The sequence below is a fragment of the Serratia sp. NA_112.1 genome (genome assembly GCF_052691715.1).
On sequence record NZ_JBQZFO010000016.1, the window covers coordinates 1 to 54,967 of the forward strand.

At 55.5% G+C, this 54,967-nt stretch carries 49 protein-coding genes; 23 read left to right on the forward strand and 26 right to left on the reverse strand.

Annotated features, from left to right (window positions below):
- Window positions 1-95: 95 nt before the first annotated feature.
- From trpS to pilM, 12 genes are all read right to left on the reverse strand, one after another.
- The gene (gene trpS / locus ACUTQ5_RS20730) at window positions 96-1,100 is read right to left on the reverse strand and encodes a tryptophan--tRNA ligase (protein WP_445652775.1); all 1,005 of its coding nucleotides are present in this window, start codon (window positions 1,098-1,100) and stop codon (window positions 96-98) included.
- 2 nt (window positions 1,101-1,102) lie between these two features.
- Window positions 1,103-1,801 carry a phosphoglycolate phosphatase gene (locus ACUTQ5_RS20735; RefSeq protein WP_445652776.1) on the reverse strand — a complete coding sequence of 233 codons (699 nt, stop codon included), beginning with the start codon at window positions 1,799-1,801 and terminating at the stop codon, window positions 1,103-1,105.
- Window positions 1,794-2,471 carry a ribulose-phosphate 3-epimerase gene (gene rpe, locus ACUTQ5_RS20740; protein ID WP_012147278.1) on the reverse strand — a complete coding sequence of 226 codons (678 nt, stop codon included), beginning with the start codon at window positions 2,469-2,471 and terminating at the stop codon, window positions 1,794-1,796. Before rpe ends, ACUTQ5_RS20735 begins: the two co-directional genes overlap by 8 nt.
- Window positions 2,472-2,701: 230 nt before the next feature.
- Complete coding sequence (dam, locus tag ACUTQ5_RS20745; RefSeq protein ID WP_445652777.1) at window positions 2,702-3,514, reverse strand: adenine-specific DNA-methyltransferase; 813 nt, start codon at window positions 3,512-3,514, stop codon at window positions 2,702-2,704.
- 254 nt (window positions 3,515-3,768) lie between these two features.
- Window positions 3,769-4,785 carry an SPOR domain-containing protein gene (locus ACUTQ5_RS20750; protein WP_445652778.1) on the reverse strand — a complete coding sequence of 339 codons (1,017 nt, stop codon included), beginning with the start codon at window positions 4,783-4,785 and terminating at the stop codon, window positions 3,769-3,771.
- Window positions 4,786-4,940: 155 nt separating this feature from the next.
- On the reverse strand, window positions 4,941-6,041 hold the full coding sequence (gene aroB, locus ACUTQ5_RS20755) for a 3-dehydroquinate synthase (protein ID WP_445652779.1): 1,101 nt from the start codon (window positions 6,039-6,041) through the stop codon (window positions 4,941-4,943).
- A 91-nt stretch (window positions 6,042-6,132) separates the two neighbouring features.
- Window positions 6,133-6,654 (reverse strand): shikimate kinase AroK, encoded by a 522-nt coding sequence (aroK, locus tag ACUTQ5_RS20760; protein WP_004391482.1) that lies wholly within the window; start codon window positions 6,652-6,654, stop codon window positions 6,133-6,135.
- 350 nt (window positions 6,655-7,004) lie between these two features.
- Window positions 7,005-8,246: a DNA uptake porin HofQ gene (hofQ, locus tag ACUTQ5_RS20765; RefSeq protein WP_445652780.1), complete on the reverse strand. Its 1,242-nt coding sequence runs from the start codon at window positions 8,244-8,246 to the stop codon at window positions 7,005-7,007.
- Window positions 8,243-8,605 (reverse strand): hypothetical protein, encoded by a 363-nt coding sequence (locus ACUTQ5_RS20770; protein ID WP_445652781.1) that lies wholly within the window; start codon window positions 8,603-8,605, stop codon window positions 8,243-8,245. Before ACUTQ5_RS20770 ends, hofQ begins: the two co-directional genes overlap by 4 nt.
- A complete protein-coding gene (locus ACUTQ5_RS20775; protein ID WP_445652782.1) occupies window positions 8,598-9,125 on the reverse strand; it encodes a hypothetical protein in 528 nt (175 codons plus the stop codon). Before ACUTQ5_RS20775 ends, ACUTQ5_RS20770 begins: the two co-directional genes overlap by 8 nt.
- Complete coding sequence (locus ACUTQ5_RS20780) at window positions 9,118-9,654, reverse strand: PilN domain-containing protein (protein ID WP_445652783.1); 537 nt, start codon at window positions 9,652-9,654, stop codon at window positions 9,118-9,120. The genes ACUTQ5_RS20775 and ACUTQ5_RS20780 overlap by 8 nt, the downstream gene beginning before the upstream one ends.
- A complete protein-coding gene (pilM, locus tag ACUTQ5_RS20785) occupies window positions 9,654-10,496 on the reverse strand; it encodes a type IV pilus biogenesis protein PilM (protein WP_445652784.1) in 843 nt (280 codons plus the stop codon). The genes ACUTQ5_RS20780 and pilM overlap by 1 nt, the downstream gene beginning before the upstream one ends.
- Window positions 10,497-10,618: 122 nt before the next feature.
- Between pilM and mrcA the strand changes: the two genes are divergently transcribed.
- Window positions 10,619-13,177 carry a peptidoglycan glycosyltransferase/peptidoglycan DD-transpeptidase MrcA gene (mrcA, locus tag ACUTQ5_RS20790; RefSeq protein WP_445652785.1) on the forward strand — a complete coding sequence of 853 codons (2,559 nt, stop codon included), beginning with the start codon at window positions 10,619-10,621 and terminating at the stop codon, window positions 13,175-13,177.
- A 53-nt stretch (window positions 13,178-13,230) separates the two neighbouring features.
- Here mrcA and nudE read toward each other — a convergent pair whose 3' ends face one another.
- Entirely contained in the window at window positions 13,231-13,785 is a 555-nt protein-coding gene (nudE, locus tag ACUTQ5_RS20795; RefSeq protein WP_012147288.1) for an ADP compounds hydrolase NudE, read from the reverse strand.
- Between the two features lie 464 nt (window positions 13,786-14,249).
- On the opposite strand from nudE, the gene ACUTQ5_RS20800 reads away from it, so the two are divergent.
- The 7 genes from ACUTQ5_RS20800 to ACUTQ5_RS20830 all read left to right on the forward strand — a co-directional run bounded on the left by ACUTQ5_RS20800 (window position 14,250) and on the right by ACUTQ5_RS20830 (window position 21,146).
- Window positions 14,250-16,382, forward strand: coding sequence for an intracellular growth attenuator family protein (locus ACUTQ5_RS20800; RefSeq protein ID WP_445652786.1), 2,133 nt, complete (start codon window positions 14,250-14,252; stop codon window positions 16,380-16,382).
- Window positions 16,383-16,478: 96 nt separating this feature from the next.
- Window positions 16,479-17,156 carry a GMP/IMP nucleotidase gene (yrfG, locus tag ACUTQ5_RS20805; RefSeq protein WP_261097114.1) on the forward strand — a complete coding sequence of 226 codons (678 nt, stop codon included), beginning with the start codon at window positions 16,479-16,481 and terminating at the stop codon, window positions 17,154-17,156.
- The gene (hslR, locus tag ACUTQ5_RS20810) at window positions 17,156-17,563 is read left to right on the forward strand and encodes a ribosome-associated heat shock protein Hsp15 (RefSeq protein ID WP_261093344.1); all 408 of its coding nucleotides are present in this window, start codon (window positions 17,156-17,158) and stop codon (window positions 17,561-17,563) included. The genes yrfG and hslR overlap by 1 nt, the downstream gene beginning before the upstream one ends.
- Window positions 17,564-17,588: 25 nt before the next feature.
- Window positions 17,589-18,467, forward strand: a complete 879-nt coding sequence (gene hslO, locus ACUTQ5_RS20815; RefSeq protein WP_174355134.1) for an Hsp33 family molecular chaperone HslO — start codon at window positions 17,589-17,591, stop codon at window positions 18,465-18,467.
- A 196-nt stretch (window positions 18,468-18,663) separates the two neighbouring features.
- On the forward strand, window positions 18,664-20,283 hold the full coding sequence (gene pckA / locus ACUTQ5_RS20820; RefSeq protein ID WP_445652787.1) for a phosphoenolpyruvate carboxykinase (ATP): 1,620 nt from the start codon (window positions 18,664-18,666) through the stop codon (window positions 20,281-20,283).
- 123 nt (window positions 20,284-20,406) lie between these two features.
- Window positions 20,407-20,670, forward strand: coding sequence for a FitA-like ribbon-helix-helix domain-containing protein (locus ACUTQ5_RS20825; RefSeq protein WP_445652788.1), 264 nt, complete (start codon window positions 20,407-20,409; stop codon window positions 20,668-20,670).
- Window positions 20,667-21,146 carry a type II toxin-antitoxin system VapC family toxin gene (locus ACUTQ5_RS20830; protein WP_445652789.1) on the forward strand — a complete coding sequence of 160 codons (480 nt, stop codon included), beginning with the start codon at window positions 20,667-20,669 and terminating at the stop codon, window positions 21,144-21,146. The genes ACUTQ5_RS20825 and ACUTQ5_RS20830 overlap by 4 nt, the downstream gene beginning before the upstream one ends.
- Before the next feature lie 16 nt (window positions 21,147-21,162).
- Here the strand turns inward: ACUTQ5_RS20830 and envZ are convergent, their stop codons facing one another.
- On the reverse strand, window positions 21,163-22,542 hold the full coding sequence (gene envZ, locus ACUTQ5_RS20835; protein WP_012147296.1) for a two-component system sensor histidine kinase EnvZ: 1,380 nt from the start codon (window positions 22,540-22,542) through the stop codon (window positions 21,163-21,165).
- A complete protein-coding gene (gene ompR, locus ACUTQ5_RS20840; RefSeq protein ID WP_004709363.1) occupies window positions 22,539-23,258 on the reverse strand; it encodes an osmolarity response regulator transcription factor OmpR in 720 nt (239 codons plus the stop codon). The genes envZ and ompR overlap by 4 nt, the downstream gene beginning before the upstream one ends.
- Window positions 23,259-23,696: 438 nt before the next feature.
- Between ompR and ACUTQ5_RS20845 the strand changes: the two genes are divergently transcribed.
- The 6 genes from ACUTQ5_RS20845 to ACUTQ5_RS20870 all read left to right on the forward strand — a co-directional run bounded on the left by ACUTQ5_RS20845 (window position 23,697) and on the right by ACUTQ5_RS20870 (window position 30,458).
- The gene (locus ACUTQ5_RS20845) at window positions 23,697-23,798 is read left to right on the forward strand and encodes a fumarylacetoacetate hydrolase family protein (protein WP_445652808.1); all 102 of its coding nucleotides are present in this window, start codon (window positions 23,697-23,699) and stop codon (window positions 23,796-23,798) included.
- A 211-nt stretch (window positions 23,799-24,009) separates the two neighbouring features.
- A complete protein-coding gene (gene greB / locus ACUTQ5_RS20850; RefSeq protein ID WP_445652790.1) occupies window positions 24,010-24,483 on the forward strand; it encodes a transcription elongation factor GreB in 474 nt (157 codons plus the stop codon).
- Window positions 24,484-24,640: 157 nt separating this feature from the next.
- The gene (locus tag ACUTQ5_RS20855) at window positions 24,641-26,974 is read left to right on the forward strand and encodes a Tex family protein (protein WP_445652791.1); all 2,334 of its coding nucleotides are present in this window, start codon (window positions 24,641-24,643) and stop codon (window positions 26,972-26,974) included.
- A 633-nt stretch (window positions 26,975-27,607) separates the two neighbouring features.
- On the forward strand, window positions 27,608-27,832 hold the full coding sequence (feoA, locus tag ACUTQ5_RS20860) for a ferrous iron transporter A (RefSeq protein WP_445652792.1): 225 nt from the start codon (window positions 27,608-27,610) through the stop codon (window positions 27,830-27,832).
- 71 nt (window positions 27,833-27,903) lie between these two features.
- Window positions 27,904-30,219 (forward strand): Fe(2+) transporter permease subunit FeoB, encoded by a 2,316-nt coding sequence (gene feoB, locus ACUTQ5_RS20865; protein WP_445652793.1) that lies wholly within the window; start codon window positions 27,904-27,906, stop codon window positions 30,217-30,219.
- Window positions 30,219-30,458, forward strand: a complete 240-nt coding sequence (locus ACUTQ5_RS20870) for a FeoC-like transcriptional regulator (RefSeq protein WP_445652809.1) — start codon at window positions 30,219-30,221, stop codon at window positions 30,456-30,458. The genes feoB and ACUTQ5_RS20870 overlap by 1 nt, the downstream gene beginning before the upstream one ends.
- A gap of 47 nt (window positions 30,459-30,505) precedes the next feature.
- Here the strand turns inward: ACUTQ5_RS20870 and ACUTQ5_RS20875 are convergent, their stop codons facing one another.
- Together ACUTQ5_RS20875 and bioH are read right to left on the reverse strand one after the other, a co-directional pair.
- Window positions 30,506-30,790: a YdgH/BhsA/McbA-like domain containing protein gene (locus ACUTQ5_RS20875; RefSeq protein WP_445652794.1), complete on the reverse strand. Its 285-nt coding sequence runs from the start codon at window positions 30,788-30,790 to the stop codon at window positions 30,506-30,508.
- Window positions 30,791-31,036: 246 nt separating this feature from the next.
- A complete protein-coding gene (gene bioH / locus ACUTQ5_RS20880) occupies window positions 31,037-31,831 on the reverse strand; it encodes a pimeloyl-ACP methyl ester esterase BioH (RefSeq protein ID WP_445652795.1) in 795 nt (264 codons plus the stop codon).
- A 42-nt stretch (window positions 31,832-31,873) separates the two neighbouring features.
- On the opposite strand from bioH, the gene gntX reads away from it, so the two are divergent.
- The gene (gene gntX / locus ACUTQ5_RS20885) at window positions 31,874-32,557 is read left to right on the forward strand and encodes a DNA utilization protein GntX (RefSeq protein WP_445652796.1); all 684 of its coding nucleotides are present in this window, start codon (window positions 31,874-31,876) and stop codon (window positions 32,555-32,557) included.
- 333 nt (window positions 32,558-32,890) lie between these two features.
- Window positions 32,891-33,466: a Fe-S biogenesis protein NfuA gene (gene nfuA, locus ACUTQ5_RS20890; RefSeq protein WP_261432458.1), complete on the forward strand. Its 576-nt coding sequence runs from the start codon at window positions 32,891-32,893 to the stop codon at window positions 33,464-33,466.
- A gap of 82 nt (window positions 33,467-33,548) precedes the next feature.
- Here nfuA and malQ read toward each other — a convergent pair whose 3' ends face one another.
- Together malQ and malP are read right to left on the reverse strand one after the other, a co-directional pair.
- Entirely contained in the window at window positions 33,549-35,639 is a 2,091-nt protein-coding gene (gene malQ / locus ACUTQ5_RS20895; RefSeq protein ID WP_445652797.1) for a 4-alpha-glucanotransferase, read from the reverse strand.
- Between the two features lie 9 nt (window positions 35,640-35,648).
- Window positions 35,649-38,054: a maltodextrin phosphorylase gene (gene malP, locus ACUTQ5_RS20900; RefSeq protein WP_445652798.1), complete on the reverse strand. Its 2,406-nt coding sequence runs from the start codon at window positions 38,052-38,054 to the stop codon at window positions 35,649-35,651.
- 543 nt (window positions 38,055-38,597) lie between these two features.
- On the opposite strand from malP, the gene malT reads away from it, so the two are divergent.
- Entirely contained in the window at window positions 38,598-41,312 is a 2,715-nt protein-coding gene (gene malT, locus ACUTQ5_RS20905; RefSeq protein WP_445652799.1) for an HTH-type transcriptional regulator MalT, read from the forward strand.
- A gap of 18 nt (window positions 41,313-41,330) precedes the next feature.
- Here the strand turns inward: malT and ACUTQ5_RS20910 are convergent, their stop codons facing one another.
- From ACUTQ5_RS20910 to ulaA, 6 genes are read right to left on the reverse strand one after another with little or no spacing between them, the layout of a single operon-like run.
- Window positions 41,331-42,017: an L-ribulose-5-phosphate 4-epimerase gene (locus tag ACUTQ5_RS20910; RefSeq protein ID WP_445652810.1), complete on the reverse strand. Its 687-nt coding sequence runs from the start codon at window positions 42,015-42,017 to the stop codon at window positions 41,331-41,333.
- A gap of 4 nt (window positions 42,018-42,021) precedes the next feature.
- Window positions 42,022-42,876, reverse strand: a complete 855-nt coding sequence (locus tag ACUTQ5_RS20915; RefSeq protein ID WP_445652811.1) for an L-ribulose-5-phosphate 3-epimerase — start codon at window positions 42,874-42,876, stop codon at window positions 42,022-42,024.
- Between the two features lie 9 nt (window positions 42,877-42,885).
- Window positions 42,886-43,542, reverse strand: coding sequence for a 3-keto-L-gulonate-6-phosphate decarboxylase UlaD (locus tag ACUTQ5_RS20920; protein ID WP_445652812.1), 657 nt, complete (start codon window positions 43,540-43,542; stop codon window positions 42,886-42,888).
- Window positions 43,543-43,555: 13 nt separating this feature from the next.
- Entirely contained in the window at window positions 43,556-44,029 is a 474-nt protein-coding gene (ulaC, locus tag ACUTQ5_RS20925; RefSeq protein WP_445652800.1) for a PTS ascorbate transporter subunit IIA, read from the reverse strand.
- A gap of 10 nt (window positions 44,030-44,039) precedes the next feature.
- On the reverse strand, window positions 44,040-44,348 hold the full coding sequence (ulaB, locus tag ACUTQ5_RS20930) for a PTS ascorbate transporter subunit IIB (RefSeq protein ID WP_445652801.1): 309 nt from the start codon (window positions 44,346-44,348) through the stop codon (window positions 44,040-44,042).
- A 12-nt stretch (window positions 44,349-44,360) separates the two neighbouring features.
- The gene (ulaA, locus tag ACUTQ5_RS20935) at window positions 44,361-45,758 is read right to left on the reverse strand and encodes a PTS ascorbate transporter subunit IIC (protein WP_445652802.1); all 1,398 of its coding nucleotides are present in this window, start codon (window positions 45,756-45,758) and stop codon (window positions 44,361-44,363) included.
- A gap of 404 nt (window positions 45,759-46,162) precedes the next feature.
- On the opposite strand from ulaA, the gene ulaG reads away from it, so the two are divergent.
- The 6 genes from ulaG to glpD all read left to right on the forward strand — a co-directional run bounded on the left by ulaG (window position 46,163) and on the right by glpD (window position 52,212).
- Window positions 46,163-47,227 (forward strand): L-ascorbate 6-phosphate lactonase, encoded by a 1,065-nt coding sequence (ulaG, locus tag ACUTQ5_RS20940; protein WP_217331882.1) that lies wholly within the window; start codon window positions 46,163-46,165, stop codon window positions 47,225-47,227.
- A 119-nt stretch (window positions 47,228-47,346) separates the two neighbouring features.
- On the forward strand, window positions 47,347-48,102 hold the full coding sequence (ulaR, locus tag ACUTQ5_RS20945) for an HTH-type transcriptional regulator UlaR (protein WP_445652803.1): 756 nt from the start codon (window positions 47,347-47,349) through the stop codon (window positions 48,100-48,102).
- An 83-nt stretch (window positions 48,103-48,185) separates the two neighbouring features.
- Window positions 48,186-48,512: a thiosulfate sulfurtransferase GlpE gene (glpE, locus tag ACUTQ5_RS20950; protein WP_445652804.1), complete on the forward strand. Its 327-nt coding sequence runs from the start codon at window positions 48,186-48,188 to the stop codon at window positions 48,510-48,512.
- A 168-nt stretch (window positions 48,513-48,680) separates the two neighbouring features.
- On the forward strand, window positions 48,681-49,517 hold the full coding sequence (gene glpG / locus ACUTQ5_RS20955; protein WP_445652805.1) for a rhomboid family intramembrane serine protease GlpG: 837 nt from the start codon (window positions 48,681-48,683) through the stop codon (window positions 49,515-49,517).
- A 161-nt stretch (window positions 49,518-49,678) separates the two neighbouring features.
- Complete coding sequence (locus ACUTQ5_RS20960) at window positions 49,679-50,437, forward strand: DeoR/GlpR family transcriptional regulator (protein WP_020837378.1); 759 nt, start codon at window positions 49,679-49,681, stop codon at window positions 50,435-50,437.
- 266 nt (window positions 50,438-50,703) lie between these two features.
- The gene (glpD, locus tag ACUTQ5_RS20965; protein WP_445652806.1) at window positions 50,704-52,212 is read left to right on the forward strand and encodes a glycerol-3-phosphate dehydrogenase; all 1,509 of its coding nucleotides are present in this window, start codon (window positions 50,704-50,706) and stop codon (window positions 52,210-52,212) included.
- Window positions 52,213-52,417: 205 nt separating this feature from the next.
- Here the strand turns inward: glpD and glgP are convergent, their stop codons facing one another.
- Entirely contained in the window at window positions 52,418-54,865 is a 2,448-nt protein-coding gene (gene glgP, locus ACUTQ5_RS20970; protein ID WP_445652807.1) for a glycogen phosphorylase, read from the reverse strand.
- Between the last annotated feature and the right edge of the window lie 102 nt (window positions 54,866-54,967).

Consider the following 54,967-nt stretch of genomic DNA (forward strand, 5'->3'; position numbering starts at 1 on the left):
ATTTTTGTTTATCGGCCTCTACTCGCTCTGGGCAGGAATGAGGTTTGTCATCAGTCTGAAGCGGCCAGTGGCCGCTTTTCTTTTTGCTCAGAGACTCACTGCGCTGAAACAAAGCCCACTGCCTGGTAAACCTTCGCCAGCGTTTCCTGAGCGCGTGCACGGGCCTTGGCAGCGCCATCACGCATTACTTGCTGCAGCAGGGCCTCGTCATTGCGGAAACGATGATAGCGCTCCTGTAGCTCACTCAGCATGCCGGATACCGCTTCAGCGACGGCGCCTTTCAGGTGGCCGTACATCTGCCCCTCAAACTCGGCTTCCAACTGTGGGATGCTCTTGCCGGTCACGCCTGAGAGAATATCCAACAGGTTGGACACCCCCGCCTTGTTTGCCACGTCGTAACGCACCACTGGTGGCTCTTCCGAGTCAGTCATCGCGCGTTTGATCTTTTTAGCCACCGCTTTCGGATCTTCCAGCAGGCCGATCACGTTATTACGGTTATCGTCCGACTTGGACATCTTCTTGGTCGGCTCTTGCAGCGACATCACACGGGCGCCGGATTTGGGAATAAACGGCTCGGGCACTTTGAACACGTCACCGTACAGCGCGTTGAAACGCTGACCGATGTCACGGCTCAACTCCAGATGTTGTTTCTGGTCTTCGCCGACCGGCACCTGGTTGGTTTGATACAGCAAGATATCCGCCGCCATCAATACCGGGTAGCTGAACAGGCCGGCGTTGATGTTCTCCGCATAACGGGTGGATTTGTCTTTGAACTGAGTCATGCGGCTCAGTTCACCGAAATAGGTGTAGCAGTTCAGTACCCAGCTCAGCTGGGTGTGTTCCGGTACGTGCGACTGCACGAAGATGGTGCTTTTTTGCGGGTCGATACCACAGGCCAGGTACAGCGCCAGCGTATCCAGCGTGGCTTTGCGCAATTTCTCTGCGTCCTGACGTACAGTGATCGCATGCAGGTCAACGATGCAGAAGATACAGTCGTAATCATCCTGCATCTGCAGCCACTGACGCAATGCACCCATGTAGTTGCCAATGGTCAGTTCACCGGACGGCTGCGCGCCGCTAAATACGATGGGCTTACTCATGTTTAAATTTCCTGATTCTCTAAAGATGACAGCCCAAGAGCGGGCAACAAATCGGCAAAGCGTTCCAACACGCGGTCGGGATGGCTCAGGGCAATCGCCTCGCCGTAGTTATAACCGTAGGTCAGCGCGGCGCTTGGACAACCTGCCCCCTGCGCTGCCTGAATATCGTTGCGGGAGTCGCCGACAAACAGCAACTCGTTGGCTCGCAGGCCAAGCTTGCCGAGGACCAGATACAGTGGCGCCGGGTGCGGTTTCTTTTCCACCACGTCGTCACCGCCGATAATCAGCGAGAAGTAATCAATAATCCCCAATGCGGTCAGCAACGGCGCGACAAACGGCGTTGGCTTGTTGGTCACCAGCGCCATCGGGTAATTTTGCGCAGCCAGTTGAGCCAGGGTTTCTTTCACCTGTGGGAACAGGCGGCTACCGCTGTCGACGGTTTGCACATAGAAATGATCGAAGCGCTCACGAAGCTGCTGGCAGTGTTCCGGCGTGGCTTCCACTTCGGCCCAGCGCAGCGCACGCTGCACCAGCACGTCGGCACCGTTGCCAATCCAGGTGCCTACCCGGTCCTCACCGGCCTGTGGCAGGCGCATCTCCGCCAATGCCAAATCGATAGCGGCTGACAACCCCGGCGCGCTGTCGACCAGCGTGCCATCGAGATCAAAGGCCAGAGCGCGGATCGCCCCGAAATCAGCCATGCGTCACCTTCGCCAACTCGCTGCGCATTTCGTCGATCACCCGACGATAATCCGGCTTGCTGAAGATGGCGGAACCCGCGACAAACATGTCTGCGCCCGCGGCAGCAATCTCGGCGATATTGTCGACCTTCACGCCACCATCTACTTCCAGTCGGATATCACGACCGCTTTCGTCGATCATTTTGCGTACCTGACGCAGCTTATCCAAAGTGCCATGGATAAACGACTGACCGCCAAAACCAGGGTTGACCGACATCAGCAGGATCACGTCGATTTTATCCATCACGTAATCGAGGTAGCTCAACGGCGTTGCCGGATTGAACACCAGGCCGGCTTTACAGCCGTGTTCTTTAATCAGCTGAATGGTGCGATCGACGTGTTCGGAGGCTTCCGGATGGAAAGAGATGTAACTAGCGCCCGCTGCAGCGAAATCCGGCACAATGCGGTCGACCGGCTTCACCATCAGGTGAACGTCAATCGGTGCGGTGATGCCGTAATTACGCAGCGCCTGACAAACCATCGGCCCGATGGTCAGATTGGGAACGTAGTGGTTATCCATTACGTCAAAATGCACTACGTCGCCGCCTGCAGCCAACACGTTGGCAGTGTCTTCACCCAAGCGGGCAAAGTCTGCTGACAAAATGGACGGGGCAATCAAAAATTTTTTCATCCGCTATCTCCAAACGTAGGGTTCGAATTGTTATACACCGGGGCGTAACCCGGTGCAGGCTATAACCCACCATTGGTCGTGGCACCGTCGCAGACCCAAAGGGCAGGGGCCATTTGGACGCGCACCTGTGTTACGAGCCGCTTATTTGGCCCACCAAACCTCACGACTCGCGCCTTGCTGCGCGTCCAAATGACCGCCAGCGGTGCTCACACACAATGGTGGGTCACAGCCTATCGATACAGCGCTAAAAGCTCATTCACTTTGCTACGGCCAAGAATATTGCGGCTGATAGTACGGCGCGCTTTCACAACAAACAGCGAGGCGTGCTGGTACCAGTCACGCGTCAGCTCGGTATCATGGTTGGAAATCAATACCGGCACCTGGCTTTCTACCGAAAGCTGGTGCGCCATCAGCGCCAGGCTTTGCTGGTCGGCCATGCTAAAGCTGTTGGTGTGGTAGGCGGTAAAATTCGCCGTCGCCGATAATGGCGCATACGGCGGATCGCAATACACCACGGTACCACGCCCGGCTTTTGCCATGGTATCGCGGTAATGCTCACAGACAAAAGTAGCGTTGCGGGATTTTTCAGCGAACCAGTATAGCTCGTCCTCCGGGAAGTACGGTTTTTTGTAACGTCCAAACGGCACGTTGAACTCCCCACGCAGGTTATAGCGGCACAGGCCGTTATAGCAGTGGCGGTTCAGGTAAAGAAACAGCAACGCGCGACGATAGGGATCGGCACTAGTATTGAACTCTTCGCGCAGCAGGTAAAACTGTTCTGACTTATTGAATTCATCGGTGAAAAGGAAGCGGGCATCACGTACGAAGTCATCCGTACGCAGTTTAACGATGTTATACAGATTAATAAGATCGCTGTTGATGTCGGCGAGAATATAGGCGTCGTATTCCGTGTTCAGGAAGACTGAACCCGCACCCACGAAGGGCTCGATTAAGCAGTCGCCTGCTGGTAGGTGACGACGGATCTCGTCCACCAGCGGGTATTTTCCACCAGCCCATTTTAAAAAAGCGCGGTTTTTCTTCATGCCGTCAATTAGCTACTTATTATACAATTCAGAGCGGCGGATTGTACTCTGTTTAAGACAGCACATCAGCGCACAAATTTAAGTGATTGATACCCAACATCCTTCAAGCCGCAGCACCTTTGGCCACGCACAGTTATCCGGCCTGTCCGCAGGCAACTCCAGCCATCGGTCATGGGCGACTCTGTCTGCCCTGAGTAACAGGGGCGCAGCTTGTGCGCCCCTCAATGCCTGAATGCAGCTTGAATTCTATCGGGTTACTTTTTCAGATCCTGCTGAACCTGGCCAACAGGACGGACCCAGGGTTTTTTCGCCTGAACATCCGCCGGCAGCGTCGCGATGGCACGCTTGGCTTCCGCAGAAGAGGCATAGTTGCCACTCACCAGCACGTACCAGGGTTTGCCGTCACGTTTAGTCGAGTACACCAGATAATGCTGTAATTTCTGCTGCTTGGCGTAGGCGTTCAGCGTATCGGAACGCGAAGCGCTGCTCAGTTGCAGAGTGTAATGGCTTGCCGGGGCAGACTGCAGCGAACCGCCGCTGCCGCTAACCGCTCCCACTTTGGCACTTGCTGCTCCCGCTTTAGTGGAAGAGGCTGGCGCCGGCGTATACACCGTGGTTGGCGATTTATGCTGTGTAGCCGTCGGTTTACTGACGGTTTTCGCCGGTGTTTTATGTTGCTGTGGCGCAGTGCCCTGAACCGGACGGACGGTTTCTTTCGCCGCAGCGCCGTTCATCAGGGTTGCCGGGGCCGTTGGCAACGTCGAAGCTGGGCCTGTCATGCCTTGCGTAGCGGCATCAACCTGACCTTGCTGCGCTGACAGTGCATCCGACATATTGCCCGGCAGATCGACACGCTGCTGCGCGCCGCCCTGCATTGGCTGCGGTTGCGCTTCCGTTGGGGTGCTGGAGATCGGAGGGACGCTGACGGTTTGCGGCTGCGAGCTGCTGCTCACGCCGTTATTGTCATTGGTATCCGTGGTTCCGCCCGGAACACCGGTATTACCGGCAGTCAGTGACGAAGAACCTGACAGATTAATGTCCTTGGCGGCACCATTCTGTGCGCTTTCCTGTGCCGCCTCATGCTTGGTTGGCGCCTTCAACGCCGAACCAATGCCGACAATCAGCAACAACAGCACCAAAATACCGATACCAATCATTAAATGCTGACGTGAAACGGCAAAACGCGGTCCCGGAGCCGGTTTACGCGAACGTGCAGGACGACGATCGCTGCTATCAGGTCTGAGATCGTCTTCCGGTTTAAACTCATCCATCTGAAACCCTCCAACTAGAGGCAAAAGCCCACCACTGTCTACCTACCGTGGCACGGGCAGATTAACCCGATGATGGCAAAGCGACGCCAGTCAGGCTTTGCACATTAATTAATATAGATGTAAACGGCGGCTAAGCCACTGTTACTTCGTCCGATTTACTTAGACATTCCGTCAGGAAGGCAAGCTGCGATCGAAGCCAGCACCATATCATGCCCCACTCCGCCACGGACTTCCGCCTGGCCAATGGCCGTCGGCAGTACCAGACGCAATTCACCGGCCAGGACTTTCTTATCGCGCATCATATGCGGCAGATAAGTTCCCGGAGCCATTTCCTGCGGGCCACACACCGGTAAACCGGCGCGCAACAACAGTGCTTTAATACGTTCAATATCTTCGCGGGAGAACTGGTCGAGGCGGTGCGCGGTTTCTGCCGCCATCACCATACCAGCGGCAATGGCTTCACCATGCAACCATATACCATAGCCCATTTCGGCTTCGATCGCATGGCCGTAAGTATGGCCCAGATTCAGCAGCGCGCGCAGTCCGCTTTCGCGTTCATCAGCGGCAACCACTTCAGCTTTCAGCTCGCAGCAGCGGCGGATACAGTAGGCCAGAGCCTGCATATCCAGCGCCACCAGGGCATCGATATTGTTTTCCAGCCAGACGAAGAAATCGTAGTCGAGAATAATCCCGTACTTGATCACTTCAGCCAAACCAGAGGAGAGCTCACGCGCCGGTAAGGTTTTCAGGCAATCGAGATCAACCACCACAGAAACGGGTTGATAGAAGGCGCCGATCATGTTCTTGCCGAGCGGATGATTGACGGCGGTTTTACCACCAACGGAAGAGTCCACCTGCGACAGCAGCGTGGTAGGGACCTGAATAAAGCGGACACCGCGCTGATAACAAGCGGCGGCAAAGCCGGTAAGATCGCCAATCACGCCGCCCCCAAGGGCAATCAGCGTGGTATCACGACCGTGCGGCTTTTCCAACAGTGCCGAGAACACCTGCTCGAGTACGGCCAGAGATTTATACTGTTCGCCATCAGGTAAAATCACCTGATCCACCTTGACGCCTGCCTGCTCCAACACCTTCCGAACGTGATCCAGATAGAGTGGCGCCAGGGTTTGGTTGGTGACCAGCATGACCTGTTCACCCGCCTTCAGCGGCATAAAAGAAGCCGGATCGTTAAACAATCCGGCGGCTATGGTTATCGGGTAGCTGCGCTCCCCAAGCGTTACGGTAATTCTCTCCATCTCGCGCTCAGTTCTCAATGTGGTTTCTCCCCGCAACGCGGGGAACACAATCAGTCTTCCGCATTTGCCGTGGCGAACACGGAAACCGCTATCAGTTGCTTTCCAGCATGTTGATTATCTGGTTGGCAACCACTTTGGCGCTTTGATCGTCGGTGCGGATGGTGACATCTGCGATTTCTTCGTATAACGGATTGCGCTCTTTCGCCAGCGCTTCAAGCACTTCACGCGGAGGAGAATCAACCTGCAGCAGCGGACGCTTTTTGTCGCGCTGGGTACGGGCCAATTGCTTCTCGATAGTGGTTTCCAGGTACACCACTACGCCACGCGCCGACAGACGGTTACGCGTTTCACGCGATTTAACCGAGCCACCGCCGGTAGCCAGCACGATGCCTTGCTTTTCCGTCAGTTCATTAATGACTTTTTCTTCACGATCGCGGAAACCTTCTTCACCTTCCACGTCGAATACCCAGCCCACGTCAGCTCCGGTACGTCGCTCAATTTCTTGATCGGAGTCGAAAAACTCCATATTGAGTTGCTGAGCTAACTGACGGCCAATAGTGCTTTTGCCGGCACCCATAGGCCCAACCAGAAAGATATTGCGTTTCTCTGCCATGTTTTTCGGTATTACTAAGACAATTCGTTAATGTTAACCCGCCCCGCCAATCAAATCAGCGGCGGGACCTAAACTGAAACCTCATAAACGATAGTGCGAGATCAGACGGAAAATTATCTCAACACTCTTGGTAGTTTGGCAACCGAATAAATCGCAATCCACGCCGCAGGAGGGAAACCATACGTTTTTAACGGCGTCTTGGCGCTAACAAAAAAACCTCGGTGCTCAATTCGGTAACCCTTGTAAGCTAAATCGGCCGCAGCGTCAAACGCAGATGCCCCGAAGGTGATAAAAAAGTGCATCTGCTCATCAACTTTAGGCGATTTCCCACGAACCGCACACTCGGTTGCTCAGGCCTTAATCAATGTCGGAGTAATGAATATCACCAGTTCGCGCCGTTTATGCTGTTTGCTGCTCTGTTTGAACAGAGAACCCAGCAAAGGTACGTCGCTAATCCCGGGTACCTTGTCTGCCCCTTCGGCGCTATGGCGCTGAAATACGCCCCCCAAAACAACGGTTTCGCCATCTCTTACCGTCACCTGAGTTTTGATTTCCTGTTTATCTATCGCCAACGTCTCGCCGGCCGCACGGCTGATTGAGCGCCCGGGCATGTTCTGGCTGATTTGCAACGTCAGGGTGATGCGGCCATTGGGCAATATTTTCGGTGTCACCTCCATACCCAGCACCGCGTCCTTGAACTCCATTGACGTCGCCCCGCTGGAGCCGCTGTTCACCTCATAGGGTATTTCAGTCCCCTGCTTTATGCTGGCGGTTTGCAGGTTCGCGGTCAGTAAGCGCGGGCTGGCGATGATTTCCACCCGGTTCTCCTGCTCCAAAGCCATCAACTCCAGATCCAATAATCGCCCGCCAATTCGTGCCAGATGGAAACCCGCGCTGACAGCACTGCGCTCCAGCGGTAACCCGACGTTAAAGCCGTCCATCTGCCATGACCTGGCAGGCCGATCGTCCGGAGCCAACCCCCAGCGCACACCAAGCTCACGTAAGCTCTCACTGTTGATAGTGACGATATGCGCCGCTAATTGCACCTGTGCCAAGGGCACATCCATTTCGGCGATCCTTTGCGTTAATAACGCCACGATCGACGCTGTATCGCGGATCAATACCGCATTGGTGCGTTTATCTGCCACCACGCTGCCACGCTCACTCAGCAATATTCCGCCCTGCGCGTTCAGGTTTTCAGCAACCTCTTCCGCATCGGCATGGCTCAACGGCAGGGTCACGCTTTTTAGCGGCTGTTTTTGTACCAGCGCCTGCTGTTGGCGCTGCTTTTCTTGCTCATTGGGTTCAGGGGAAACCATCATGACATTCCCCTCCAGCGTCATTGATAGTTTCCCCATACGCAAAATCACCGCCAGTGCCTGGTGCCAGGGCACATTATCCAACCTTAGTGTCAGGTTACCCCCCACACCTGCAGCGGTAACCATATTCAGTTGCTGATAATCCGCCAACGCCTGCAACACCAGCGTAATGGGAGCCTCCTGAAACTCCAGCGAAACGGGCTCTTGCTCCTGTGCTGCACCGGCGATAGCCACCCCCCAGAACAACACCGTCAACCAATGGCATCCTTTCATTTTTCTTCCTTATGGTTTCCCAGGGCCAACACCACTGCATTCTCAGCGGCCGGGCAGAGCGGATCGTCCTGGTTCGCTTTCAGCGTGACTTGCCCCTTAACGACCTGCTCCACCCGCCAACGCCCGTCTAACAGGGTTTGTTGGGGTTTTAATCGCAGCCACTGCCCGGCGGCCGTCACCACCCAGGCATGGTGTAGCGCCGCCTGCCCAATGGTGCCCTTCAACTGCCAGTTCACCGGCGACTCCGCCGCGCTCGGGCAATCGGGCAAGGGTAATGGCTTAAAAGGATCGCGTGGCTGAGGCTGGGCCATCAGCGCCAGAGGCAGCCACAGTAACCAGAACCCACCGCATTTATTCATTGGGGTTTACCACCTCTGTCTCTGTCTCTGCCAAAGCCGCCTGGAGAATGAAATGCGCCGTCAGCTCCCCCACTTGCGCCTCAACGGTCATCTGATCAATCCGCAACTGGGCTGGAAAACGCTCCAGCAGCCTTAATAAACTGCCGTAATCGAGATGCAGCATCAGGGTTTGCCGCGACGAATCTCCCTGCTGCTGCCAGCGCTGCAGCCCCGCCCCCGCGCTTTGCAACGTGCTCGCCAAATCACTATCGACGGCAGGCGGGTGGGTGACCTGCTGCAGGCTTTGATTCACCTGATCCAACGTCGGCATACGGGCCAGTTGTTCCCACAAGGGAGTCATCTGTTGCACCAGACGCTGCTGCTGCGCCTCAGTCTGCGCCAGTTGCTGCCATTTTCCTTGCAACGGCAGCAGGCCGAACAGCAGGATCAGGCTGCCCAACACCAGCCACTGGATGACCAACAGCTTCCACACCGGCAAGCCCAACCCTCTCGCCAACCACAGCGGCAATGGCTTATCCACCCGGCCCCCATTGCGCCATCAAGGTAAACGTGAACAAACCATCCTGACGCTGTACCACCTCTGCCAGACGGTAGTTCTGTAACAGGGGTAACGCCGTCAGTTTCTGCTCAAACTGAAGCACCGCCTCATAACGCCGGCCAAGCCCCCGTAAAGTGATATTTTGCGAGTGGCTTTCCAGCGTGATAAGCCACAGCGGATCAGGTAGCGAAGTGGAGAGCTGCTGCAGCAGCTGCAGATAACGTCGGTTATGTGCCAGGTTGTTGTCATACTGCTGTGTCAACGCAGTTAAACGCGCCAGGCGTGCCACCGCCTGTTGCAAGAGTTGATAACGCCCGGTGAGTTCAGCCTGCTTACCGATCAGCGTCAATAGCGCCTCATGCCGCTGTGCCTGTTGCTGGTTCAACAGGCCGAACACCACCATCAGTACCGCCAACACCAGCACCAGCTGCAAAATGAATATGCGTAACCAAAAGGCATAGCGGCGACGCTGGCCCTGTATGCGCCAGGGCAAAAGATTAACCTGATACATCAGCTGTCCTCAGCGCGCAGCGCCAGACCGCCGGCCAAGACAAATGCCGCAGGCAATGCAGGTAACGGGGGACGCAGCTGGCTAAAAGCACTGAGAGGGGACCACGACAAGCTTCCTGACGGGGGTTGCTCATCCATCACGCTGCTGTAGTAAATCTGATGTTCGCTGAGTGATGGGCTGGCGGCACGCATTGCGGTCAACGCCTGATCTGCCCCGTCCGCTTCCCGAAGAGGTACGATGCCATAGGCAAACTCCGATCGGTGTGCGGTCACCCATAACCATTCTTCATCGAGGCGGTGCAGCAACCCGGCTTCGCCTGACACGCCTGCGGCGGCGGCCATCACGCGCAGTGCGCATGGGGCAATATCAACCACCTGCGGCTGTAAATTGGCCTGACGCAGACAGTTCAGCCACTGTTGCAACTCTTGCTGACGGGCAGCGGTCAACAGCAGAGTCGCGTGTTCGGACAGTGATTGACGGTAGTCCAGCGCCAATGTTTGGCTATCCAGGGGAAACTTTTTCAGTCCCTGACTGATGATGTAATCACCGCACGCCGGCTCTTTCAGCCGGGCGTCCGGCAGTGGCAATCGATGCTGTAAAACCCGCTGTGCGGGCAGAGCAATGCGCAAGGAAATATGTCTTGGTAACTGAACCCGCCATTGGCGCAACGCCTGGATCAACGCGTCGCTCTGCTCCAGGCAACCCTCACGCAGCACCGGTTGCGGCAACCTTTGTTGCCACCAGTGACGCAGTTGCCAGCCATTGCGGCGGCGCTGTGCCGCCAGGGCACGAACGCAGTGACTTTGTATATCCAGCCCCACCTGCCATGCTTGAGTGATCATATTTTGCCAGACCTCCATATCGTCAGATAACAAAAGAACATATCCATGTTGCAGGCTTGCCTTTATACTACCGCGCGGTTGTTTATAAACTGCCCAAATGACATGAAAATGGGAAATCTCAGGTGAAGTTCGTAAAGTATTTACTAATCCTTGCAGTGTGTTGCATCGTGTTGGGGGCAGCCTCGATCTTTGGCTTGTACAAATATGTCGAGCCACAGCTGCCTGACGTCGCAACGCTGAAAGATGTGCGGCTGCAAATACCGATGCAGGTTTACAGCGCCGATGGCGAGCTGATCGCCCAATACGGTGAAAAACGCCGTATTCCGCTAAAACTGAACCAAATTCCACCGGTTATGGTGCATGCGTTTATCGCCACCGAAGACAGCCGCTTCTATGAGCATCATGGCGTCGACCCAATCGGTATCTTCCGTGCTGCCTCTATTGCGCTGGTGTCTGGCCATGCGTCACAGGGGGCAAGTACCATTACCCAGCAGTTGGCGAGAAACTTCTTCTTAAGCCCGGAACGCACCCTGATGCGCAAGATCAAGGAAGCTTTCCTGGCAATACGCATCGAACAGATGCTGACCAAAGACGAAATCCTCGAACTGTATATGAACAAAATCTATCTGGGGTATCGCGCCTATGGCGTGGGTGCTGCGGCGCAGGTTTACTTCGGTAAAGACGTCAGTCAGCTCAGCTTAAGCGAAATGGCGACCATCGCCGGACTGCCGAAAGCCCCGTCAACTTTCAATCCGCTCTACTCCCACGATCGCGCCGTAGCTCGCCGCAACGTGGTGCTGTCGCGCATGCTGGATGAGCATTACATCACTCAGGCGCAGTTCGATCAGGCGCGCAGTGAAGAGCTGGTGGCCAATTACCATGCGCCACAAATAAGCTTCTCCGCCCCCTATCTCTCCGAGATGGTGCGCCAGGAGATGATCAAGCGTTACGGTGACAATGCTTATACCGACGGTTACAAGGTCTACACCACCGTCACCAAGAAACTGCAGTTGGCGGCGCAGGAGTCGGTGCGTAACAACGTGCTGGCGTACGATATGCGCCACGGCTACCGTGGCCCGTCCAACGTGCTGTGGAAAGTGGGTGAAGCGGCCTGGGACCAAAAGCAGATCGTCGATTCCTTGAAGAATCTGCCGAACTACGGCCCATTGTCGCCGGCGGTGATTGTCTCAACCAGCGCCGAAGAGGCAACGGCCATGATGGCAGACGGCAGCCATGTGGCGCTGCCGATGTCCACCATGCGCTGGGCGCGACCTTACAGGTCCGACACTCAGCAAGGCCCAACGCCGAAACGCGTCACCGATGTGGTGCAGGCCGGTCAACAAGTGTGGGTTCGCAAGGTGGGCGAAAACTGGTGGCTGTCACAGGTGCCGGACGTCAACTCAGCCCTGGTTTCGATCAACCCGAATGACGGCGCGGTGAAAGCGCTGGTCGGCGGGTTTGACTTCAACCAAAGCAAGTTCAACCGCGTGACTCAGGCGCTGCGTCAGGTAGGTTCCAACATCAAACCTTTCCTGTATACCGCAGCGATGGACAAGGGACTGACCTTGGCCACTATCCTGAATGACCTGCCAATTACCCGTTGGGATCCAGGCGCCGGTACCGACTGGCGGCCGAAGAACTCACCGCCAACCTACGATGGTCCGATTCGCCTGCGTCAGGGGCTGGGACAGTCGAAGAACGTGGTGATGGTGCGTGCGATGCGTGCCATGGGGGTTGATTACGCAGCGGAATACCTGCAGCGTTTCGGTTTCCCGGCACAAAACATCGTGCATACCGAATCACTGGCACTGGGCTCGGCTTCGTTCACCCCAATGCAGCTGGTACGTGGTTACGCGGTGCTGGCCAACGGCGGTTATCTGGTGGATCCGTACTTCATCACCAAGATTGAAGACGATAACGGCAACATCGTGTTCGAAACCAAGCCAAAGATTGTCTGCGACAGCTGTAATCTGCCGGTGATTTATGGTGACACTCACCGTTCGGCCGTGCTTTCCGAAGACAACATTGAAAATGTCGCGACGTCACAGGAAGGCAAGAATGGCAACGTGCCGATGCCGCAACTGGAGCAAGTGACCCCCGCTCAGGTTCAGCAGGATGGCGATCAGCAGTATGCGCCACACGTTATCAGCACCCCGCTGGCGTTCCTGATGCACGATGCGCTGAACAGCAATATCTATGGCGAACCGGGTTGGATGGGTACCGCCTGGCGTGCAGGCCGTGACCTGAAACGTCGTGATATCGGTGGCAAAACCGGTACTACCAACAGTTCAAAAGACGCCTGGTTCTCCGGCTATGGCCCGGATACCGTGACGTCGGTATGGATTGGTTTCGATGACCACCGCCGTGACCTTGGCCGTACGACGGTATCCGGTGCGATCCCGGATCAGGCTTCCGGCGGTGAAGGCGGCGCCAAGAGTGCGCAACCGGCATGGGATGACTTTATGAAAACTGCACTGGAAGGCATTCCAGAGCAGAAGGTGACCCCACCACCGGGCATTATCAGCGTTACCATCGACAAGAGCAGCGGTAAGCTTTCCGGTGGTGGTGGCGGCAGCCGTTCCGAGTACTTTATCGAAGGGACTCAGCCGACGGACTACCCATCGCGGGATACCGGCACAACGCTAACGGATCCCGGCGGCGAAAGCCACGAGTTGTTCTAATAAAAAAAAGGGCCCAGATGAATCTGGGCCCTTTTTTCATTGAACCGTAGCGCTTAGCGGGAACCGCGTAAAAACGCCTCGGTGAGGAACAACGCACTAACGTTGCGCGCCTCGCGAAAATCAGGCTCTGCCAGCAACGCCATCATGTCGGCTATTGGCCAACGTACCTGCGGCAATGGCTCCGGCTCATCCCCTTCCAGACTCTGCGGGTAGAGATCGTGCGCTAGTACAATATTCATTTTGCTGGAAAAGTACGACGGGGCCATCGTCAACTTGCTGAGAAAATCAAAGCGTCTGGCGCCAAAACCCACCTCTTCCATCAGTTCGCGATTGGCCGCTTCCAGCACGCCTTCACCCGGATCAATCAAACCTTTGGGAAAGCCAAGCTCATAAGATTCGGTGCCCACGGCATATTCACGGATCAACAACAAATCGTCGCCAATCACCGGCACAATCATCACGGCCTCGCGATCTGAGGGCCGCATCCGCTCATACACCCGCCGTACACCGTTACTGAACTCCAAATCGACCGACTCAACGTTAAATAAACGCGAACGCGCGACCGTTTCCACTTTCAGAATTTTAGGTTTTTGCAGGTGTTTATCCATGATTGCCTCAAATGAGTTATCCGCTAGCAGGCCACAGCATCGGGCGTGATAACGCGGGTAACCAGAATAATGATTGGTGTGACGCGCGGTCCGCATGCGTTCAAACGCTGACCAAATCCGATCTTGATCACATTGTGCGTTAATGAGAACCTTTGCCGCAACGAGCACAAGCAGTAATTTACTTTTTTTTAACAAGCGTAGCCAGTACCCGCCGCTTTTCTGTTCTCATCCAGCAAAAAGAGCGCATTAAAATAAGATAATGCCGATATCGACAGTGCAACCTGGTTGCTATCATCACGCAGGTAAGACAGGGCAATAAGACGGGTTTTTTATCAATAAGTGAGATCCCGACGGAGAATCTGCTCTCTCGTTACGGATCAGGGTGTCTCTTGGTGATTTGGCTGCGTATAATAGTCTAGGATTCATCAGGTTGATGAGGTTCACGGGTACAGGATGGGGATAGCATGAGCACAATAGTGTTGATATTGGCCTTAGTGCTTGCCTGCCTGATCGCCGCTGGCCTGTATCTTTGGTTCAAAGCCCGCAATCAGCCGCTGCTGACGCGTACTCTGCCCTTTATCAAACCCACACACCGCAAGCTGACCGGCGAAGAACGCGCCGCCGTTGAGCACTATCTCGGCCAACAAAACAAGCTGAGCAACAAACTGTTGCCCGGCAGCAACTCATTGCCCTCTGCCAAACTGGCTCTGACTCCACAAAGCGACAACGTCTACCCGGTCACCCACGCCATTACCCGCTACGGGCTGGCCAGCGATGAACCCAATAAATGGCGCTATTATCTGGACGCCGAAGAGGTGCATCTGCCGCCGTTCTGGGAGCAGTACATCAGCGCCGATAACCATGTGGAAGTGATTAGAACCCAGACCCTGCCGCTGGTGATCTCACTAAACGGGCATTCGCTGAAAGACCATATTCACGATCGGCCTCTGCCGCCGGTGGTGAAAGCGACCCCGAGCCAAAACGCCTCAATCCGCAAGGAAGAAAGCGAGCATGTCGAACTGCTGAACATCCGCAAGGAAACCCCGGAAGAGCACGCACTCACTCGCCCGAACGGTATCAAGGAAGCCGCTATTATCTCGGCGGCCCTGCTGCTGCTGTTCTTCAGCCTGATAAGCCCGGTCGTAGTGATCCCGTGGATGATTGCCGTCGCCGTGTTGATGATCGCCTGGGGCTGCTGGAACCTGTTCCGCCGCCCTGCCACCCGCGAGCTAAAAGAAGTGCACTGCCTGCGGGGTACCCCCAAGCGCTGGGGGCTGTTTGGCGAATCCAATCAGGGGCAAATCAGCAATATTTCACTCGGTATCATTGACCTGATTTATCCGCCGCACTGGCAGCCGTACATCGCCCAGGATCTGGGTAAAACCACCGACATGGATATCTATCTTAACCGTCAGGTGCTGCGCCAGGGTCGCTACCTTTCACTGCATGACGAGGTGAAGAACTTCCCGCTACAACAATGGGGCAGGAACGCGGTACTCATGGCCAGTTCACTTTTGGTGCTGGTGCTGTTGCTGACCTATATCCCGCTAAGCCTGCCGCTCAAGCTGAGCATGGCCTGGCTGCAGGGCGCACAAAAAATTGAAGTGACCAACGTACAGGCGCTGGAAGGCGCGACGTTACGCATCGGAGATACCCTGAAGGCTCAGGGCACAGGCATGTGCTACGTACCACCGTTAACCAGTGGCACGCGCTCCGCCAGCTTTATGCCCTTCGACTGTTCCGGAATTTACTGGAACAACGCGGCGCCGCTGCCGCAGCCAGAATCGGAAGTGATCGACATGGCCTCTGCCCTGCTGGCGACGGTCAACGCCCAGTTGCACCCTAACGGCACAGACCAAAAGCTCAATCCACAGTTGGCCAGCGCAATCGAAAAATCCGGCATGATCCTGCTGGATGATTTTTCCGATATCGTTCTGAAAACGCAGGACCTGTGCCAAGCGGATAATGACTGCGTCCGGCTGAAGAACGCACTGGTCAATCTGGGCAATGTCAAAAACTGGGGCACCCTGGTGAAACGTGCCAAATCAGGCTCGCTGCAAGGGGTGAACGTATTGCTGCGCCCGGTGAGTGCCGAATCGCTGGAAAGCCTGACCAAAGTGGCCGCATCCTCCTTCGTCTACAGCGAAACCAGGCAGGCCGCCGCAGCGCTCAACAGCCCACCACCGGGAGGGTTCCTGATCACCAGTGATGAAGGCAAACAGCTGGTGAACCACCCGCAACCGACGATGCCGCTAAACGAATACAACGCGCTTGACCAGTGGAACGAACTGCAACGGCTTGCCGGTATGCTGTTGCATACGCCGTTCGAGGCGCAGGGCGTGATCACCAATATCAGCGTCGATGCCAACGGTACCCGTCATATTGCACTGCACAGCGAGCCGGATATCATCACCCTGTGGCGCTATCTCGGCACCAGCCTGCTGCTGCTGAGCGTCGCCGTCGTTCTGGGCTACAACAGCTGGAAACTGGTGCAGCGCCGTCGCATCAATCAGCACCGCATCGCCGATATCCAGCGCTACTACGAAAATTGCTTTAACCCGCAGTTCGTCCCGATGTCATTGCGGCCGATGCCCTGAGTCACTAGCCGGCCTGCGTCCTGCCATCAGCTTATGTTAGGCTAACGCTATTACCCTTATCCTGCGGACCGCCGACGGTTCGCCTATGGAGTTTTCATGGTTCCCGAGTTTGACTGGAGTGAGATCGATACCGTGCTGCTGGATATGGACGGTACCCTGCTCGATCTGGAGTTCGACAGCCACTTTTGGCTCAGCCTGGTGCCACAGGCCCTGAGCGAGCAGCGGGCTATTCCCTTCGATGAAGCGCGTAAAATTATTCATCAGGAATATCTGGCCGTGCAGCACACCATGAATTGGTACTGCTTCGATTACTGGAGCGAACGGCTGGATATGGATATTTACCGCATGACCAGCGAGGTAGGCAACCGTGCTCGTCTGCGTGAAGATACCGAGCCGTTTTTACAGGCATTACGTGCGGCAGGCCACCAGACTATTTTGTTGACCAACGCCCATCCGCACAGCCTGGCGGTAAAAATTGAGCATACCGGTTTGGACAGGCACCTTGATTTATTACTTTCCACCCACACATTTGGTTATCCGAAAGAAGATCAGCGTTTGTGGCAGGCAGTGCAGCAACACACCGGTTTTGATCCGCAGCGTACGCTGTTTGTCGACGACGGTGAACCGATTCTGGATGCCGCCCGTACCTTCGGTATTCGCTACTGCCTGGGCGTGCAAAACCCGGATTCCAGCATGGCGGAGAAAACCTTCCAGCATCACCCATCGATGCGCGATTACCGCCTGTTGATACCGGCGCTGGCCAGGGGGAATTGATGAAAGGAAAAGCAGCAGGCGACGAAGCCGTCCGGCTGGACAAGTGGCTCTGGGCTGCACGTTTCTATAAGACCCGCGCACTGGCACGGGAGATGATCGACGGCGGCAAGGTGCACTACAACGGACAGCGCGGCAAGCCGAGCAAGATTGTCGAGCTTAACGCCGAGATCAAACTGCGTCAGGGAAACGAAGAACGCACGGTGATCGTATTGGCAGTGACCAGCCAACGGCGCGGCGCCGAAGAGGCGCAGCAAATGTATCAGGAAACCGAGGCCAGCATCGTCAACCGAGAGAAAGTGGCGCTCGCGCGCAAAATGAATGCGCTGACCATGCCGCATCCGGACCGCCGTCCGGACAAGAAAGAGCGGCGCGACCTGATTAAATTTAAATTTGGTGAGCAGGAATAACCCCTCACCGCAATGAGAGAAAACTATGTCTAACCATGACCAATTGCACCGTTACCTGTTTGAAAACTACGCGGTGCGCGGTGAGCTGGTTACCGTCAGCGAAACCTATCAGCAGGTTCTGAACAACCACGACTATCCGGCACCAGTCAAGAAACTGCTGGGTGAATTGCTGGTTGCCACCAGCCTGCTGACCGCAACGTTGAAGTTCGACGGCGACATCACCGTGCAGTTACAAGGCGACGGCCCGCTGAAGCTGGCGGTGATTAACGGTAACAACCGCCAGGAAATGCGTGGTGTAGCACGCGTACAAAGCGAAATTGCTGATGACAGCACGCTCCACCAGATGATCGGTAATGGCGTCATGGTGATCACCATCGCCCCCACCGAGGGCGAACGCTATCAGGGCGTAGTGGCACTGGAAGGGGAAACGCTGGCCGAGTGCCTCGAGGCTTACTTCCGTCAGTCAGAGCAGTTACCGACCCGCCTGTTCATCCGTACCGGTGAGTCTGAAGGCCAACCGGCCGCGGGCGGCATGCTGCTGCAGGTGCTGCCGGCGCAGGACGGTAATGCCGATGACTTCGATCATCTGGTGCAACTGACCAACACGGTGAAAAGCGAAGAGCTGTTCGGCCTGCCGGCCAACGAAGTGCTGTATCGCCTGTACCATCAGGAAGAAGTCACCCTGTATGAACCGCAGGACGTTGTCTTCCGTTGCACCTGTTCACGCCAGCGTTGCGCCGATGCGCTGATCACGCTGCCGGCGGAAGAAGTGGCTCAAATGCTGGAGCAAGATGGCAATATTGATATGCACTGCGATTATTGCGGCAATCACTATGTGTTTGATGCCGTGGACGTTGCCGCTTTGTACACCGGTAACACCGACGAAAGCGAGCAGTTGCACTAAGTAGCACCCCATATCGACAGGCGCCCCCTGCGCCTGTCGGTTTTCTTCGTTTGCACGTTTGCTTTTTTCCGTGTGCTATCTCTCATAACGTAACGAAAAACCGACTAAAACGTTAAATATTTGATACCTATCGCGGTTACTCGCTGCTGAACCCCTACAATTGGCGCCAGAAATTCTGTGACCAAGGAGTAGTGACATGCGTGTTAAAGGTATAACCCCTCAGGATCTGGCCGCTTATGGGATTCATAACGTCGGCGAAATCGTTCACAACCCGAGTTATGACTTGCTGTTCAAGGAAGAAACAGACCCATCTCTGGAAGGTTTTGAGCGTGGGGTAGTAACCAAGCTAGGTGCTGTATCCGTCGACACCGGTATTTTTACCGGCCGTTCCCCGAAAGATAAGTACATTGTCCGTGACGACATCACCCGCGACACCGTGTGGTGGGCCGATCAGGGTAAAGGTAAAAACGACAACAAACCCCTTAGCCCGGAAGCCTGGACAGACCTGAAACAACTGGTCACCACGCAACTCTCCGGCAAACGCCTGTTTGTGATGGATACCTTCTGCGGCGCCAACGCCGACTCCCGTCTGAAAGTTCGCTTTATTACCGAGGTAGCCTGGCAGGCGCACTTCGTTAAAAACATGTTCATCCGCCCGACCGATGAAGAGCTGCAGGATTTCGAGCCAGACTTCGTGGTGATGAACGGTGCCAAATGCACTAACCCGAACTGGCAGCAACAGGGCCTGAATTCGGAAAACTTTGTCGCCTTCAATCTGACCGAGCGCATGCAACTGATTGGCGGCACCTGGTACGGTGGCGAAATGAAAAAGGGTATGTTCTCCATCATGAACTACCTGTTGCCGCTGAAAGGCATCGCCTCAATGCACTGCTCGGCCAACGTAGGCGAGAAAGGCGACGTGGCGGTCTTCTTCGGCCTGTCCGGTACCGGCAAAACCACCCTGTCCACCGATCCGAAACGCCAGCTGATTGGCGATGACGAGCACGGCTGGGATGACGATGGCGTATTTAACTTCGAAGGCGGTTGCTACGCCAAAACCATCAAGCTATCTGAAGAAGCGGAGCCGGATATCTATCACGCCATCAAACGCGATGCGCTGCTAGAAAACGTCGTCGTTCTGGCTGATGGCACCATAGATTTCAATGATGGTTCGAAAACCGAGAACACCCGCGTTTCCTACCCGATCTATCACATCCAGAATATCGTGAAGCCGGTTTCCAAAGCGGGTCACGCCACCAAGGTGATCTTCCTGACCGCAGACGCCTTCGGCGTACTGCCGCCGGTATCTCGCCTGACCGCTAACCAGACCCAGTACCACTTCCTGTCTGGCTTTACCGCCAAACTGGCCGGTACCGAGCGCGGCGTGACCGAACCTACCCCAACCTTCTCCGCCTGCTTCGGCGCAGCCTTCCTGTCGCTGCACCCAACGCAGTACGCTGAAGTGCTGGTGAAACGCATGCAGGCTGCCGGCGCGCAGGCTTATCTGGTGAACACTGGCTGGAACGGCACCGGCAAACGTATCTCGATCAAGGATACCCGCGGCATTATCGACGCGATCCTCAGTGGTGAAATCGATAAGGCAGAAACCATTACTCTGCCTATCTTCGACTTGGCGATGCCAACCTCACTGCCGGGCGTTAACCCGGATATCCTGGATCCACGCGCCACTTACGCCAGCCTTGAACAATGGCAAGAGAAGGCACAGGACCTGGCCGAGCGTTTTGTCACCAACTTTGACAAATACACGGATACTCCGGCAGGTGCCGCGCTGGTCAGCGCCGGACCAAAACTGTAATACCTTCTTTTCAGCTTCAGCTAAGGCGTGGATCCCACGCCTTTTTTTATTCTTATCGGTTGTTATTTAACCAACGCAAAGGGATAATAAGCACTGCAATCATTGATAGCAAAGGAGGTTTCAATGGCTAGCATAACCGTCAGAAATCTGGACGACGAAGTAAAAGAGTTGCTGCGCGTTTCGGCAGCGAAAAATGGCCATTCCATGGAGGAGGAAGCTCGTATGATTTTGAAACAGGCGTTGGTGAAAAAACCGTCGCGCTATGGTTTAGGCACTCGCATACATCAACACTTTGCCGAGTTGGGCGGAGTTGAACTGGAAATCCCACCGCGTGATAAAACACCCGTGCGCATTGTCACCTTTGATGACGATGATGACCAGGTATGATCATTCTCGATACCAATGTAGTTTCAGAGTTACTGCGCCCGGCACCTCATTACCATGTTTTAAGGTGGCTGGATCAACAAGATACGTATCAATTCTATCTGAGCGCTGTCGTGGTAGCTGAGCTATATACTGGCATAACCTGCATGCCCTATGGCAAAAATCAGTTTGAGTTACAGTCGAATCTCGGCGTAATGCTGCAGGAAGAGTTTCTGGACAGGGTTTTACCCTTTGACACTGGCTGCGCTCTGAAACACGCGGAGTTAATGGGTGCCAACCGCCGCCAAGGCATCGGCGTCAGTTTCCCAGACACCCAGATCGCCGCTACCTGCCTGCATTACGGTGCCGCCCTGGCCACGCGTAATACCAAAGACTTTATCCATTGCGGAATTGAATTAATCGACCCCTGGCAAGCCAGCACCGGTCGGCGTCTGCATGAAGAAGCGGCGGAATATTACGTGATGAGCAGAAAACCCTGACAGGGCAGCTTCACTGTCAGGGGAGTTTGGCGCTGTCTTTCACTGCCTGATGGCCGTTGGCCGACTCTTTCTTTTCCATCGGTAACGGAATATAAGCCCTGATCAACAACCCGCCGCGTTCGCTGGTGCCGATATCCAGAGCGCCGTGATGGCCATCGATAATACGTTGTACAATAGCCAGGCCAAGTCCGGTCCCACTGGTGCTACGTGCGCTGTCACCACGGACGAACGGCTGCAGCAGATGTTTCAACTCTTCCGGTTTAATGCCCGGGCCATCGTCCTCCACCTGGAACCAGCCGCGCTGCAGTTCACGACCACTACTGACCTTGATCCAGCCGTTGCCGTAACGCGCCGCATTGACCACCATATTCGCCGCCGCACGCTTGATCGACAGAGGATGCACATTCATCATCAGCTCACCTGGCGCCATGGCGGTTTCGATAACCCGCTCATAGCCGCTCTCGGCCGCGACCACTTCACCCAGAATGCCATTCAGATCGCTTAACTCGGTCTGCATCTCCTGGCCGGTGCGCAGATAATCAATAAACTGCTCAATGATGGCGTTGCACTCTTCAATATCTTTATTGATCGACTCCGCCAGGTAGCCGTCTTCGGCACTCATCATCTCGGTTGCCAGACGGATGCGCGTCAGCGGTGTACGCAGGTCATGGCTGACCCCAGCCATCAGCAGTGTGCGGTCATCCGCCAGTTGTTTAACGCCCGACGCCATCTGATTAAAGGCCCGAGTTACCGAACGCACCTCAGATGCGCCGTACTCACGCAACGGCGGCGGAATAATACCTTTGCCCACCTGCAGAGCGGCATGCTCCAGCTCCACCAGCGGACGGTTTTGAATACGAATAAACAGCCAGGCACCGCCTATCGCCAGCAGCATAATTGCCAGGGTATAACGGAACAGCGGCGAGAAATCGCCCTGGTGAATTTCGGTCAGCGGAACGCGCACCCAGATATCCGGCTGCAGCCAGGTTTTCAGCCACACCACCGGTGAATTTTTGTTCACCTCTACCCGGACGTCGGTTGGCCCGCCGAGCTGCTGAGCCATTTGCTGACTGAGGAATTGATAATGCTGCGCCCAGCGCAGACCGCTCTCCTCCGCCGCCGAATTGGTGTAGAGAGAAATCCCCAGTTCGCGATAGATTTCACGACGGAACGCCGGAGGCACCTCCAGCAAAGTCCCATCCTCCAGCTGCAGCTTATCGGTCATCAGCATACGAACTTCGTAGGCCAATACCTTGTTGAACTGCTGCAAACTGGGCAGGATGGCGAAGTTCAGCACCACCAGATAGGTCGTCACCAGGCTGACGAACAGCAAGGTGACGATCAATAGCAGGGTTCGGGCAAACGAGCTACGCGGTGAAAAGCGTAATCGTCTCATGCCTTGCTGCCGTCCGGAACGAAGACGTAGCCAAGACCCCAAACGGTCTGGATATAACGTGGATGCGCAGGATCTTCCTCAACCATACGGCGCAGACGAGAAATCTGCACGTCGATGGAGCGTTCCATGGCGCTGTATTCACGGCCGCGGGCCAGGTTCATCAACTTGTCACGCGACAGCGGTTCACGCGGATGGCTCACTAACGCCTTCAGTACCGCGAACTCGCCGCTGGTCAATGGCATAGGCTCGTCTTCACGGAACATTTCGCGGGTACCCAGGTTCAGTTTGAATTTGCCAAAGGCAATCACCGCTTCTTCTTGCGAAGGGGCGCCCGGCAGTTCATTGGCCTGACGGCGCAATACCGCACGGATACGGGCCAGCAGTTCACGCGGGTTGAAGGGTTTTGGGATGTAATCGTCAGCACCGATTTCCAGGCCAACGATACGGTCGACTTCTTCACCTTTGGCGGTCACCATAATGATCGGCATAGGGTTACTTTGGCTGCGCAGACGGCGGCAGATAGAAAGCCCGTCCTCGCCCGGCAACATCAGGTCCAGCACCATCAGGTGGAAGGATTCACGTGTCAGCAAGCGATCCATTTGCTCAGCGTTGGCAACGCTGCGAACCTGAAAACCCTGTTCGGTTAAATAACGCTCTAAAAGCGCGCGCAAGCGCATGTCATCATCGACGACCAGAATCTTATGATTCTCTTGCATTGTATTACTCCCAAAGGCTGTATTGCCTGACGTGAATATTGTTAAAAAACCATGCCAATTCGGACAGCAATTATTGGTATATATTCTAGACTAAATTGTTACAAAGCTTATTCTTTTACCGAATTATCAATATCTTTCATACAGCAGACTAATTAATCCACACATTATTGTCTCGTTTCGCCGTAAAAAGCCCACTCAGCCCTCCCGCAAGAATGACATCATCATCGTGAACTGCAGGGGACTGGCCCTCAAATTAATAACGTATTTATAACCTGATTAGCCCTGGTGCCGGCGAGTCTACCCTCACTCTAAGCCGCCAGTAACAATGCACCTAATGTTCTCCCGGACATTCATCGGTACTTTTGTCGTCATCGCATTGGAATAACCCACGTATTTCCCCCCGATAAAATCGACGACCCGAACGCGCTGGATATCAGCATTCGGGTCAACGGTCAGCTCCGGCAGCACTCCAACACCCGTCACCTGATTTATAACGTACAGCGCCTGATCGCCTATGCCTCGGCGATGTTTACCCTGTAGCCGGGGGACATAATTTATACCGTTACACCGCAGGGGTCTCCGCGATACAGGCAGGCGATCGCATCGACGTCAGTATCGAGCGCATCGGTGAGATGTCGGTCACGATCGTCGACAGCGTCCCCTGACTGGTTCTATTTTCGATGCCTCTGGCCCCGTATCTGTCGTACACTTCGCGCTATAGGTTCCACTATTGCCACGGTAACAAGGTTGCATGAGAACTCCGCTTATCACCCGTGAAGGGTACGAAAAACTGAAAAAAGAGCTGGACTACCTCTGGCGTGAAGATCGGCCAGAGGTCACCAAAAAAGTGACCTGGGCGGCCAGCCTGGGTGACAGAAGCGAAAATGCCGACTATCAGTACAACAAAAAACGGTTGCGGGAAATCGATCGCCGGGTGCGTTACCTGACCAAGTGCCTCGAACAGTTGAAGGTCGTCGACCACTCGCCGCAGCAGGAAGGTAAAGTCTTCTTTGGTGCCTGGGTAGTGGTGGAAAACGAAGATGGCGAGATCAAACGCTTTCGCATCGTCGGCTATGACGAGATTTTTGGCCGCCGGGACTACATCTCCATCGATTCACCGATGGCCCGCGCGCTGCTGAAAAAAGAAGTGGGAGATGCCGCCACCGTCAACACCCCGGCAGGCGAGGCGCTGTGGTATGTGAATGAGATCGAGTACGTTAAATAAGATTTCAGTTTTTTCCGAGCGGCCGCCCACCGCCGCGGTACAGGCCGCTTTACGCGTCATTGCTGCCGAGAGGCGGCCCGCTTCACTGGCATTTTCCACGAGCAATCCGTATAACTGTTCCCCTGTTTACTAACCATTCTCAACAGATACCAGACCTATGAATGACCCACTGAGCCGCATTATTGCAACAGAACTTCAGGCCCGGCCGGAGCAAGTTGACTCCGCCATCCGTCTGCTGGATGAAGGTAATACCGTGCCCTTTATTGCACGCTATCGTAAGGAAGTCACCGGGGGTTTGGACGATACCCAACTGCGCCAGCTGGAAACCCGCCTGGGTTATCTGCGTGAACTGGAAGACCGCCGTCAGACCATCCTAAAATCGATCGACGAGCAGGGCAAACTGACCGAACAGCTGGCGGAGGCGATCACCGCCACGCAAAGCAAAACCGAACTCGAAGACCTCTACCTGCCGTACAAACCCAAGCGCCGCACCCGTGGGCAGATCGCGATTGAAGCCGGTCTGGAGCCTTTGGCGGACACCCTGTGGCAGGATCCTCAGCAGCAACCTGAACAGTTGGCCGAAGGCTACGTTGACGCCGACAAAGGCGTGGCGGACGTTAAAGCCGCCCTCGACGGTGCGCGTTACATCCTGATGGAGCGCTTCGCCGAAGACGCTGCCTTGCTGGCCAAGGTACGTGACTACCTGTGGAAAAACGCCCATCTGGTATCCAAAGTGGTGGAAGGCAAAGAAGAAGAAGGTGCCAAATTCCGTGACTATTTCGATCACCATGAGCCTATTGCTCAGGTACCTTCACACCGTGCTCTGGCGATGTTCCGTGGCCGCAACGAAGGCGTGCTGCAACTGGCGCTCAACGCCGACCCACAGTTTGAAGAAGCCCCGCGCGAAAGCCAGGCGGAACAGATCATCATCAGCCATCTCAACCTGCGTCTGAATAACGCCCCAGCAGATACCTGGCGCAAAGCGGTGGTCAACTGGACCTGGCGTATCAAGGTGCTGCTGCATCTGGAAACCGAACTGATGAGTACCCTGCGCGAACGTGCAGAAGACGAAGCGATCAACGTCTTCGCCCGTAACATGCACGATCTGCTGATGGCCGCACCGGCCGGCATGCGTGCAACCATGGGGCTGGATCCGGGCTTGCGTACCGGGGTGAAAGTGGCGGTGGTGGATGCCACCGGCAAGCTGGTCGCCACCGACACCGTCTATCCGCACACCGGTCAGGCCGCCAAAGCCGCGGCCATCGTCGCGGCACTGTGCATCAAACATAAGGTGGAACTGGTTGCCATCGGCAACGGTACCGCGTCGCGTGAAACCGAGCGTTTTTACCTTGATTTGCAACAGCAGTTCAGCGAAGTCAAAGCACAGAAAGTGATCGTCAGCGAAGCCGGTGCCTCGGTATATTCCGCCTCCGAACTGGCGGCGCTGGAGTTCCCGAATCTCGACGTCTCGCTGCGTGGTGCCGTCTCCATCGCCCGCCGCCTGCAGGACCCGCTGGCCGAGCTGGTAAAAATCGATCCAAAATCCATCGGTGTTGGCCAGTACCAGCACGATGTCAGCCAAAGCCAACTGGCGAAAAAGCTCGATTCGGTGGTTGAAGACTGCGTAAACGCCGTTGGGGTCGATCTGAACACCGCCTCGGTGCCGCTGCTGACCCGCGTAGCCGGCCTGACGCGCATGATGGCGCAGAACATCGTCACCTGGCGTGATGAGAACGGCCGTTTCAGCAACCGTGAGCAGCTGTTGAAAGTCAGTCGCCTGGGGCCAAAAGCCTTTGAGCAGTGTGCTGGCTTCCTGCGTATCAACCACGGTGACAATCCGCTGGACGCTTCGACCGTTCACCCGGAAACCTACCCGGTAGTCGAACGTATTCTGGCCGCCACCCGCCAGGCATTGCAGGATCTGATGGGTAACCCATCAGCCGTACGCAGCCTGAAGGCCGGCGATTTTACCGACGACAAGTTCGGCGTACCGACGGTGACCGACATCCTGAAAGAGCTGGAGAAACCAGGCCGCGATCCGCGTCCGGAATTCAAAACAGCTACCTTTGCCGAAGGCGTCGAAACCCTGAGCGACCTGCAGCCGGGGATGATCCTGGAAGGTTCAGTGACCAACGTCACCAACTTCGGGGCCTTTGTCGATATCGGCGTGCATCAGGACGGTCTGGTGCATATCTCCTCGCTGGCGGACAAGTTTGTCGAAGATCCGCACACCGTAGTGAAAGCCGGCGACATCGTCAAAGTGAAGGTGATGGAAGTTGACCTGCAGCGCAAACGCATCGCGCTGAGCATGCGTCTGGACGAGCAACCGGGGGAAGGTTCACCACGCCGCGGCGGTAACGCCGCCCCGGCAAGAGACAACGCAAACCGGGCACCGGCCAATAAGGCCAAACCACGCGGCAACAACAACACCTCGGCGGGTAACAGCGCCATGGGCGATGCGCTGGCAGCGGCATTCGGCAAAAAATCTTAATCAGGCCCTGGCCAGGCCAATGGGATGCAGGGCGGAGTAAACTCCGCCCTTTCTTGCCGAACTATCCCCGCGATTATTTGACCCGCCTCAATAAACCTGCATATTTCTCCAATCTTGCCAACAGCCATAATGGCCCGATGTTTCAGGCCTGAAAATAGCCATCGATTAACACCGTTATTAACATCATGTTCTCATTTTGGTATTTCTCAGAGAAACACAAATAGTTACCGCTCGTATTTAGCCACTGAGATGTTGCCAAATAAATACCAATAGTGACACTTCCGGATCATGACTATTGAGTTTTTCGCTAATTTTTTCAATCTGGAAAAAAATACTACAATAATGTAACTGATTTAACCAATCATTCTCATTTACACTTGGCCAGGCTGGGTGATAAAAGTAGCCCCATCAGGCAATCTCGATCGTTAAATGTGATCGCCACAACCTTTGGTTGCCAATACCCCTATTTTTTGTATTGAATGCGATAATGATTCTCACTATTATTATTTTGCGTGTTCACTACATTACTTCATGGATTGAAAACGTCGCCGGCGCGTCATGTTTACCACGACGCTTCCTTTGGAACGTTCTTTATCACCATCAGCCCAATAAGCTGGGCTCAGGGAAGGTTACATGCATCTTCTGCCTAAACGATCGTATAAGATCGCCGGCTTCGCCAATGACATTGGCCCAGCCTACCGCCAGAAACTTTTATCACTCGGCATACTGCCGGGTTCATCGTTTGAAGTAGTGCGCGTAGCGCCGCTGGGCGATCCCATAGAAATTAAAACTCGCCGCGTCAGCCTGGTGCTGCGCAGGAAAGATCTGGCCCTGATCCTGCTCGACGGCCAATCCTGACGCTGAGCCGCCTTGCTTTGACCACGCACATTGCCTGGCCCAATTTCCCTTGACTGATATCACGCAAAATTATGAAAAAACTCACTATTGGCTTAATAGGAAATCCTAACTCCGGCAAGACGACGCTGTTTAATCAGCTTACCGGCGCGCGCCAGCGGGTTGGTAACTGGGCGGGGGTGACGGTAGAACGTAAAGAAGGCCTGTTCACCACGCCACAATCCCAGGTCAAACTGGTCGATCTGCCCGGCACCTACTCCCTGACCACCATCTCGGAGCAAACCTCACTCGACGAACAGATCGCCTGCCACTACATCCTGAGCGGCGATGCAGACCTGTTGATCAACGTGGTTGACGCTTCCAATCTGGAGCGCAATCTGTACCTGACGCTGCAACTATTGGAACTGGGCATTCCCTGCATCGTTGCGCTGAACATGCTGGATATCGCCAGAAGCCAGAAAATCGATATTGATACTGCTGCACTGTCCGCACGCCTCGGCTGCCCGGTGGTACCGCTGGTCTCCACCAAGGCCGACGGTATTGGCGTACTAAAGCAGATGATCGACAATCATCAGTTCAACGAATTGAAAGCGCTGGTGCTCTACCCGCCGGTGCTGCTGAAAGAAATGACCACGTTGAGCGATGCGATGCCGCAAAACCTGCCGAGCGAACAGCGTCGCTGGCTGGCACTGCAGATGCTGGAGGGCGATATCTACAGCCATACTTTGGCTGGCCCGGCAGCGGCTCTGCTACCGGCAGCCAAAGAGACACTGCAACAGCAGCATCAGGAAGACCCGGCACTGGTGATCGCCGATGCGCGCTATCAGTCGATTGCCACCCTGTGTGACGCCGTCAGTAATTCTCAGCAGGCGATGCCAAACCGCCTGACCGAAGCATTGGATAAAGTGATCCTCAATCGTTGGCTGGGAGTACCAATCTTCCTGGTGGTGATGTATCTGATGTTCCTGCTGGCGATCAACATAGGCGGCGCACTGCAGCCGATTTTCGATATTGGCTCTGCGGCCATTTTTATCCAGGGCATTCAATGGCTGGGCTTTAACCTGCACTTCCCGGAATGGCTGACCATTTTCCTGGCTCAAGGGGTAGGTGGCGGTATCAACACCGTGCTGCCGCTGGTGCCACAAATCGGCATGATGTATCTATTCCTGTCATTTCTTGAAGACTCCGGCTATATGGCGCGAGCGGCCTTCGTGATGGATCGCCTGATGCAGGCACTCGGACTGCCGGGTAAATCTTTTGTGCCGCTGATTGTCGGCTTCGGCTGTAACGTGCCTTCGATCATGGGTGCACGCACGCTGGATGCTCAGCGCGAACGCCTGATTACCATCATGATGGCGCCATTCATGTCCTGCGGTGCACGGCTGGCAATCTTTGCCGTCTTTGCCGCCGCCTTCTTCGGCCAGGATGGAGCTGGCGTGGTGTTTTCCCTGTATATGCTCGGCATTGTCGTGGCGATCCTCACCGGGCTGGTGTTGAAGTACACCATCATGCGCGGCGAAGCCTCCCCCTTCGTTATGGAGTTGCCGGTCTACCACGTGCCGCACCTGAAAAGCCTGCTGCTGCAAACCTGGCAGCGACTGAAAGGCTTCGTCCTGCGTGCCGGTAAAGTGATCGTGATTGCCAGCATCTTCATTGGCGGCCTGAACAGTTTTTCGTTCAGCGGCAAGCCGGTGGATAACATCAATGACTCCGCGCTGGCATCGGTATCCAAGGTGCTGACACCGCTGCTGCAGCCGATGGGCGTACACAATGATAACTGGCAGGCCACCGTCGGCCTGGTCACCGGGGCCATGGCGAAAGAAGTGGTGGTCGGCACGCTGAACACGCTGTACACCGCCGAACACATCAATAACACCGAGTTTGACGCCGCCAACTTTAACCTGCTGGACGAACTGGGCGGTGCCCTGGACACTACCTGGCAGGGCTTGAAAGACACCTTCAGCCTGAGCGTCCTGTCCAACCCGATTGAGGCCAGCAAGGGCGACGGGGAAATGGACGTCGGTTCGATGGGCGTAATGAGTAGTAAATTCGGTTCCGGGGTTTCCGCCTACAGCTACCTGATTTTCGTGTTGCTGTACGTCCCCTGCGTCTCGGTCATGGGGGCTATCGCCCGTGAATCCAGCCGTGGCTGGATGACCTTCTCCATTCTCTGGGGGCTGAATGTCGCTTACTCGTTGGCCACGTTGTTTTATCAGGTCGCCACCTTCAGCCAGCACCCACAGTACAGCCTGACGGCGATAACCATCGTGGTGCTGTTCAATCTGTTGATCCTGTTCGGCCTGCGTCGGGCGCGCAGTCGGGTAACGGTGCGTCTGGGCAACGCCACACCTGCGGCCTGCTGTCAGGGTGCCAAGGGCAAGTGTCACTGATGGCCGGCCTGTTGCAGGTCCGCGATGCAATGGCACTGCACGGCAGCGTGCAGGCGCTTCAACTCAGCCGTCAGTTGGCGGCTCCGCTGCCGTTAGTGCAGGCAATGCTGGAACGTTTAATCGCGATGGGGAAAGTGGAGCGAATTGAGCAGGATAACGACGCCTGCCTGAGCGGCAGTTGCAAAAGCTGCCCTGAGGGCAAGAAGTGCAGTACGGTGGCCTATCGTTTGAAGTCGTAAGCAAGGATCGGGGCACAGCACAGGCGCGCCCCTTTTTGAATCAATAGTTATTTTTTGTCTTTATACACGTCAGCAATAGCACTGAACTTGCCGTGTTCACGGCCTGCCAGAATAACGTAGTATTGGCCGCCTTTTTCATCGGCCAGTTTGGACAGCTCTTCTTTTGCGTCCATTGGCGACGTGGTCTGTGCGGTGGTGGTTACTGTCCCTACTTTCTCGTATTTACCCGGATTCTTGTCCAGATCTTCCTTGGTCAGCAGGGTAGCTGCCATGGTGCTGAAAGACACTGAACCTACAACTAACGCGGCAATAATCATTTTCAAAGATTTCATTACAATACCTCTCAATGGATAGTTTATTTATTATGAATAACTGTCCAGGGTAAATGCGTCATAACACCAGCTGCCGTGACATTTTCTGACCTCGCTGCTTTCCCTGACGAGAGCCGTTTTCCCAGAGACGAAACGCCAAAGTAAAAAAACCATGAACGGTTTTTTCATTTCCCAGCCAACGCAGTTACCTCCCTAAGTATCGGACAGGTTTATTTTTTATCCACTAAGCGGCTATTTTTTAACGCTTTATTGTGCGTTTTCGCGGCGGATCCCACTTTCGGCCACAAAGGTGCAGATAATTTCAGCGAATTCAACAGGCTGAGAAATAAATGGCGCGTGGGCTGCTTTCGCAATGATGATTGATGGTGAGTGTGGCCAAATGACGTCGAGCAATTCAGCGACCTTGCGCGGCACTAATCCGTCCAGATAACCGTAAACCCGCAACAAGGGTAGCGACAGCTGCGCCAACGGCTGGCGGAGGTCGGCAGTCCGCAATATTTCAAGACCGCCGTTCAGGACTTCAACACTCGGCGTCGGCTGGTTAAGCACCACCGATTTCAGCAGACGGGCGTCCTGTCGTGCGCTTTCCGTGCCCAGCGTCTGTAATGCCAAAAAACGCTCTACGGTACGCTGAAAATCCTGACTCAGCTGATGCTGAAAACCGCTCAGCACTTCCGGGCGGATCCCTGGCCAGTCATCCTGTGCCGCAAAGCATGGCGAAGAAGCCACGGTGATCAACCCATGCACCCGTTGCGGCTGCATCAACGCAATCTGGCTGGCCACCAGCCCACCAAGTGACCAACCCAACCACCAGGCCTGCGCCGGCGCGGCGTCCAACACAATTTCCGCCATTTGCTCGAGCGACATGGCAGCAAACCCCTGGCTGCGGCCATAGCCCGGCAGATCGACCAGATGCAGGCGAAAATGCGGCGTCAACCGCTCAAGCATGCAACTCCACACTTCCGCGTTCAGCCCCCAGCCGTGCAGCAGCACAAGATCGCGATCGCCTTCACCTATTGTTTGCCAGTACAACGCTGTCATCGGTTATTGTCCTTTCATTCTCATCCGTCAGGGAGGACGGCTATGCTATCAATCTACAGCCGCTGTTGGCTATGCCGACAGCCATTACGCCTCAGCCATCATGGCATCTGCAGCTATTGCCTGCGCCACCTGCCGGCCAAACCCTTATGCTGCCCCCGCTGCGGCCTGCCCGCCGGCGATACCGTTTTGCCCTGTGGCCGCTGTCTGCAGCAACCGCCCCCTTGGCAGGCACTGGTGTTCGTCAGCGATTATCAGGCCCCATTACGTCAGCTAATCAAAAAATTCAAATTTCAGCACACTCCGGAGCTGGCGCCGCTGCTGGCACGGCTAATTTTGCTAAACTGGCAGCAGGCGCATCGAGAGCAGCATTTGAACAGACCCGATGTGATTTTAGCGGTACCCTTGCAGGCAAAACGTTGCTGGCGACGCGGTTATAACCAGAGCAGCCTGCTGGCACGGCCACTGGCTTACTGGCTGGGCTGCAACTACCGCCCCGCAGCCCTGAGCCGGGTACGCAAAACCGCTCCGCAACAAGGGTTGCCGGCCCGCATGCGTCGGCGTAATCTGCGCGGAGCATTTCGTTGCCATGAGTCCCTCGAGGGCCGACACGTCGCTCTGTTGGACGATGTGGTAACGACGGGCAGTACGGTGGCGGAAATTGCCAGGTTGTTGCAGCAGCAGGGGGTGGCATCAATACAGATCTGGTGCGTTTGCCGCACGTTGTAGTGCCACAGCAATGGGCGTATTATAATAAGGCTGTGTCCCGCCATTGACCGTGGCACCGTCGCAGACCCAAAAGTCCGTAATCAAGGCGGAGGGGGCAGGGCATAGTGGGCCTACGTTCAAGCCCGACAACACAGAGTACGGGCTTTTGGGGCGCGACCCGAAGGGCTGGGGCCATTTGAACGCGCACCTGTGTTACGAGCCGCTTATTTGGCCCACCAAACCTCACGACTCGCGCCTTGCTGCGCGTCCAAATGACCGCCAGCGGTGCTCACGTTCAATGGCGGGGCGCAGCCTGGTATAGAAGTCAACTATTTGAACTAACGAGCTAATGCCATGATTCGTATAACAGATACTGCACAGGAACACTTTGCCAAACTGCTGGCAAATCAAGAGGAAGGCACCCAAATCCGCGTATTCGTGATCAACCCGGGTACGCCTACAGCCGAATGCGGTGTCTCTTATTGCCCGCCGGACGCGGTTGAAGCGACAGACACCGAGCTGAAGTTCGAAAAGCTGTCCGCCTATATCGACGAACTGAGCAAGCCTTATCTGATTGATGCCGAAATCGACTTCGTCACCGACCAACTGGGCTCGCAGCTGACGCTGAAAGCGCCAAACGCCAAAATGCGCAAAGTGGACGACAATGCCCCCCTGATGGAGCGCGTTGAATACGTATTGCAGTCACAGATCAACCCACAGCTGGCAGGCCACGGCGGCCGTGTGACGCTGATGGAAATCACTGATGACAGCTTGGCGATCCTGCAGTTTGGTGGCGGCTGTAACGGTTGTTCCATGGTCGATGTAACCCTGAAGGAAGGCATCGAGAAAGAGCTGCTGCAGAAGTTCCCTGAACTGAAAGGCGTACGCGATTTGACCGAGCACCAGCGCGGCGAGCACTCCTATTATTAATCCCCTGTTCCAGGGCCAGATGTCCCACAGCGGATAAAAAAATACCGGATTCGGTTTACCCAATCCGGTATTTTCACCTCAATTATCCTACCGATACCTTACGCCGCCGCTTGTCCAAATCCTTCAGTAACCGGTCAACCTGTTGATCGGCAAACATCTCCTCCAGCGTTTGGGTCAGTTTGCGCCGCCAGTTAGGGTACTGACTGCTGGTACCGGGAATATTGACCGGAGCCGCCATGTCCAGCCAGTCTTCCGGCTGCAGACCCAGCAAGGCGCTGGCACTGTCGGCGACATAACGCTGTAAGCCCCGGTTAAGCAACGGGCTCATCTGTAACAACGCCGCCTTTTTTCCTACCTTCTGCGGTACACAACCATAGTGGTGCAGCCCATCCAGCAACCCCTGTTTGGCACGTTCGCGATCGGCGAACAGCCCTTTGAGGATCTCGGCGTCCGGATACAGCCCCAGTTGGTTACCCAACTGCAGGTCACCACTTTGCCAATAACCGCGCAGCGTCGGCAGATCGTGCGTGGTGATGGTCGCCATAGCCTGCACCGGATAGGCCTGCGGTGCGCGGAAGTGGTTCTCACCGTCACGTTCGAAGTACAGCACCTTATAGGAATAAACCCCGCTGTCGCGCAGTTTACCGACAATCTCAACCGGCACGGTCCCGAGGTCTTCGCCAATCACCATGCAGCGGTGACGTTGGCTTTCCAGTGCCAGCACCGCCAGCAGATCGTCCACCGGGTATTTCACATAGGCACCGTGAACCGCGGTTTCACCGTAGGGGATCCACCACAGACGCAGCAACGCCATTACATGATCAATGCGCAGCGCGCCGCAGCTGGTCATATTGGCGCGCAGCAGATCGATAAACGGCTGATAGCCGCGCGCCGCCATCACATGCGGGTCCATCGGTGGCAGACCCCAGTTTTGCCCGAGCGGCCCCAGAATGTCCGGCGGTGCGCCCACCGAGGCTTTCAGACAATAAAGATCCGGCTCGCACCAGGTTTCCGAGCCCCCTTCCGCCACGCCGACTGCCAAATCGCGATACAGGCCAATTGGCATCTGCTGTTGCTGGCTCAGGCGGAAACAATCAGCGAACTGGCTGGCGGCCAGCCACTGCAGCCACAGGTAAAACTGCACCTGATCCTGCTGTTGCTGACAAAATTGCTGCACCGCAGCACTGTCGCCCTGTTGATATTGTTCCGGCCAGGCCGGCCAGCCCCACAGGCTGCTGTCAATGGCTGCCAGATGGGCATGCAGCGCATCAAAAGCCGCCTGTTGATACAGGCTGTCACCGCCTTCGAGAACAAACTGCTCAAATGCCTGACGCTGCTCGTCACCCGCTTTACGCGCCTGGAACTGCGGGAATGCCAGCTGCAGCGCCGCCAGCTTCAGCTGCGTCACCGTGCTGTAATCCACCTGTTCAGTGCTACGCGCTGCGGCCAGTTTTTTTTGCGTGGTCGGTTTCAACCACCATTGCTGTGCGGCGTCGTTGAGTTGGAAATCTTCCACCGCATTAACATCGATATAAATCACGTTCAGCCAGCGGCGCGATGACGGGCTGTACGGGCTGGCGCTTTCCGGATTGGCCGGATACAGCGCGTGGATCGGGTTCAGTCCAACAAAAGCACCGCCCCGTTCACCGACCTGCTCTACCATCTGGCGCAGATCGCCAAAGTCACCGATGCCCCAGTTACGGTCTGAACGCAGGGTATAAAGCTGGACGCAAGCGCCCCACAGCTTCTTTCCGGTCAGTAAGGCATCCGGTTCAAAGCAGCGTCTCGGTGCCACGATCAGCCGGCAATGCCACTGCTGCGCGTCCTGCTTCAACGTCAGTTGGTGATAGCCCGGCGGTAACTCGCCCGGCAGGGTAAAAGTTTTACGCGCGCTGGCACGTCCCTGTCGCTGGCCACCGTCTTCGCGCTGCAGCGTCCACAGATACTCGCCGCTACCTGCCAGCGGCAATGCCACCGGTGCCCCCTGATAGAACACCTTCACCGCCGGTAGCGGCAGCACTGCGGCCTCCAATGGGGTCGTACTGCGCCCCATGGCGTCCAGCAGTCGGCGCTTGGTGTCCTCAGCGATCGCCTGCTGTTGACCGTGGGCATTAATATAATCGGCAGCGATACCCGCCTGAGCTGCCGCCTGATCGATGACCTTGTGCTCCATTCGTTCTCCTTAACGCTTGGCTTGCCAGATACGCTGCTGGTAGTCACGAATCGAACGATCCGAACTGAACATACCGACACGCGCGGTGTTAAGAATAGTACGACGCGTCCACTCATCACGGTCACGATAGAGTTCATCTACCTGCTGTTGAGCTTTGCAATAAGAAGCAAAGTCCGCCAGCACCAAATAAGGGTCGCCGCCTTCCAGCAGGCTGTGCAGCATCATGTCGAAAGCATGCTTGTCGCCGTGGCTAAATGCACCGCTCGCCAGCTCGTCCAGGATCGCCTTCAGGTGCTTGTCTTTCTTGCGATAGCTGAGCGGATCATAGCCTTTTGCCAGCAACGCCTTCACCTGATCCACGGTGTTACCAAAGATAAAGATATTGTCTTCACCCACCTGCTCGGCGATTTCCACGTTAGCGCCATCCAGGGTGCCGACGGTCAGCGCACCGTTCAATGCCAGCTTCATGTTGCCGGTGCCGGAGGCTTCTTTACCTGCAGTGGAAATCTGCTCGGAAATATCTGCCGCCGGGATCATCAGCTCAGCAACAGACACGCGGTAGTCAGGAATAAACGCCACTTTCAGACGATCCTTCACCAGTGGATCGTTGTTGATCTTTTCAGCCGCCTGATTGATCGCGTAAATGATGTTTTTCGCCAGGTAGTAGCCCGGTGCCGCTTTGGCACCGAACAGGAACACCCGCGGCACGATATCGAGTTGCGGATTATCGCGCAGTTGACGATACAGCGACAGAATGTGCAGCAGGTTCAAATGTTGGCGTTTGTATTCGTGCAGGCGTTTGATTTGTACGTCGAAAATCGCGTCCGGATTGAGCGTCAACCCCATCACGTCGTGTACATAGTTGGCCAATACGACTTTGTTATCACGTTTGATTTGCTGATAACGCTGGCGGAACGCCGCATCATCGGCGTATTTCTCCAGCCCTTTCAGGGCATCAAGGTCGTTCGCCCACTCCATCTTCAGCGTTTCATCAATCAGCCCTGACAGCGCCGGGTTACACTGCTTCAGCCAGCGGCGTGGCGTAATGCCGTTGGTGACGTTATGGAATTTGTTTGGCCACAGCTGGTGATATTCCGGGAAAAGGTCTTTCACCACCAGATCGGAGTGCAACTGGGCCACGCCGTTGACTGCAAAACCGCTGACCACGCACAGGTTAGCCATGCGCACCTGTTTATCATGGTGCACCGCCAGCTTGGCCCACACCGCATCGTCGCCCGGCCAGTGTTTACCCACCAGTTTTTTGAAGTTGGCATTGATCTGCTTGATGATGGAGAAATGACGCGGCAGCAGGCTGCGTACCAGCTTCTCATCCCAGCACTCCAGCGCTTCCGGCATCAGGGTATGGTTGGTGTAGGCGAAAGTTTTGCTGGTAATCGCCCAGGCGGCATCCCAGTCCAGCTGATGCTCATCGAGCAGAAGGCGCAGCATTTCCGGAATGGCGATGGTCGGGTGGGTATCATTGAGCTGGATCACTTCGTACTTCGGCAGCTCTTCAATCTTGCGGCCCGCCAAATGGTGCTTACGCAGAATATCGGCCACCGAACAGGCACACTGGAAGTATTGCTGCATCAGGCGCAGGCGCTTACCCGCCTGGTGGTTGTCATTCGGGTACAGCACCTTGGTCAGCTTGGCCGCTTCCACGCCCTGTTTCTCCGCCTGCAGGAATTTGCCGTCGTTGAAATCGCTCAGATCAAACGGATGCTGATGGGTGGCCTGCCACAGGCGCAGCGGCTGGGTCACACCATTACGGAAGCCCAACACCGGCAGATCCCAGGCTTCACCGCGCAGGGTAAACTCAGGGCGCCACAGTTCGCGGCCATCGGCCAGTCTCTCCAGTTTCCCACCGATGCCCACATCCACCGACAGCGCCGCATTGTGGCGGAACCACGGGTAGCTTTCGCGCTGCCAGTTGTCCGGGGCTTCTTGCTGCTGGCCACCGCTAAATGACTGACGGAAAAGCCCATACTGATAATTCAGCCCGTAGCCGGTGGCTGGCTGCTCCACCGTTGCCATCGAGTCCAGGAAACAGGCCGCCAGGCGCCCCAGCCCGCCATTACCCAACGCCGGATCGGTTTCCTGCTCCAGAAGATCCGCCAGCTTGATATCCTGTTCCGCCAATGCCTGCTCGACGGTGTCGTACCAGCCCAGGTTAATCAAGTTGTTAGCCGTCAGGCGGCCAATCAGAAACTCCATCGAAATGTAGTTCACATGGCGCAACGACTTATTGCTTTTACGCGGAGCCGGTTGTGCAGCAAGCTGCTCGGCCAGTGCGCGGCTGACCGCTTCCCACCATTGGTGCTGGGTCATCTGTTGTGCAGAACTGAGGCCAAACTGTTGCCACTGACGGTTCAGTGCCGCCAGAAAAGCATCCTTTTTAAGCGTAGGCTGTGACATAAGGAAAACTCTCTATCCAGTAAGTGGGTCAAATTACCGTTATCGTGCCGGGGAGAAACAGTGAAGGCATCATCCCGCCTGGGGATTAGCTGGGGAGGAGGATTGGGGCGTAGCTAAAATTGTGATCTCAGGCACTTTTTGACTCCCTTGCATCATGCAAAAAAGCCCACCGACGAAGGCAGCGAGCACCGAGAAAAGGTGAAAAATTGTTCAAGGACGTTAGCATAGATATTGCAGCGGCTATAGTGTTGCACACAGCCGGAAATGCTTTTCTGCCTCTGTGTCACCAAACCGCACCACCACACCGCGACTCCACAGGGATTTGCCTGCAAACGTAAAAAAGTGTGATCAATAGCAATTTAACTCCAAGCCAATGCTGAACCTTGTTGCAATACGTTTAACGTTGTCAGAACTTAGGAGGGGGATTAATTACGAGCCATAAAATAATTAACCTCACTCCGATCCCGGCAGGCGTCGCGATGAAAAAAACGCCATCGGGCAGGCCTACGGCGGCGGGAACCGCGCTTTTCACTCTGGAATACTATGCTGATCCCATCAAAACTGAGCCGTCCGGTACGGCTGCAAAATACCGTGATCCGCGATCGCCTGTTGGCCAAACTCGCCAGCACGGCCAACTATCGCCTGACATTGGTCAATTGCCCTGCGGGATACGGAAAAACGACATTGGTCGCCCAATGGGCGGCCGGAAAATCAGATTTGGGCTGGTACTCGCTGGATGAAAGCGACAACCAGCCAGAGCGTTACGCCAGCTATCTGATCGCCGCCCTGCAACTCGCCAGCGGCGGTCACTGCGTGAAGAGCGAGGCGCTGAGCCAAAAACATCAGTACGCCAGCCTGTCGGCGCTGTTTGCCCAATTGTTTATCGAACTTTCCGAATGGCACCAACCGCTGTATCTGGTGATTGATGACTACCACCTGATCACCAACGATGTCATTCATGAAGCCATGCGCTTTTTCCTGCGCCACCAGCCGGAAAACCTGACGCTGATCCTGCTGTCCCGCACCCTGCCACCGCTGGGTATTGCCAATTTGCGCGTGCGCGACCAACTGCTGGAAATGGGCACGCAACAACTGGCCTTTACCCATCAGGAAGCCAAACAGTTCTTCGACTGCCGCCTGGTGGCACCAATGGAATCGCAAGACAGCAGCCGCCTGTGCGATGAAGTCGAAGGTTGGGCCACTGCGCTGCAGCTGATCGCGCTGTCCGCCCGGCAGTCCACCTCCTCCGCCCAACAGTCCGCCAAACGCCTGGCCGGGCTGAACGCCAGTCACCTGTCGGATTATTTGGTGGACGAAGTGCTGGATCACGTCGACGCTGAGGCGCGCGCCTTCCTGCTGCGCTGTTCGGTGCTGCGCTCCATGAATGATGCGCTGATCGTGCGTCTGACCGGCGAAGACAACGGCCAGCAACGGCTGGAAGAACTCGAACGTCAGGGGTTATTTATCCACCGCATGGACGACAGCGGTGAATGGTTCTGCTTCCATCCGCTGTTCGCCACCTTCCTGCGTCAACGCTGCCAATGGGAACTGGCACTGGAGCTGCCCGGCTTGCACCGTGCCGCCGCCGAAGGCTGGCTGGCGCTGGGTTACCCGGCAGAGGCCATTCACCACGCGCTGGCCGCCACCGACGTCAGTATGCTGCGCGACATTCTGCTGCAGCATGCCTGGTCGCTGTTTCATCACAGCGAATTGGCCTTGCTGGAAGAGTGTTTGAATGCGCTGCCATATGAACGGCTGATCCAAAATCCCAAGCTGGCGCTGCTGCAAGCCTGGTTGGCGCAGAGCCAACACCGCTACAGCGAAGTGAACACCCTGCTGGAACGCGCCGAACAGGCAATGCGCGAGCAAAAAATTGAGGTCGATCGCACCTTAGAGGCCGAATTTGACGCCCTGCGCGCCCAGGTAGCGATCAACGCCGGTAAGCCGGAAGAAGCCGAACGCCTGGCTACCGAGGCGCTGAAGTTCCTGCCACTTTCCAGTTATTACAGCCGTATCGTTGCCACCTCGGTGACCGGCGAAGTCCATCACTGCAAGGGCGAACTGGCACGTGCACTGCCGATGATGCAGCAAACCGAGCAGATGGCGCGGCGCCATCAGGCTTACCACTATGCGCTGTGGGCACTGTTGCAGCAGAGCGAGATTCTGATCGCTCAGGGTTTCCTGCAGGCCGCCTTTGAGACTCAGGACAAGGCGTTTGAACTGGTACGTGAACAGCATCTGGAACAATTGCCGATGCATGAGTTCCTGCTGCGCATCCGTTCACAAATCCTGTGGTCATGGTCACGGCTGGACGAAGCGGAAGATGCGGCTCGCGAAGGTCTGAAAATCCTGGCCAACTACCAGCCCCAGCAACAGTTGCAATGCATCGCCATGCTGGCCAAGTGTTCTCTGGCTCGTGGCGATCTGGATAACGCCAATGCGCACATGCAACGTTGCGAAGTGCTGCTGCACGGTACCCATTACCATAGCGACTGGCTGACCAACGCCGACAAACCGCGAGTGATCCTCTGGCAGATGACCGGCGATACTGCCGCCGCGGCCCAATGGCTGCGCCAGACTGAAAAGCCCGGCATGGCGGACAACCACTTTATGCAGGGCCAGTGGCGCAACATTGCCCGGGTACAAATCATGCTGGGCCAGTATGAAGAAGCCGAGGTGGTGTTGGATGAACTCAACGAAAACGCCCGACGCCTGCGACTGGTCAGCGATCTGAACCGTAACCTGCTGCTCAGCAATCAACTTTACTGGCAGATGGAACGCAAAAGCGACGCTCAAAAGGTGCTGATGGAGGCGTTGTCACTGGCCAGCCGCACCGGATTTATCAGTCACTTCGTTATTGAAGGTGAAGCGATGGCACAGCAGCTACGCCAATTGATCCAGCTCAATACGCTGCCGGAGCTGGAAAACCACCGTGCCCAACGTATTCTGCGCGATATCAACCAGCATCATCGGCATAAGTTTGCGCATTTTGACGAGAACTTCGTCGATAAGCTGCTAACTCATCCACAGGTGCCAGAACTGATCCGCACCAGTCCGCTGACACAGCGTGAATGGCAGGTGCTGGGGCTGATTTATTCCGGCTACAGCAACGACCAGATCGCCGGCGAACTGGCGGTGGCCGCCACCACCATCAAAACCCATATTCGTAACCTGTACCAGAAGTTGGGCGTGGCCCACCGCCAGGAAGCGGTACAGCAGGCACAACAGCTGCTGAAGATGATGGGGTATGGTGCCTGATAACGTTTTAACCCAGAGCTATCCTTGGCCGTAATAGGCGGCCACTCCGTGTTTGCGGCTATAATGTTTTGCCAGCAGATGGTCATCAATGCGGCTAATATCAGGATTTATGCCGTAGCTGATCCAGGCCATTTTCGCCACCTCCTCCAGCACCACCGCATTATGCACCGCCTCATCCGGCGTGAGGCCCCAGTTGAATGGGCCGTGCTGGAACACGATAATGCCTGGCGTGTCGAGCGCCTGACGGCACCCCAGGGTTTCTATTATCACCTTCCCGGTATTCAACTCGTATTCTCCGGCGACTTCTTCCGCGGTCAGTCCACGCGTGCAGGCAATATCCCCGGCAAAATAATCGGCATGGGTAGTGCCAAGCGCCGGTATCGACTTACCGGCCTGCGCCCAGGCGGTAGCGTGAGTGGAATGGGTATGCACAATGCCGCCAATTTGTGCATATTCCCGATACAGCGCCAAATGTGTGGGGGTGTCGGAAGAAGGCCGCAAACGCCCCGCCACCACTTCTCCTTGCATATTCACCACCACCATATCGGTGGCCTGCATATTTTCATAAGGTACGCCGCTCGGCTTGATCACCACCAGCCCCCGTTCACGATCAATACCGCTGACGTTGCCCCAGGTGTAAGTCACCAGCCCGTACGCAGGCAGGGCCATATTCGCGGCATAGACCCGCTGTTTCAGTTGTTCCAGCATACTAAGCTCCTATAGCCAACCCGGCCCTTGCCATACGTTCAGTCACCCAGGCTTTCGCCGCCCTCACCTCCTGTAACGGGTCGGTCGCAGTTTCGCTCCACATCTCAATCAGATAGGGTCCGTGGTAGCCACTGTGCAATAAGGTACTAAAACAACCTTCAAAATCGACCACCCCTTCGCCAAAGGCCACGTTTTTAAACTCGCCCGGACGGGTATCCTTTACATGGACCGCCACGATATGCCCGCGACCGGCAACCAGTTCCATCTGCACGTCGTTGTCCCAGGCCGACAGGTTGCCAATATCCGGATACAGCTGAAACCACGGGTTATTCAGGTAATGGGCATAGCCCAGTGCCTTGCTGATCGAGTTCATCAACGGGTAATCCATAATTTCCATCGCCAGCGTCACCTGGGCACGACTGGCCATTTCCACCGCCTGTTTCAAACCGTCGCGAAACCTCTCGCGCGTGTTGTCATTGGCCTGCTGGTAGTAAACGTCATAACCCGCCAATTGAATCACCCGGATGCCGAGATCCTGCGCCAGCCGGATGGCCTTTTGCATAATCTGCAGCCCCTGGTTGCGCACCTCATCATCCTCGCTGCCTAAAGGAAACCGACGGTGGGCGCTCAGGCACAGTGAAGGCACGCGTACGCCGCTGGTCGCAACGGCTTGAACCAGCGCCAGGCGCTGCTCGCTGCTCCAGTCCAGCCTTGCCTGACGGCTGTCGCTCTCATCTATCGACATCTCTACGAAATCAAATCCCAGTTCACCCGCCAGTTGCAGACGCGTCAGCCAGTCCTCTCCCGGCGGCAGCGCCTTTTCGTAGATGCCCAACGGGACGACCTTTTGCAACATAGCCATAATTTACCCCCACAGTTGAGCAATAGCGCGCTTGAACTCACGTGCCGCTGCCACCGGATCCGCAGCATCGCGAATACTGCGCCCGGCGATGAACACATGAATGGGAATGCCCTGGAACAGCGGCAGATCGCTCAACGCAAGCCCACCGGTGACGGTAACCTTGAACCCCATATCGGCAAGGCGCCGAATAGCGGCGATATCTTCATCGCTCCAGGCCACACCGGCAGCCTGTGCATCGCGGCTACGGTGATAAACCACCTGCTGCACGCCCGCCTGACGCCACTCCAACGCTTGTTCCCAGGTCCAAAAGCCGGTCAGTTCGATCTGCACGTCGCCATCGAACTCTTTCGCCACGGCCAGCGCACCTTTGGTGGTATTGATATCGGCGCAACAAATCACGGTGATCCAGTCAGCATTGGCCTCAAAACACATGCGTGCCAGGATCTGACCCGCATCGGCGATTTTAGCGTCCGCCAATACGATCCGATCCGGGTACAAGGCTTTCAGGTCGCGCACTGCACGCACCCCTTCAGCCACGCACAAAATGGTGCCCACTTCGATGATGTCGACTTCGTCGGCGATCAACCGTGTCGTACGATAGGCATCGTCCATTGACTGGTTATCCAGCGCCACCTGCAGCATAGGTAAATGTTGGGTCATCATGCTCTCCTGATTAATGCGTTGCCGCAGCCGCGGACGTTTGATTGATTAAATCCAGTACCTCAGCCACCGTGCGGCAGGCGCGCAAGCGATCAAAATTGGCTTCGTCTTCAAACAGGTTTACCACCTGCAGAATGCCAACTTCCTGATGCGTACGGCTGTCCACCGCAGCCAGGGTGATCAAGATATCGATCGGGTCGTTATCCTCATCGCCAAAGCACACTGGCGTTTTCAACGTGACCAAAGCAAAACCGGTTTTCAGTACCCCTTCTTCCGGACGACCGTGCGGCATCGCCAGCCCCGGAGCCAATACAAAATAGGGGCCGTGTCGTTCAACGCCGGCCAAGATGGCGTTGAAATAGCGGGGTTCCACCACCTCGGCGGCGACCAACAGTTCAACGCCCAATTTCACCGCCTGCCGCCAATCGGTGGCTTCCGCCTGCAGCAGGACTGATTTGTTCTGTGCCAGTGAGTCACTCAGTTTCATGGTCGTTCCCTCACTGGCTCAGGTCTTTGGGGAAATGCGCCCCAATCACTTCCATCAACTTGGGGCCAAAGTCGGTCGCAGAAAGCATATTGCGCACGCCGACCACATACTTGTTGCCACTGACGACAATCTCATCCGCCACATGGGTCGACGCGACAATGATGTCAGCACCGCCCAGTTCGGATTTGTACTCCCCGACCGCACAGCTGTTCACCGTATGCTTGACGCCCTGCTGGGTAAGGAATTGACCGACTTTCATTTTCATGATCATCGAGCTGCCTTGTCCGCAGCCGCATACCGCCAAAATTCGTACTGTCATGGTGCTCTCCCGTTACTGTGAGGCCGTTTCAGCCAGCTGTTTTTCCGCATCTTCTTCCGCGCGCAGGGCGCGCCCGGCGAAGAACATGTAAAGCAGTGCAATCACAATCACCACCCCCATAAACCACAGGCCCAGGCTCAGGCCCTGCATCAATGGCGGTGCCAGAATCGACCAGTCCGCCATCCCCATCCAGGCGCTCAGCCCGGTCAGCTTGACGGCCCAGACGCAGCCGAAGATCTCAATCATGCCCATCACCAGGCAGATTTTCATGGCGGCACGCCAGCCGCCGAAATGATTGGCAAACACGCCGATAGTGGCGTTAGAGAAAAACATCGGAATAAAACCGGGAATGATCATGATGGAAGAACCGAGCACCAGCAGCACCGCCACCGCAATCAACTGGCCAATGGTGCCCCACATAAAGCCCCAAACCACGGCATTTGGTGCAAAGCTGTAAATGGCGGCGCAGTCAATCGCCAGCACCGCGCCGGGGATCAGCCGTTGAGAAATACCATTGAAAGCTTCAGTCAGCTCGGCCACAAACATGCGCACGCCCTGAACAATGATGAAAATCGCCACCGCAAACATCAGCCCGGTTTGCAGAATGTAAATCGTCCAGTGCGTTTTCCCGGCCATGGCCTGCAGCGTATCCAGGCCAAATGAGCAGAGAATGATGCCGAAGAACAGCGTCATGACGATGGCGGTGGAAACGATATTGTCGTGGAAAATATTCAACCAGCCCGGCAGTTTCAATGCTTCCACGCTGTCTTCTTTTTTGCCCAGATAAGGGGCGATTTTATAGGCCACCCATGAGGCGAACTGCTGTTGGTGGCCAATAGAAAAGCCACTGTTTTCGGTTACTGCCTGAGTCGGCTTGAACATCATGTTGGAGGTTATCCCCCAATACAGCGAGGCCAGCAGCGCACTGCACAATACGGTGGTCCACATCCCATAGCCCAGGATGTAGAAAAATACGGCTAACAGCCCAACCTGTTGAAACATGATATGACCGGTGAGCATGATGGTGCGGATACCGGTAATACGCCGCAGCAGTACATAGAGGGTATTGAGCGCCAGCGCCAGCAGCACTGCATAGCCAACCCAGCTGTAGGCGTCACCCATACGCTCAATGGTGGCCATCATTGAGGCGTAGGTATCAGAAATCGCCCCGTTGATGCCGTACACCTCCGATAACTTCGCCACCACCGGTTTGAAGGTGCTGGTCAAAATACCGGAACCGGCTTGCAGCAACATAAAGCCGATAATCGTCTTGATGGTGCCTTTGATGATCACCGCTGCGCTTTTACGCAACAGCACATAGCCAAGCAGCGTGACTAACCCCAGCAACAAGGGGGCGTTAGTCATCACCTGATTAAAAAAAACGGTGAAAATGGTGTAGAGGGTGTCCATCTGGCTCTCCTGGTAGCGTTTGCATGCTTATTGCGCATTGGCGGACGCCACCAGCACCAAGCCAGGCGTCGCAGTCACGCAGGAACATCCTCACCATACCAATCACCAAGAATCACAAAAAGATTATAAATGATTATTTGTGAACAACCTCGCAAGATATAAAATAATTCTATGTTGATTCAACACCCTAAGATTCACTCCGTTGATTACCCATTGAATTAAATTACCTTTTACGCATTTTAAATCCATGTCCCGCAGATAACCCGGTGACAAGCCAAACGCCTTACTGCATTGCCAGCATAAAAAAACGGTGCTACATTCAGTCAAAATCGATCACATTAAATCTTAAAATGATTACATGTGATTATTTAAAACAATGAACCGCAAATGATGAGGGGTTAACCATGAGCAAAGTCGCAACGATTACGCGCGAATCCTGGATACTGAACACCTTCCCTGAATGGGGAACCTGGTTGAATGAAGAAATTGAACGCGAGCAGGTCGCGCCAGGCACTTTCGCCATGTGGTGGCTGGGATGCACCGGCATCTGGCTGAAATCGGAAGGAAGCGCAAACCTGTGCGTTGATTTCTGGTGCGGTACCGGCAAACAAAGCCACAGCAACCCACTGATGAAGAACGGCCACCAGATGCAACGCATGGCCGGGGTGAAAAAATTACAACCCAACCTGCGCACCACCCCCTTTGTGCTCGATCCTTTTGCGATCAAGGACATTGATGCCGTCCTGGCCACCCACGATCACAACGATCACATCGACGTGAACGTCGCCGCCGCCGTGATGCAGAACTGCGCGGCTTCGGTGCCTTTTATCGGGCCGCAAAGCTGCGTGGACATCTGGATCGGCTGGGGGGTACCACGCGAACGCTGCATCACGGTAAAACCGGGGGACGTAATCAAAATCAAAGATGTGGAAATCCACGCGCTGGATGCTTTTGACCGCACAGCATTGATCACGCTGCCGGTGGAACAAAAAGCCGCAGGCGTGCTGCCGGACGGCATGAACGAGCGAGCGGTAAATTATCTGTTCAAAACACCGGGCGGCAACTTGTACCACAGCGGTGACTCGCACTATTCCAACTACTACGCCAAACACGGTAATGATCATCAGATCGACGTGGCGCTGGGTTCCTACGGCGAGAACCCGCGTGGCGTCACCGACAAAATGACCAGCGCCGACATTCTGCGCATGGCGGAATCATTGAACGCCAAACTGGTGATCCCGTTCCATCACGACATATGGTCTAATTTCCAGGCGGACCCGCAGGAAATCCGCATGCTTTGGGAAATGAAAAAGGATCGGCTCCAATACGGATTCAAGCCTTTTATCTGGCAGGTTGGCGGCAAATTTACCTGGCCGCTGGACAAGGATAATCTGGAGTACCACTACCCACGCGGTTTTGACGACTGCTTTACCCTTGAACCCGATTTGCCTTTCAAATCCTTCCTGTAACCAGGCTATGGGGCATTTTGATGTCATACCTATGCGCACTTTTGAACAGCAATGATTCAAATCGTCAGAAGGTGCGCATATAATCAAAAAAAGTGTCCCCACTCCCTGATGGAGCCTGCATGACTGAGTCCCAACGCCATAATGCCATTCTCGATCTCTTACAGCATAAGGGGCAGATCTCCGTAGCGGACGTGATTACGGCATTTGAAATATCCCCCGCCACCGCGCGCCGCGATATCAACAAACTGAATGAAATCGGTAAACTGCGTAAGGTTCGCAATGGCGCAGAAGCCACCAGTACCCCTCGCGCAGCATGGACGCCACTCAATATCCACCAGGCCCAGCATCTGGACGAAAAAATGCGTATTGCCAAAGCGGCAGCGCAGCTGTGCCAGCCGGGCGAAAGCGTAGTGATTAACTGTGGCTCGACCGCTTTCCTGCTGGGACGCGAGATGTGCGGTAAAGACGTGCAGGTCATCACCAACTACCTGCCATTAGCCAACTATTTGATCGAGCAAGAGCATGACAGCGTAGTGATCATGGGTGGGCAGTACAATAAAACCCAATCAATCACCCTGGCACCGCAGGACGGCGACGCTTCGCTGTATGCCGGCCACTGGATGTTCACCAGCGGCATTGGCCTCACCGCCGACGGCCTGTACAAAACAGATATGTTAACCGCCATGGCCGAGCAGAAGATGCTGAACTATGTCGGTAAACTGGTGGTGCTGGTCGATAGCAGTAAAATTGGTCAACGTGCAGGCATGCTGTTCAGCCGTACCGAGCAAATCGACATGGTGATTACCGGCCGCGAAGCCGCCCCTGCTATCGTAGAACAGCTTCGCCTGCAGGGCGTTGAAGTCCAGTTGGTCTAAAAACCCACAACGTCGCTCTGGTCTTAATTGCCTCGGAGTTGGTTACAATAGCGACATTACTAATTACGAGGCAGTCGGCAGTCATGGAACAGTTTGAAGCGATCAACGTTGAGCAGGCATACAGCCGTTGGAAAGACGGCAGTGCTGCCCTGGTCGATATCCGCGATCCACAGAGTTTTGAAGCCGGGCACACGCCAGGCGCTTTTCACCTTACCAACGCCAGCCTGCAGACTTTTATGCAGCAGAATGACTTTGAGCGGCCGGTGATGGTGATGTGCTACCACGGCAACAGCAGCCGCAGCGCGGCGCAATATCTGCTGCATCAGGGGTTTGACGCGGTGTACAGCATTGACGGCGGCTTCGAGGCCTGGGCACGCCAATATCCTCAGGACGTTGAAACCTCCTCATAATCCTTCCCCCGCCGTCTGCGGCGGGTTCCTTTTTCGCGCTTTTAGTGAGTGTTTTTGCGGGTTTTTCGCAGATCTGCTGCCTGCGCTCAGGATTTCGACGGTATAATCGGCCGTCAACGCCATCGGGGTAAACCGACGGCTAAAATCATTCACTTAGACGGAAAAGCCATGGTTAGAGTAATCGCCGTATCCAATCCCCGCCTGGCGCAGGCCTTTGTCGACTACATGACGACACAGGGCATTGAGCTTAGGGTGCACAATACCGGCGAGGCGGCGGAAATCTGGCTGGCGGACGACAGCCATCTGGAGCAGGTGCAGCACGAACTGCAGCAGTTCCTGATCGACCCGCTTAACAGTCGCTATCGCGCCGCCAGTTGGCAGGCCGGCAACACCGCAGCCGACCTGCACTATCAGGGCTTCTCCTATCTGCAAATCCTGCGCAGCAAAGCCGGGCCGCTGACGCTCGGCGTGATGGTGTTGTGCATTGCGGTATATATCCTGATGCAGGCGCTGGGTGACGACACGGTGATGTACTGGCTCTCCTGGCCGCAAAACAGCAGCCAGTACCTGCAACTGTGGCGCTGGGTCAGCCATGCTTTCCTGCATTTCTCGCTGCTGCACATCACCTTTAACCTGATGTGGTGGTGGTATCTCGGCGGCCCGATGGAAAAACGCCTCGGTGCCGGCAAGCTGTTCGTGCTGGCGGTGGTCTCGGCCTTTTTCAGCGGTTGGGCGCAATCGCTGTTCAGCGGTGCCTTGTTCGGTGGCCTGTCCGGCGTAGTCTATGCGCTGATGGGTTACTGTTGGCTTAGCGGCGAACGTGCACCGGAACGCGGTCTGATGCTGCCACGCGGCCTGATGGTGTTTTCGGTTCTGTGGCTGGTGGCCGGATATTTCGATATTTTAGGAATGTCGATCGCTAACGCGGCACACGTAGCCGGTTTAGTGTTAGGGTTATTGATGGCATTTTGGGACACGCGTCATCGCGCGCACAACGAACAATAACAGCCAGGTACAAGCCAGGCGTTTTATAACCGTCATACTTCAAGCTGCATCTTTGTTGGTTGCGTCCATTCACCCCAGTCACATAGTTCGCTATGCTCTTGGGGATTCACGGACTTACCGCCGCGATACGGCTCGAATTATTTAGGGTATAGGGGATTACCGTGAAGCAAACACAGCGTCATGACGCAATTATCGAGCTGGTGCGCCTGCAGGGGTATGTCAGCACGGAAGAACTGGTCGAACATTTTGACGTCAGCCCGCAAACGATTCGCCGTGATTTAAATGACCTGGCCGATCAGAACAAAATCCAACGCCACCACGGTGGGGCAGCCTTGCCTTCCAGTTCGGTCAATGCCGCCTACAACGATCGTAAAGTGATGTGGTCGGAACAGAAAGCGCGTATTGCCCAACGCGTCGCCAGCCAAATCCCGGACGGTGCCACGCTGTTTATCGACATCGGCACCACGCCGGAAGCGGTCGCTCATGCACTGATGAACCACAAGAACCTACGCGTGGTGACCAATAACCTGAACGTCGCCACCCTGCTGACTGCCAAGGAAGATTTCCGTCTGATCCTGGCCGGTGGCGAAGTCCGCACCCGCGATGGCGGCATCATGGGCGAGGCCACGCTGGACTTTATCTCCCAGTTCCGTCTCGATTACGGCATTCTCGGTATCAGCGGCATCGATATGGACGGCTCGCTGCTCGAATTCGACTATCACGAAGTGCGCACCAAACGCGCAATTATCGAAAACTCGCGCTGCGTCATGCTGGTGACCGACCATTCCAAGTTCGGCCGTAACGCGATGGTCAACCTCGGTAACATGAACCTGATCGACTATCTGTTTACCGACCAACTGCCACCGCCAAGCGTGATGAAAATCATCGAGCAGTACGACGTACAGCTCGAACTGTGCTAAGCCCTTTCCATCCCGTTTAACCCTGCGGTACCGCTTTTTACCTCCGTTATTCCTGCCGTTTTCTCCGGGGTTCAGCCTGCTGGCCCCGGTCATTCCATCTCTAAATAACCCTTCTTTTTGTATACCTACTATCACCAAACTGTTACCTCTATCACGCCTAAATGTTTTTGTTTGGTTAAGTCTTGGCTTGTTTGTTGGTTTTTGATTACAATCATGAGCGAAAACGAACATGAAAGAGCTATTTCGAACATCTGGAGGAAGTTGACGTGGAAACCAAAGACTTGATCGTTATCGGTGGCGGCATCAACGGTGCCGGCATCGCGGCCGATGCTGCCGGGCGCGGGCTGTCCGTTCTGCTACTGGAAGCGCAAGACTTGGCCTGTGCTACGTCTTCCGCCAGTTCCAAACTGATCCACGGCGGCCTGCGCTACCTGGAACACTACGAATTCCGTTTGGTGAGCGAAGCGCTGGCCGAACGTGAAGTACTGCTGCGACTGGCACCGCATATTGCCTTCCCAATGCGTTTTCGTCTGCCGCATCAGCCGCACCTGCGCCCAGCCTGGATGATCCGTATTGGCCTGTTCCTGTACGATCACTTGGGTAAACGCACCAGTCTGCCAGGCAGCAAGGGTTTGCGCTTTGGACCAGAATCGGTGCTGAAGCCTGAATTGAAGCGCGGTTTCGAATATTCTGACTGCTGGGTTGACGATGCTCGCCTGGTGGTATTGAACGCCCAGGAAGTGGAAAAGCGCGGTGGCGAAGTGCGCACCCGCACCAAAGTGACCCGCGCATGGCGTGAAAACGGCCTGTGGATTGTGGAAGCTGTCGACGTCGACAGTGGCAAAACCTTTACCTGGCGCGCCAAGGGCCTGGTGAACGCCACCGGCCCATGGGTGAAGCACTTCTTCGACGATGGTCTGAAGCTGAAATCCCCTTATGGCATCCGTCTGATCAAAGGCAGCCACATCGTGGTGCCGCGCGTACACGAGCAGCCACAGTCTTATATTCTGCAAAACGAAGACCACCGTATAGTCTTCGTGATCCCATGGAATGACGAATTCTCAATCATCGGCACCACCGACGTGGAGTATCACGGCGATCCGAAAGACGTGAAGATCGACGATAACGAAATCAACTATCTGCTTAAAGTGTATAACGACCACTTCAAGAAGCAGTTGGGCCGTGACGATATCGTCTGGACATACTCTGGCGTGCGTCCGCTGTGCGACGACGAGTCAGACTCGCCGCAGGCGGTGACCCGGGATTACACGCTGGACGTGCATGACGAGCAGGGTAAAGCACCGTTGCTGTCCGTATTCGGCGGCAAACTGACGACCTACCGCAAGCTGGCTGAGCATGCGATGGAAAAACTGGCGCACTACTACCCTGGCTGTGGCCCGGCGTGGACCAAAAACGGTTCGCTTCCAGGGGGGGATATCGGTGGCGATCGCGACAGCTACGCCGCAAAACTGCGCCGTGAGCACAGCTGGTTGCCGGAATCCCTGGCACGCCGCTTTGCCCGCACCTACGGCAGCCACAGCGAGCTGATCCTGGCCAATGCCAATAGCCTCAGCGACCTGGGCGAAGATTTCGGTCATGGCCTGCATGAAGCCGAGTTGCGCTACCTGATCGACAAAGAATGGGTGGTGGAACTTGATGACGCTATCTGGCGCCGTACCAAGCTGGGTATGTGGCTGGACGAAGCACAGCAGGCACGGGTAAAAGCCTGGCTGGCAGAACACGCGAAAGTGAAAACGCTGTCTCTGGCATCGTAAACCGCTAAACGTTAAAAGGGCCGGAAATCCGGCCCTTTTTGTTGCTGACAAAGCAGGAAAAAGCGTGGTTTTTCCTGCTTTGTGGTGAGCAGCCGAAAATCAATAAATTGATTTTCCTGATTTTTCTTTATCGACCTCTACTCGCTCTGGGCAGAAATGAGGTTTGTCATCAGTCTGAAGGGCCGGAAATCCGGCCCTTTTGTATTTACAGCTTGATAGGTTTGATGTGCCAGATTTCGTCCGCATACTCCTGAATGGTACGGTCGGAAGAGAAGTAGCCCATGTTGGCGATATTCAATATTGCCCGCCGCGTCCAGTCATCCTGATTACGATACACCTCATCCACCTTATCCTGCGTATCCACATAGCTGCGGTAATCGGCCAGCAGTTGATAGTGATCGCCCAGATTAACCAGTGAATCAAACAGGTTACTGTAGCGCTTTGGCTCCTCAGGGCTGAAAGCACCTGTAGCGATCTGAGTCAGCGCCTGATGCAACTCTGGATCCTGCTCATAGTAAAGATGCGGGTTGTAACCGTTGCGTCGCAGTTCTTCTACCTGCTCGGCGGTATTGCCGAAGATAAAGATGTTCTCCTCCCCCACGTGTTCCAGCATCTCTACGTTAGCTCCGTCCAGCGTGCCGATAGTCAGCGCGCCGTTAAGAGCAAACTTCATATTACTGGTGCCGGACGCCTCGGTGCCCGCCAGTGAGATTTGCTCGGAAAGATCCGCCGCCGGAATGATCATCTGCGCCAGACTGACACCATAGTTCGGGATAAACACCACTTTCAACTGCGTATGCACGCGCGGATCGTTGTTGATCACCTTGGCGACATCGTTGATCAAGCGGATGATCTGCTTGGCGGCGTAATAGGCCGAAGCCGCCTTGCCGGCAAAGATCACCACCCGCGGCACCCGCTCGGCTTCCGGATCCTGCAGCAGACGGTTATACAAGGTGATCACGTGCAGTACGTTGAGCAACTGCCGTTTGTATTCGTGGATACGCTTGATCTGTACGTCGAACAGCGCGTCCGGGTTGACCACCACATTCAGCGTTTTGGCGATGTAGGTAGCCAGACGCTCCTTGTTCTGCCGTTTGGCGGCCTGCACTGCCTGCAGGAAGCTCGGGTAGTCGACATTGGCCTTTATCTCGCTCAGTTGGCTGAGATCGGTGCGCCAGGTCTGGCCGATACTGTCATCAAGTACGGCGGATAACGGACGGTTAGCCAGCCCCAGCCAGCGGCGTGGCGTAACACCGTTGGTTTTGTTGCAGAAACGATCGGGGAAGATATGGGCGAAATCGGCAAACAGTGATTGCACCATCAGCTCGGAATGCAGTGCGGAAACGCCGTTAACCTTGTGGCTGGCCACCACCGCCAACCAGGCCATACGCACCCGACGGCCATTGGTTTCATCAATGATCGACACTCGCGCCAGCAGGTCATTGTCACCCGGTACGACTTCCTGTACGTGTTTGAGGAAGTGATCGTTAATCTCGAAAATCAGTTGCAGGTGACGCGGTAGGATCCGGCCAATCATATCCAGCGGCCAGGTTTCCAGCGCTTCGCTCATCAGCGTGTGGTTGGTATAGGAGAACACCTTTTCCACCACGGCCCAGGCATCCAGCCAACTGAATTTATGCTCGTCGATTAACCGGTGCATCAGTTCCGGGATCGACAGTACCGGGTGGGTGTCATTCAGGTGAATGGCAATCTTGTCTGCCAGGTTGTCGAAGCTTTTATGCATCGTCCAGTGGCGGTTGAGGATATCCTGCACCGTGGCCGACACCAGGAAATACTCCTGTCGCAGGCGAAGTTCACGTCCGGAATAGGTGGAATCATCCGGGTACAGCACGCGTGAGACGTTCTCCGAGTGGTTTTTATCCTCAACGGCCGCGAAGTAATCCCCCTGGTTGAATTTACCCAGGTTGATTTCATTACTGGCCTGGGCACTCCACAACCGCAGCGTGTTAGTCGCATCGGTATCAAAACCGGGGATCACCTGATCGTAAGCGGCGGCAATAATCTCTTCGGTTTCTACCCAACGTGCCTTGGCGCCTTCCTGTTGAATGCGGCCGCCAAAACGCACCTTATAGCGAGTATTGTGACGTGGGAATTCCCACGGGTTGCCATATTCCAGCCAGTAGTCCGGGGATTCCATCTGCTGGCCGTTGACGATATTTTGTTTGAACATGCCATATTCATAACGAATGCCGTAGCCACGTCCCGGCAGCGCCAGCGTCGCCAGCGAGTCAAGGAAACAGGCCGCCAGCCGCCCCAGGCCACCGTTGCCGAGGCCAGGATCGTTCTCTTCCTCCAGCAGCTCACCCAGGCTCATCCCCATCTCATTCAATGCGTCGTCAATATCCTGATAAATTCCCATCGACAGCAGGGCGTTGGACAGCGTGCGGCCGATCAGGAACTCCATCGACAGGTAATACACCTGACGCACATCCTGTGAAAGTTGCGCACGGTTAGAACGCAACCAGCGTTCCACCATACGGTCGCGAACCGCAAACAACACGGCATTCAGCCAGTCATGCTGGTTGGCAATCGCCGGGTCCTTGCCGACAATAAACATCAATTTATAGGCGATGGAGTGTTTCAGCGCTTCAACACTGACCGTGGGTGAGGTGTAACTAATCGGTGAAGTCATAGCTTTTCGATCCCAAGTTCGTGGCTGCCCGTCGCCTTTCAAGCCGCAGCGTTGTTACCTGCTTACAAGGCCCATCCATGGTCCTTGCCCTTTCAGGGCCGC

Bases quoted from the DNA above. Each gene is read 5' to 3' on its own strand.
- yrfG (WP_261097114.1), top strand. From the start codon at position 16,479: ATGGTTCCCGAGTTTGACTGGAGTGAGATCGATACCGTGCTGCTGGAT.
- malP (WP_445652798.1), bottom strand. From the start codon at position 38,054: ATGTCACAGCCTACGCTTAAAAAGGATGCTTTTCTGGCGGCACTGAAC.
- ulaG (WP_217331882.1), top strand. From the start codon at position 46,163: ATGAGCAAAGTCGCAACGATTACGCGCGAATCCTGGATACTGAACACC.
- ompR (WP_004709363.1), bottom strand. From the start codon at position 23,258: ATGCAAGAGAATCATAAGATTCTGGTCGTCGATGATGACATGCGCTTG.
- hslR (WP_261093344.1), top strand. From the start codon at position 17,156: ATGAAAGGAAAAGCAGCAGGCGACGAAGCCGTCCGGCTGGACAAGTGG.
- ACUTQ5_RS20800 (WP_445652786.1), top strand. From the start codon at position 14,250: ATGAGCACAATAGTGTTGATATTGGCCTTAGTGCTTGCCTGCCTGATC.
- ACUTQ5_RS20770 (WP_445652781.1), bottom strand. From the start codon at position 8,605: ATGAATAAATGCGGTGGGTTCTGGTTACTGTGGCTGCCTCTGGCGCTG.
- hslO (WP_174355134.1), top strand. From the start codon at position 17,589: ATGTCTAACCATGACCAATTGCACCGTTACCTGTTTGAAAACTACGCG.
- ulaC (WP_445652800.1), bottom strand. From the start codon at position 44,029: ATGAAACTGAGTGACTCACTGGCACAGAACAAATCAGTCCTGCTGCAG.
- ACUTQ5_RS20855 (WP_445652791.1), top strand. From the start codon at position 24,641: ATGAATGACCCACTGAGCCGCATTATTGCAACAGAACTTCAGGCCCGG.
- hofQ (WP_445652780.1), bottom strand. From the start codon at position 8,246: ATGAAAGGATGCCATTGGTTGACGGTGTTGTTCTGGGGGGTGGCTATC.
- malT (WP_445652799.1), top strand. From the start codon at position 38,598: ATGCTGATCCCATCAAAACTGAGCCGTCCGGTACGGCTGCAAAATACC.
- glpG (WP_445652805.1), top strand. From the start codon at position 48,681: ATGGTTAGAGTAATCGCCGTATCCAATCCCCGCCTGGCGCAGGCCTTT.
- aroK (WP_004391482.1), bottom strand. From the start codon at position 6,654: ATGGCAGAGAAACGCAATATCTTTCTGGTTGGGCCTATGGGTGCCGGC.
- feoB (WP_445652793.1), top strand. From the start codon at position 27,904: ATGAAAAAACTCACTATTGGCTTAATAGGAAATCCTAACTCCGGCAAG.
- nudE (WP_012147288.1), bottom strand. From the start codon at position 13,785: ATGGATAAACACCTGCAAAAACCTAAAATTCTGAAAGTGGAAACGGTC.
- malQ (WP_445652797.1), bottom strand. From the start codon at position 35,639: ATGGAGCACAAGGTCATCGATCAGGCGGCAGCTCAGGCGGGTATCGCT.
- greB (WP_445652790.1), top strand. From the start codon at position 24,010: ATGAGAACTCCGCTTATCACCCGTGAAGGGTACGAAAAACTGAAAAAA.
- trpS (WP_445652775.1), bottom strand. From the start codon at position 1,100: ATGAGTAAGCCCATCGTATTTAGCGGCGCGCAGCCGTCCGGTGAACTG.
- ulaB (WP_445652801.1), bottom strand. From the start codon at position 44,348: ATGACAGTACGAATTTTGGCGGTATGCGGCTGCGGACAAGGCAGCTCG.
- ulaA (WP_445652802.1), bottom strand. From the start codon at position 45,758: ATGGACACCCTCTACACCATTTTCACCGTTTTTTTTAATCAGGTGATG.
- ACUTQ5_RS20870 (WP_445652809.1), top strand. From the start codon at position 30,219: ATGGCCGGCCTGTTGCAGGTCCGCGATGCAATGGCACTGCACGGCAGC.
- aroB (WP_445652779.1), bottom strand. From the start codon at position 6,041: ATGGAGAGAATTACCGTAACGCTTGGGGAGCGCAGCTACCCGATAACC.
- bioH (WP_445652795.1), bottom strand. From the start codon at position 31,831: ATGACAGCGTTGTACTGGCAAACAATAGGTGAAGGCGATCGCGATCTT.
- ACUTQ5_RS20915 (WP_445652811.1), bottom strand. From the start codon at position 42,876: ATGTTGCAAAAGGTCGTCCCGTTGGGCATCTACGAAAAGGCGCTGCCG.
- ulaR (WP_445652803.1), top strand. From the start codon at position 47,347: ATGACTGAGTCCCAACGCCATAATGCCATTCTCGATCTCTTACAGCAT.
- ACUTQ5_RS20735 (WP_445652776.1), bottom strand. From the start codon at position 1,801: ATGGCTGATTTCGGGGCGATCCGCGCTCTGGCCTTTGATCTCGATGGC.
- envZ (WP_012147296.1), bottom strand. From the start codon at position 22,542: ATGAGACGATTACGCTTTTCACCGCGTAGCTCGTTTGCCCGAACCCTG.
- ACUTQ5_RS20875 (WP_445652794.1), bottom strand. From the start codon at position 30,790: ATGAAATCTTTGAAAATGATTATTGCCGCGTTAGTTGTAGGTTCAGTG.
- ACUTQ5_RS20920 (WP_445652812.1), bottom strand. From the start codon at position 43,542: ATGACCCAACATTTACCTATGCTGCAGGTGGCGCTGGATAACCAGTCA.
- pilM (WP_445652784.1), bottom strand. From the start codon at position 10,496: ATGATCACTCAAGCATGGCAGGTGGGGCTGGATATACAAAGTCACTGC.
- nfuA (WP_261432458.1), top strand. From the start codon at position 32,891: ATGATTCGTATAACAGATACTGCACAGGAACACTTTGCCAAACTGCTG.
- pckA (WP_445652787.1), top strand. From the start codon at position 18,664: ATGCGTGTTAAAGGTATAACCCCTCAGGATCTGGCCGCTTATGGGATT.
- ACUTQ5_RS20825 (WP_445652788.1), top strand. From the start codon at position 20,407: ATGGCTAGCATAACCGTCAGAAATCTGGACGACGAAGTAAAAGAGTTG.
- ACUTQ5_RS20750 (WP_445652778.1), bottom strand. From the start codon at position 4,785: ATGGATGAGTTTAAACCGGAAGACGATCTCAGACCTGATAGCAGCGAT.
- glgP (WP_445652807.1), bottom strand. From the start codon at position 54,865: ATGACTTCACCGATTAGTTACACCTCACCCACGGTCAGTGTTGAAGCG.
- ACUTQ5_RS20830 (WP_445652789.1), top strand. From the start codon at position 20,667: ATGATCATTCTCGATACCAATGTAGTTTCAGAGTTACTGCGCCCGGCA.
- glpE (WP_445652804.1), top strand. From the start codon at position 48,186: ATGGAACAGTTTGAAGCGATCAACGTTGAGCAGGCATACAGCCGTTGG.
- dam (WP_445652777.1), bottom strand. From the start codon at position 3,514: ATGAAGAAAAACCGCGCTTTTTTAAAATGGGCTGGTGGAAAATACCCG.
- gntX (WP_445652796.1), top strand. From the start codon at position 31,874: ATGCTATCAATCTACAGCCGCTGTTGGCTATGCCGACAGCCATTACGC.
- ACUTQ5_RS20780 (WP_445652783.1), bottom strand. From the start codon at position 9,654: ATGTATCAGGTTAATCTTTTGCCCTGGCGCATACAGGGCCAGCGTCGC.
- feoA (WP_445652792.1), top strand. From the start codon at position 27,608: ATGCATCTTCTGCCTAAACGATCGTATAAGATCGCCGGCTTCGCCAAT.
- rpe (WP_012147278.1), bottom strand. From the start codon at position 2,471: ATGAAAAAATTTTTGATTGCCCCGTCCATTTTGTCAGCAGACTTTGCC.